The sequence below is a fragment of the Sphingobium sp. AP49 genome (assembly GCF_000281715.2).
Classification (GTDB): Bacteria; Pseudomonadota; Alphaproteobacteria; order Sphingomonadales; family Sphingomonadaceae; genus Sphingobium.
Genome location: NZ_CP124576.1, coordinates 3,870,344 through 3,928,014 on the forward strand (window position 1 = coordinate 3,870,344; position 57,671 = coordinate 3,928,014).

Annotated in this window: 45 protein-coding genes, 1 tRNA gene and 1 riboswitch (2 of these 47 running past the window's edge); of the genes, 21 read left to right on the forward strand and 25 right to left on the reverse strand. The window is 63.7% G+C overall.

Features of this window, described 5'->3' with window-relative positions:
* The 12 genes in view from PMI04_RS18375 to PMI04_RS18430 are tightly spaced (at most 38 nt apart) and all read right to left on the reverse strand, a layout consistent with a single transcriptional unit that may run on beyond the window.
* Positions 1–552, reverse strand: partial view of an FAD-dependent oxidoreductase gene (locus PMI04_RS18375; RefSeq protein WP_037486540.1) — the 5' portion only. 675 nt of this gene lie to the left of the window's left edge; the window shows 552 of its 1,227 coding nt (coding positions 1–552); the start codon lies at positions 550–552; its stop codon lies off the left edge, out of view.
* A gap of 5 nt (positions 553–557) precedes the next feature.
* The gene (pcaF, locus tag PMI04_RS18380) at positions 558–1,760 is read right to left on the reverse strand and encodes a 3-oxoadipyl-CoA thiolase (RefSeq protein ID WP_007710794.1); all 1,203 of its coding nucleotides are present in this window, start codon (positions 1,758–1,760) and stop codon (positions 558–560) included.
* Positions 1,761–1,764: 4 nt separating this feature from the next.
* Positions 1,765–2,535 carry a 3-oxoadipate enol-lactonase gene (gene pcaD, locus PMI04_RS18385; RefSeq protein WP_007710791.1) on the reverse strand — a complete coding sequence of 257 codons (771 nt, stop codon included), beginning with the start codon at positions 2,533–2,535 and terminating at the stop codon, positions 1,765–1,767.
* 2 nt (positions 2,536–2,537) lie between these two features.
* The gene (locus PMI04_RS18390; protein WP_007710788.1) at positions 2,538–2,855 is read right to left on the reverse strand and encodes a 2Fe-2S iron-sulfur cluster-binding protein; all 318 of its coding nucleotides are present in this window, start codon (positions 2,853–2,855) and stop codon (positions 2,538–2,540) included.
* Positions 2,856–2,869: 14 nt separating this feature from the next.
* Complete coding sequence (locus PMI04_RS18395) at positions 2,870–3,517, reverse strand: 3-oxoacid CoA-transferase subunit B (protein ID WP_007710784.1); 648 nt, start codon at positions 3,515–3,517, stop codon at positions 2,870–2,872.
* Positions 3,517–4,224: a CoA transferase subunit A gene (locus PMI04_RS18400; protein ID WP_007710781.1), complete on the reverse strand. Its 708-nt coding sequence runs from the start codon at positions 4,222–4,224 to the stop codon at positions 3,517–3,519. The genes PMI04_RS18395 and PMI04_RS18400 overlap by 1 nt, the downstream gene beginning before the upstream one ends.
* Before the next feature lie 13 nt (positions 4,225–4,237).
* Complete coding sequence (gene benD, locus PMI04_RS18405; protein WP_007710779.1) at positions 4,238–5,023, reverse strand: benzoate diol dehydrogenase BenD; 786 nt, start codon at positions 5,021–5,023, stop codon at positions 4,238–4,240.
* Positions 5,024–5,033: 10 nt separating this feature from the next.
* A complete protein-coding gene (benB, locus tag PMI04_RS18410; protein ID WP_007710777.1) occupies positions 5,034–5,549 on the reverse strand; it encodes a benzoate 1,2-dioxygenase small subunit in 516 nt (171 codons plus the stop codon).
* Complete coding sequence (locus tag PMI04_RS18415) at positions 5,546–6,895, reverse strand: Rieske 2Fe-2S domain-containing protein (protein ID WP_081491016.1); 1,350 nt, start codon at positions 6,893–6,895, stop codon at positions 5,546–5,548. The genes benB and PMI04_RS18415 overlap by 4 nt, the downstream gene beginning before the upstream one ends.
* A gap of 26 nt (positions 6,896–6,921) precedes the next feature.
* Entirely contained in the window at positions 6,922–7,848 is a 927-nt protein-coding gene (locus PMI04_RS18420; RefSeq protein ID WP_007710773.1) for a dioxygenase, read from the reverse strand.
* 38 nt (positions 7,849–7,886) lie between these two features.
* Positions 7,887–8,177, reverse strand: coding sequence for a muconolactone Delta-isomerase (catC, locus tag PMI04_RS18425; protein WP_007710771.1), 291 nt, complete (start codon positions 8,175–8,177; stop codon positions 7,887–7,889).
* Between the two features lie 5 nt (positions 8,178–8,182).
* The gene (locus PMI04_RS18430) at positions 8,183–9,340 is read right to left on the reverse strand and encodes a muconate/chloromuconate family cycloisomerase (protein WP_007710770.1); all 1,158 of its coding nucleotides are present in this window, start codon (positions 9,338–9,340) and stop codon (positions 8,183–8,185) included.
* A gap of 111 nt (positions 9,341–9,451) precedes the next feature.
* Between PMI04_RS18430 and PMI04_RS18435 the strand changes: the two genes are divergently transcribed.
* From PMI04_RS18435 to PMI04_RS18455, 5 genes are all read left to right on the forward strand, one after another.
* A complete protein-coding gene (locus PMI04_RS18435; protein ID WP_007710769.1) occupies positions 9,452–10,375 on the forward strand; it encodes a LysR family transcriptional regulator in 924 nt (307 codons plus the stop codon).
* 125 nt (positions 10,376–10,500) lie between these two features.
* Positions 10,501–11,829, forward strand: coding sequence for an aromatic acid/H+ symport family MFS transporter (locus PMI04_RS18440; protein WP_007710768.1), 1,329 nt, complete (start codon positions 10,501–10,503; stop codon positions 11,827–11,829).
* Positions 11,830–11,839: 10 nt separating this feature from the next.
* Positions 11,840–13,024: a benzoate/H(+) symporter BenE family transporter gene (locus PMI04_RS18445; RefSeq protein WP_007710767.1), complete on the forward strand. Its 1,185-nt coding sequence runs from the start codon at positions 11,840–11,842 to the stop codon at positions 13,022–13,024.
* A gap of 29 nt (positions 13,025–13,053) precedes the next feature.
* Positions 13,054–14,502, forward strand: a complete 1,449-nt coding sequence (locus PMI04_RS18450) for an alginate export family protein (protein WP_007710766.1) — start codon at positions 13,054–13,056, stop codon at positions 14,500–14,502.
* Positions 14,503–15,297: 795 nt separating this feature from the next.
* The gene (locus PMI04_RS18455) at positions 15,298–15,849 is read left to right on the forward strand and encodes a recombinase family protein (RefSeq protein ID WP_007710765.1); all 552 of its coding nucleotides are present in this window, start codon (positions 15,298–15,300) and stop codon (positions 15,847–15,849) included.
* A gap of 2,263 nt (positions 15,850–18,112) precedes the next feature.
* Here the strand turns inward: PMI04_RS18455 and PMI04_RS18460 are convergent.
* Both PMI04_RS18460 and PMI04_RS18465 read right to left on the reverse strand, forming a co-directional pair.
* Positions 18,113–19,783, reverse strand: coding sequence for a tyrosine-type recombinase/integrase (locus PMI04_RS18460; protein ID WP_007710764.1), 1,671 nt, complete (start codon positions 19,781–19,783; stop codon positions 18,113–18,115).
* Positions 19,784–19,877: 94 nt separating this feature from the next.
* Positions 19,878–19,953: transfer RNA gene (locus PMI04_RS18465), tRNA-Thr, on the reverse strand.
* 202 nt (positions 19,954–20,155) lie between these two features.
* Between PMI04_RS18465 and PMI04_RS18470 the strand changes: the two genes are divergently transcribed.
* Both PMI04_RS18470 and PMI04_RS18475 read left to right on the forward strand, forming a co-directional pair.
* Positions 20,156–21,427 (forward strand): hypothetical protein, encoded by a 1,272-nt coding sequence (locus PMI04_RS18470; RefSeq protein ID WP_007710763.1) that lies wholly within the window; start codon positions 20,156–20,158, stop codon positions 21,425–21,427.
* 314 nt (positions 21,428–21,741) lie between these two features.
* Positions 21,742–26,403 carry an NAD-glutamate dehydrogenase domain-containing protein gene (locus PMI04_RS18475; protein WP_007710762.1) on the forward strand — a complete coding sequence of 1,554 codons (4,662 nt, stop codon included), beginning with the start codon at positions 21,742–21,744 and terminating at the stop codon, positions 26,401–26,403.
* 101 nt (positions 26,404–26,504) lie between these two features.
* On the opposite strand, the gene PMI04_RS18480 is transcribed toward PMI04_RS18475, so the two are convergent.
* Positions 26,505–27,641 (reverse strand): VacJ family lipoprotein, encoded by a 1,137-nt coding sequence (locus PMI04_RS18480; RefSeq protein WP_007710761.1) that lies wholly within the window; start codon positions 27,639–27,641, stop codon positions 26,505–26,507.
* A gap of 313 nt (positions 27,642–27,954) precedes the next feature.
* Between PMI04_RS18480 and PMI04_RS18485 the strand changes: the two genes are divergently transcribed.
* The 4 genes from PMI04_RS18485 to PMI04_RS18500 all read left to right on the forward strand — a co-directional run bounded on the left by PMI04_RS18485 (position 27,955) and on the right by PMI04_RS18500 (position 31,023).
* On the forward strand, positions 27,955–28,599 hold the full coding sequence (locus tag PMI04_RS18485; protein ID WP_007710760.1) for a PepSY-associated TM helix domain-containing protein: 645 nt from the start codon (positions 27,955–27,957) through the stop codon (positions 28,597–28,599).
* A 16-nt stretch (positions 28,600–28,615) separates the two neighbouring features.
* Entirely contained in the window at positions 28,616–29,149 is a 534-nt protein-coding gene (locus tag PMI04_RS18490) for a DUF2271 domain-containing protein (protein ID WP_007710758.1), read from the forward strand.
* A gap of 15 nt (positions 29,150–29,164) precedes the next feature.
* Positions 29,165–30,046 carry a DUF4198 domain-containing protein gene (locus PMI04_RS18495; protein WP_007710756.1) on the forward strand — a complete coding sequence of 294 codons (882 nt, stop codon included), beginning with the start codon at positions 29,165–29,167 and terminating at the stop codon, positions 30,044–30,046.
* 110 nt (positions 30,047–30,156) lie between these two features.
* Positions 30,157–31,023 carry an FAD:protein FMN transferase gene (locus PMI04_RS18500; RefSeq protein WP_007710754.1) on the forward strand — a complete coding sequence of 289 codons (867 nt, stop codon included), beginning with the start codon at positions 30,157–30,159 and terminating at the stop codon, positions 31,021–31,023.
* Between the two features lie 187 nt (positions 31,024–31,210).
* On the opposite strand, the gene PMI04_RS18505 is transcribed toward PMI04_RS18500, so the two are convergent.
* The 9 genes from PMI04_RS18505 to PMI04_RS18545 all read right to left on the reverse strand — a co-directional run bounded on the left by PMI04_RS18505 (position 31,211) and on the right by PMI04_RS18545 (position 39,890).
* Positions 31,211–32,272: a low specificity L-threonine aldolase gene (locus PMI04_RS18505; protein ID WP_007710752.1), complete on the reverse strand. Its 1,062-nt coding sequence runs from the start codon at positions 32,270–32,272 to the stop codon at positions 31,211–31,213.
* Between the two features lie 53 nt (positions 32,273–32,325).
* A riboswitch (SAM-I-IV-variant riboswitch) is annotated at positions 32,326–32,431 on the reverse strand.
* A gap of 47 nt (positions 32,432–32,478) precedes the next feature.
* Positions 32,479–33,162, reverse strand: coding sequence for a Fe2+-dependent dioxygenase (locus PMI04_RS18510; protein WP_007710750.1), 684 nt, complete (start codon positions 33,160–33,162; stop codon positions 32,479–32,481).
* Positions 33,163–33,249: 87 nt separating this feature from the next.
* Positions 33,250–34,026 (reverse strand): energy transducer TonB, encoded by a 777-nt coding sequence (locus PMI04_RS18515; protein ID WP_007710748.1) that lies wholly within the window; start codon positions 34,024–34,026, stop codon positions 33,250–33,252.
* Positions 34,027–34,204: 178 nt separating this feature from the next.
* Positions 34,205–34,495 carry a ribbon-helix-helix domain-containing protein gene (locus PMI04_RS18520; protein ID WP_007710747.1) on the reverse strand — a complete coding sequence of 97 codons (291 nt, stop codon included), beginning with the start codon at positions 34,493–34,495 and terminating at the stop codon, positions 34,205–34,207.
* Positions 34,495–35,217, reverse strand: coding sequence for an acetoacetyl-CoA reductase (gene phbB, locus PMI04_RS18525; RefSeq protein WP_007710745.1), 723 nt, complete (start codon positions 35,215–35,217; stop codon positions 34,495–34,497). Before phbB ends, PMI04_RS18520 begins: the two co-directional genes overlap by 1 nt.
* A complete protein-coding gene (hemH, locus tag PMI04_RS18530; RefSeq protein ID WP_007710743.1) occupies positions 35,205–36,242 on the reverse strand; it encodes a ferrochelatase in 1,038 nt (345 codons plus the stop codon). Before hemH ends, phbB begins: the two co-directional genes overlap by 13 nt.
* On the reverse strand, positions 36,242–38,506 hold the full coding sequence (locus tag PMI04_RS18535; protein WP_007710736.1) for a molybdopterin cofactor-binding domain-containing protein: 2,265 nt from the start codon (positions 38,504–38,506) through the stop codon (positions 36,242–36,244). Before PMI04_RS18535 ends, hemH begins: the two co-directional genes overlap by 1 nt.
* 39 nt (positions 38,507–38,545) lie before the next feature.
* Positions 38,546–38,980: a CoA-binding protein gene (locus PMI04_RS18540; RefSeq protein WP_007710735.1), complete on the reverse strand. Its 435-nt coding sequence runs from the start codon at positions 38,978–38,980 to the stop codon at positions 38,546–38,548.
* A 142-nt stretch (positions 38,981–39,122) separates the two neighbouring features.
* The gene (locus PMI04_RS18545; protein WP_238535926.1) at positions 39,123–39,890 is read right to left on the reverse strand and encodes an Mrp/NBP35 family ATP-binding protein; all 768 of its coding nucleotides are present in this window, start codon (positions 39,888–39,890) and stop codon (positions 39,123–39,125) included.
* A 271-nt stretch (positions 39,891–40,161) separates the two neighbouring features.
* Between PMI04_RS18545 and hflK the strand changes: the two genes are divergently transcribed.
* The 4 genes from hflK to PMI04_RS18565 all read left to right on the forward strand — a co-directional run bounded on the left by hflK (position 40,162) and on the right by PMI04_RS18565 (position 45,505).
* Positions 40,162–41,292, forward strand: a complete 1,131-nt coding sequence (gene hflK, locus PMI04_RS18550) for an FtsH protease activity modulator HflK (protein ID WP_007710733.1) — start codon at positions 40,162–40,164, stop codon at positions 41,290–41,292.
* Positions 41,292–42,134 carry a protease modulator HflC gene (locus PMI04_RS18555; protein WP_007710732.1) on the forward strand — a complete coding sequence of 281 codons (843 nt, stop codon included), beginning with the start codon at positions 41,292–41,294 and terminating at the stop codon, positions 42,132–42,134. The genes hflK and PMI04_RS18555 overlap by 1 nt, the downstream gene beginning before the upstream one ends.
* A 114-nt stretch (positions 42,135–42,248) precedes the next feature.
* The gene (locus PMI04_RS18560) at positions 42,249–43,757 is read left to right on the forward strand and encodes a Do family serine endopeptidase (protein WP_007710728.1); all 1,509 of its coding nucleotides are present in this window, start codon (positions 42,249–42,251) and stop codon (positions 43,755–43,757) included.
* A gap of 116 nt (positions 43,758–43,873) precedes the next feature.
* On the forward strand, positions 43,874–45,505 hold the full coding sequence (locus PMI04_RS18565) for a helicase HerA-like domain-containing protein (protein ID WP_007710722.1): 1,632 nt from the start codon (positions 43,874–43,876) through the stop codon (positions 45,503–45,505).
* Positions 45,506–45,511: 6 nt separating this feature from the next.
* On the opposite strand, the gene PMI04_RS18570 is transcribed toward PMI04_RS18565, so the two are convergent.
* The gene (locus PMI04_RS18570; protein ID WP_007710719.1) at positions 45,512–46,858 is read right to left on the reverse strand and encodes an IPT/TIG domain-containing protein; all 1,347 of its coding nucleotides are present in this window, start codon (positions 46,856–46,858) and stop codon (positions 45,512–45,514) included.
* Between the two features lie 175 nt (positions 46,859–47,033).
* On the opposite strand from PMI04_RS18570, the gene PMI04_RS18575 reads away from it, so the two are divergent.
* From PMI04_RS18575 to rpoC, 6 genes are all read left to right on the forward strand, one after another.
* Entirely contained in the window at positions 47,034–48,338 is a 1,305-nt protein-coding gene (locus PMI04_RS18575; RefSeq protein WP_007710716.1) for an MFS transporter, read from the forward strand.
* On the forward strand, positions 48,335–49,252 hold the full coding sequence (gene cysK, locus PMI04_RS18580; protein ID WP_007710713.1) for a cysteine synthase A: 918 nt from the start codon (positions 48,335–48,337) through the stop codon (positions 49,250–49,252). The genes PMI04_RS18575 and cysK overlap by 4 nt, the downstream gene beginning before the upstream one ends.
* Before the next feature lie 19 nt (positions 49,253–49,271).
* Entirely contained in the window at positions 49,272–50,648 is a 1,377-nt protein-coding gene (locus PMI04_RS18585) for a cell wall hydrolase (protein ID WP_007710710.1), read from the forward strand.
* Between the two features lie 75 nt (positions 50,649–50,723).
* Complete coding sequence (locus PMI04_RS18590; RefSeq protein ID WP_007710707.1) at positions 50,724–52,067, forward strand: aminotransferase class V-fold PLP-dependent enzyme; 1,344 nt, start codon at positions 50,724–50,726, stop codon at positions 52,065–52,067.
* A 352-nt stretch (positions 52,068–52,419) separates the two neighbouring features.
* The gene (gene rpoB, locus PMI04_RS18595) at positions 52,420–56,586 is read left to right on the forward strand and encodes a DNA-directed RNA polymerase subunit beta (protein WP_007710705.1); all 4,167 of its coding nucleotides are present in this window, start codon (positions 52,420–52,422) and stop codon (positions 56,584–56,586) included.
* Positions 56,587–56,667: 81 nt separating this feature from the next.
* Positions 56,668–57,671 carry the 5' end (the start) of a DNA-directed RNA polymerase subunit beta' gene (rpoC, locus tag PMI04_RS18600; protein ID WP_007710703.1) on the forward strand. Its footprint extends 3,253 nt past the window's final position, so 1,004 of the gene's 4,257 nt are visible here — the first part of the coding sequence; it begins with the start codon at positions 56,668–56,670; its stop codon lies beyond the right edge, outside the window.

Sequence of the window (57,671 nt, forward strand, 5' to 3'; positions counted from 1 at the left end):
ACGCGCCAACACTCTGGGCAGTGCTTCCAGCAGGGTGACGTCGAGCGCCATTTTTGAAAGAACGGCTGCGGCTTCCAACCCGATATAGCCACCGCCGATGACCGTGATCCTCTTCGCGCCGCCGTCCAGTTCGGCCATGAGCGCATCGCAGTCGGCGCGAGTCCGCACCGCATGCACGCCGGCCAGATCGGCGCCAGCGCAGCTCAGCCGGCGCGGATCGCCGCCAGTCGCCCAGACCAGCTTGCCATAGCCAAGGCTGCGCCCGTCGGAGAGCGTCAGTTGCTTGTCCGCCGGATCGACCGCCGTCACTTCAGTGCCGAGCAGGAAGTTCACATCCTTTTCGGCCCAGAAGGTGGGCGGCCGGATAAGCAGCCGCTCGAACGCCTTTTCGCGCGCGAAATAATCCTTCGACAGCGGCGGCCGCTCATAGGGATATTCGGGCTCGCGGCCGACCACCATGATGGTCCCGGCAAAACCGTTCTGGCGCAGCGCGATCGCGCATTGCGCGCCGCCATGGCCGGCCCCGACGATGACGATATCGGCCTGATCCATGGTCATCACACCCGCTCCAGCAGCACGGCCAGCCCTTGGCCGACGCCGATGCACATGAAGGCCAGCGCATGACGTCCACCGGTCCGATGCAATTCCTCGACCGCCGACAGCGCGATGCGCGCGCCCGACATGCCAAGCGGATGGCCGAGCGCGATCGCGCCGCCATTGGGATTGACGCGCGGGTCGAACGGATCGATGCTCAGGTCGCGCAGCGTCGCGATCGCCTGGCTGGCAAAGGCTTCATTGAGTTCGATCACGTCGAGCTGATCGACGGTCATCCCGTTGCGGGCGAGCAGCTTGCGCGCCGCCTCGATCGGGCCGGCGCCCATGATGCGAGGCGCGATGCCGGCGGCCGCCATGCCGATCACGCGAGCGCGCGGCGTCAGTCCGTGCGTCACCGCCGCCGCTTCCGAAGCGACCAGCATCGCCGCCGCGCCGTCATTCAGGCCCGACGCATTGCCCGCCGTCACCGTGCCGTCAGCCTTCACCACCGGCTTCAGCTTCGCCAGCGCCTCCAGGCTGGTGGCGCGCAGATGCTCGTCCGCCTCGAACAGCAGCGGATCGCCCTTCTTCTGCGGGATCGAAACCGGCACGATCTCGGCGGAGAAGCGACCGCTTGCCTGCGCGCGCGCCGCCTTCTCCTGACTGGCCAGCGCGAAGCGATCCTGTTCCTCGCGGCTGACGCCCCATTGTTCGGCGACATTCTCGCCGGTCTGGGGCATGGTATCGACGCCATAGGCGGCCTTCATCGCCGGGTTGACGAAGCGCCAGCCGAGCGTCGTATCCTCTAGTCTTTGGTCGCGGCCAAAGGCGCTGCCGGCCTTGCCCAGCACATAGGGCGCGCGGGTCATGCTCTCGGCGCCACCAGCGATCAGGAAATCGGCGTCGCCGCTGCGGATCGCCTGCGCCGCCATGCCCAGCGCGTTGAGGCCCGAGCTGCAAAGCCGGTTGACGGTCACGCCCGGCACAGCCTCCCCCATGCCCGCGAGCAGCACCGCCATGCGGGCGACGTTGCGATTATCCTCGCCCGCCTGGTTGGCGCAGCCCAGGATGACATCGTCCAGCCCCGACCAGTCCGCCCCTCCATTGCGCGCCATCAGCGCCTTGAGCGGCAGCGCCGCCAGATCATCGGCGCGGATGGTCGCCAGCGATCCGTTGAGCTTGCCGATCGGGGTGCGGACGGCATCGCAGATGAAGGCCTGTGCCATAGTCTCAGCTTTCCAGGAAAGAGGTAATAGCGCCCGCCAGCGCCTCGGGCGCTTCGAGCGGGGCAAGATGCGCGGCTTCCAGCGCCACATGCGCCGCGCCGGGGATGCGGGCGATCAGATGTTCGCCATGCCCTTCAAGGGGTGTCGATGTGTCGCGCGTGCCGGTCACGACCAGGGTCGGACAGGCGATGCCGCCGATCCGGTCGGCCAGATCCATGTCGCGGATCGCCGCGCCGCAGCCGGCATAGCCCTGCGCATCCATCGCCAGCAACTGACGGCGCACCGCTTCATAGAGGGCGGGTTCGGCAGCGTCGGACAGGAAACGGCCCATGGCAAGATCGGCGATGGCGGCCATGCCCTCGCCCCGCACCTTGGCGATACGATCGTTCCAGGACGCGCTGTCCATCGTCGCGGAGGTGCAGATCGGCAGGAGCTTCTCGATCCGCTCCGGCGCGCGCAGTGCCAGTTCCATGCCGATCATGCCGCCGAGCGACACGCCTGCCACAGAGAAACGATCAAACCCGGCCGCATCGGCCGCCGCCAGCACATCGTCGGCCAGCATGGCGAGCGCATAATCACCCGGCTCGGCGATCGAGGCGCCATGACCGCGCGCATCGATCCGCAGCACAGCAAAGCGATCGCGCAGATGCGGCAGCACGCCGTCCCACAAATCCATGTCGGTGCCGATGCTGTTCAGCAGCACCAGCGCGGGCGCATCCTCCCGCCCGTCACGCTTCCAGTAGAGGTTCGCGCCGGTGCGCTGGATGAAGGCCATGCTCAATCCTCCGGCGCGATGGCGACGCGCAGCCCGTCGAGTGCGGCCGTCATCATGATCTGGCAGGACAGGCGCGAACGGTCGCCGCGATGGTCGGAGGAATCGAGCAGATCATCCTCGTCGCCGCTGGCCGGGCCGACCGCGCCGGTCCAAGCCTCATCGACGAAGACATGACAGGTGGCGCAGGAACAGCAGCCGCCGCACAGGGCGAGCAGTTCGTCAAAGCCATTGTCGCGAATGGCCTCCATCACAGACACGCCTTCGCGGGCATCGATAGTCGTTTCGTCCCCCGCACGGTTGACGACGGTCAGATTGGGCACGGTAAATTCCAGTCTTATGCGTTTGCGAGGATCGCCAGCGGCGCGCCGGTCTTCTCGATCACTTCGGCTTCGGTCACACCCGGCGCCAACTCCACCAGGGTGAGGCCGCCCTTCGCACGATCGACGGCGATCACGGCGAGGTCGGTGATGATGAGGTCGACGACCGCCTTGCCGGTCAGCGGCAGCGAGCAGGTCGGCAATATCTTGGGGCTGCCATTTTTCGACACATGGTCCATCACCACGACCACGCGCTTGACGCCCGCGACCAGGTCCATGGCGCCGCCCATGCCCTTCACCATCTTGCCGGGGATGGTCCAGTTGGCGAGGTCGCCATTGGCGGCCACCTCCATCGCGCCCAGCACCGCCATGTCGATATGGCCACCCCGGATCATCGCGAAACTGTCGGCCGAGGAGAAGAAGCTGCTGGTCGGCAGTGCAGTGATCGTCTGCTTGCCGGCGTTGATCAGGTCAGGGTCCGCCTCGCCCTCATAGGGAAAGGGGCCGATGCCGAGCATCCCATTCTCGCTCTGCAGCGTCACATTGACGCCGTCGGGCACATGGTTCGCCACCAGGGTCGGGATGCCGATGCCGAGGTTCACATAATAACCGTCGCGCAGTTCCTTCGCGGCGCGCGCCGCCATCTCGTCGCGAGTCCAGCTCATTATGCACTCTCCCTTTCGCGAACCGTCAGCTTCTCGATCCGCTTCTCGTTGATGGTGGAAAGGACGATGCGGTCGACATAGATGCCCGGCGTGTGGATGCTGTCGGGATCGAAGCTGCCCTCGGGCACGATTTCCTCGACCTCCACCACCGTCACCTTGCCGGCGGTCGCCATGTTCGGGTTGAAGTTGCGCGCGGTCTTGCGGAACATCAGGTTCCCGGCCGGGTCGGCCCGCCAGGCCTTGATGATCGACAGATCAGCGCGCAGCCAGGTTTCGCGGACATAGTCCTCGCCCTCGAAATTCTCGACCGGCTTACCCTCGGCCACCACCGTGCCGACGCCGGTCTTGGTGTAGAAGGCCGGGATGCCGGCGCCACCGGCGCGGATGCGCTCGGCCAGCGTACCCTGCGGGTTCAACTCCAGCTCCAGCTCGCCGGAGAGATACTGACTCTCGAACAGCTTGTTCTCGCCGACATAGGACGAGATCATCTTTTTGACCTGTCGGCTTTCCAGCAGCATCCACAGGCCAAAGCCGTCGGCGCCGGCGTTGTTGGAAATGACGGTCAGATCCTTCACGCCGCTCGCCCGGATTTCCGGGATCAGGCTTTCGGGGTTGCCGGAAAGGCCGAAGCCGCCCGACATGATCGTCATCCCGTCGAACAACAGACCTTCCAGTGCGACCCGAGGGCTGTCGAATATTTTCTGCATGTCTTCAGTCCCTTCAGCCGATATCGCCGCCCGCAACGGGCAGGACCGATCCGGTCACATAGCTGGCCTCGTCGGAGGCGAGGAAAAGGATGGGCGCGATCTGCTCGTCCAGCGTGCCGTAGCGCTTCATGAAGGCCGACGATGTCACCTGTTCCACCGCCTCGGCCATCCAGGCCTGCTCCTGCGCATTGTCGCCCTCGGCATTGCGCGGCACGCGGCGCGGCGGCGCGCTGGTGCCGCCGGGCGCGGTTGCGACGACACGGATGCCCGCCTCCGCATATTCCATCGCCAGTGCTTGCGTGAGGCCATTGATCCCGCCCTTCGCTGCCGAATAGGGCACGCGGCGGATGCCGCGCGTGGCGTTGGACGACAGGTTGACGATCGTGCCCGCACCCTGCTCCAGCATCGCGGGCAGAACCGCATGGCAGCAATAGAGGGTCGGCATCAGCGAGCGGCGGATTTCCGCGTCGATCTGGTCCGGCTCGAACTGCGCATAGGGCCGCATGCGGATTGCGCCGCCGACATTGTTGACGAGGATGTCGATGCGCCCGAACGCCGCGACTGCCGCCGCCATCGCCTGCGCCGCGCCCGCGTAGGTTTCAAGGTCACAGGTGACCGAAATCGCCTTACCACCCGCCGCCACGATCGCCTGCTCGACATCGGTCACGAAGTCCGCCCGGTCGACCAGCACGAGGCTGGCGCCCTCGGCCGCGGCACGGGTGGCGACACCGGCACCGATGCCCTGCGCCGCGCCGGTCACGACCATCACCTTGCCGGCGAAGCGTCTCTGGAAGATCATCGCCCGCCCCTCAGATATGATAGACGTCGATGACCTGATGAATATAGTCGTCCTTGAGGACGATTTTCTTCTTCAGGATCTTCGGCGCCGCGCCGCTGATGTCCAGCGTGACGAAGCTGGTTCCGAAAAACTGCTGCGTCTTCTGGTAGCGATGGCTCATCGTGTGCCAGTTGTAGCGCAGGTCGATCGCATCGCTCCGCGTCTCGATCACCTCGATATTCGCCAGGAAGTGCGAGGTGCGTGCCTCCGGCGTGCTGGCCGACGACCGTTCGGTCTTCAAGCGATAGACGCGATCCTCCAGCCCCTTGCGGTTGCCATAATAGATCAGCGAGATTTCGCTGTGCGGATCGGTGGTCAGCGCATCATCGTCGGTCCAGGCCGGCATCCAATATTCGCACTGTTCCGCATAGCATTCCAGCCACTCGTCCAGTTCGCGATCGTCGAGCAGCCGTGCCTCGCGATAGAGAAAGGCGCAGATATCCTGATAGGAGAGCGCAGCGCGCTCCGTGTCGAGCACCAGTGTCATTCTGCGGCCTCCATCATCGGCGCACCAGCTTCGCGGGCCATGCCGTCGAGCATGATCTGCGCCCAGAATTCATGCTGGCGCACGAACAGCCCTTCATCCTCGCTGCGCTCGCTCGACAGCAGCGGGTTCATGCCCATCGCCGTCGCATTGCTGTCCGGCCCGGCGATCCAGCGGGTCGCGCCGCGGCTGAGGTCGTTCCACAATTCGCCCGCGCCCTCATAGGCCGACTGGCAGCTGCGGAACTCCTCCAGATCGTCGGGCGTACCCATGCCGGTGACGTTGAAGAAATCCTCATATTGGCGGATGCGATGCGCCCGGTCTTCCGCGCTCTCGCCCTTGGGGGCGTAGCAATAGATGGTGACCTCGGTCGTATGCACGTCGATCGGGCGGACAACGCGGATCTGGGTCGAAAACTGGTCCATCAGGAAGACATTGGGATAGAGCGCCAGATTGCGGGTCTGCTCCAGGATGAAGCGGGCCTTGTCCTCGCCCAGTCGCTCGACCAGCTGGTCCTTATAGTTCCAGACCGGGCGGACTTCGGGGTTCAGCACCTGAGTCCAGAGCAGGATATGGCCATGCTCGAAGCCATAGACGCCGCTCGCCGGCGCCTTCGACCAGCCATTGGCGTCGACCGCCTTGGTCCCGCCTTCGGCGCGGCGGCCCATGGTCGACTGGTAATTTTCATGGACCGAACTGACATGATAGCCGTCGCAGCCATTTTCCATCTGCATCTTCCAGTTGCCGTGGAAGGTGTAGGTGGAATTGCCGGTCAGCACTTCCAGCCCCTCAGGCGCCTGGTCGACCATCTGGTCGATGATGACCTTGGCCTCGCCCAGATGATCCTCCAGCGGCAGGACGTCATGATTGAGCGACCCGAAGATGAAGCCGCGATAGCTTTCGACCCGCACCCTGGTCAGGTCGTGCGACCCTTCATGGTCGAAACTGTCGGGATAGGCGCCGGTGCTGGCATCCTTGGCGCGCAACAGCTTGCCGTCGGTCTTGAAGCTCCAGCCATGGAAAGGGCAGACGAACAAGGGCTGGTTGCCGCGCTTGCGGCGACACAGCTTGGCGCCGCGATGGGCGCAGGCATTGACCACGCAATTAAGGCCGCCATCCTTGGCCCGCGTCAGGATCACCGGCGTATGGCCGATCCAGGTGGTGAAATAGTCGTTCTTCTTCTCGACCTGGCTCTCATGGGCCAGATAGACCCAGTTGCTCTCGAAGATATATTTCATCTCCAGATCGAACAGTTCCGGGTCGGTGAAGACGTCGCGGCGGCAGCGGAAGATGCCGGTTTCCGGATCGTCCACGACCGCAGTTTCAACACGGTCGCGCAGGAAAGCCATGGGGCTGGTCATGATCCTCTCTCCTCTCAGGCCGGCTCTGTGACCGGTTCGACGGCATCCACCACCAGGCGCTTGCGGGTCGAGAAGGCCTCGTCGCCCTCACCGTCCGCGCGCTGCAGATGGAAATCGAAGGCGATATGCGCACTGTCGCCCTGGCGGTTGGGCACCGGCAGCAGCCCTTCGCGGGTGCCGAAGGCGAAATCATCGGCAGCGAACGGATCGTCGCCGAAGTTGATTTGCGTGGTCAGGCGGCGATAGCCCGGCGCCTCGATGAAGAAATGCACATGGGCGGGCCGATTGCCATGCCGGCCGAGCGCCTTCATCAGCGTGTCGGATGCGCCGCCCGGCGGCACCGAATAGCCGTTGGGCATTTTCGACGAGAAGGCATAGGTGCCGTCCGCCGCGATCTTGAGGCGACGGCGATTATTGAATGGCGTCTGTTCGTGGGTCGGGTCGAAATGCGAATAGAAGCCGTGCGAATCCGCATGCCAGACATGGACCAGGCCATCGGTCACCGCCTCGCCATCCGGGCCGATGATGCGGCCGGTCATGTAGAGCGTATCGGTATCGTCGGCATCGTCGGTCAGATAGGCGCCGCTCTCGACGATCGGCGCGCCTTCGACATAGAGCGGCCCTTCGATCGTGCGCGGCGTGCCGCCCGACTTGCCGGCCTCGGCATCCTTGGCATCCATGTAGAGATCGATGAAATGTTCCAGGCCGACGCCCGGCATCAGCAGGCCCAGCTCCCCAGCCCCGGCCGCGCCCTGCAGGAAGTTGACCGCGTTCCACACCTCATCCTCGCTGATGTCGTAGCGGGCGATGATGGTCATGCAGGATTGGATCAGGTCGCGAACGATGCCCTTCATGCGGGCGTCGCCACCGTCGCAGTCCAGCCCCGCGACACGATCGAGCAGGTTCTGGATTTCCGGTGTTTCTACGAAGCTGGTACCCATATTTTTCTCTCCTAAGCTTTGCGGTCTGCGTCGGACGATCAGCGATCATCCGCATGGATCGAGGACGGATGGCGGCAGAGCGGCGTGATTGTCATCGTCATGAAGGGATAGAGCGGCAGCGCCATCAGCGTGTCGTGCAAGGCTGCATTGCTCTCGACATCGAAGATCGAGACGTTGGAATAGAGGCCGACCTTGCGCCAGATATGGCGCCAGGTGCCGGCGGTCTGCAGCGTCTGGAAATAGGCCTTTTCTGCGGCCTTGATCCGGGCGGCTTCCGCCGCGTCGAAATCCAGCGGGATGTTGACGTCCATTTCGACCATGAACAGCATGGGTTTCAGGCTCCTGCGGTAACGGCGTGAAGAACGGGCGACGTGCGATCGCGTCGGAAGAAGGCGAGCTTGTCCTCGTCAAAGGCGATGCCCAGGCCCGGCCCGGTCGGCACGGCGAGCGAGAAGTCGGCATAGCCGAGCGGCTCGCGCAAAATATCCTCGGTCTGGAGCAGCGGACCGAATAATTCGGTGCCCCAGGCGAGGTCCGGCAGGGTGGCGAAGACATGGGCCGATGCGACAGTGCCGACCCCGCCCTCCAGCATCGTGCCGCCATAAAGGCCGATGCCCGCCGCCGTGCCGATCGCCGCCACGTCGGCCGTGGCGAACAGGCCGCCCGACTGGGCGATCTTGAGCGCGAAGACACTGGCGGCATGGGCGGTGGCGATGCGCAGCGCGCTGCGCGGGCCATTCAATGCCTCGTCCGCCATCAGCGGCACCGATTGCCCCTTGGACAGGCGCGCCATCGCCGCGATCGCGTCGCCGGCGATCGGCTGCTCGACCAGCTCGCAGCCGACATCATGCAGCATGGCCATGCCGATCTTGGCCTGTGCCTCCGACCAGTTCTGGTTGACGTCGACGCGCACGCTGGCGCGGTCGCCCAGCGCCTTGCAGATGGCGCCGACATGGGCGACATCGTCGCGCACCTCGCGCTTGCCGATCTTCAGCTTGAAGATGCGGTGGCGGCGCAGGCCCAGCATTTCCTCGCCCTCGGCAATGTCGCGCGCTGTATCGCCGCTGGCCAGCGTCCAGGCGACCGGCAGGCTGTCCCGCACCCGGCCACCGCCGATCAGTTCGGATACCGGGATGCCCAGCCGCTTGCCGGCCATGTCGAGCAGCGCCGTTTCGACCGCGCATTTCGCGAAATGATTACCGCGCACGCAGCGCGCAACCTTGGCCATGGTGGCGCCGACCTGCGCCAGGTCGCAGGTTTCCAGGACGGGGATGATATAGGTGTCGATCGCCGACTTGATGCTTTCGGGGCTTTCCTCGCCATAGCTCAGGCCGCCGATCGTGGTGCCCTCGCCAATCCCCTCGATACCGTCGGCATCGGTCAGGCGGACGATCACCATCGATTGGGCGTGCATGGTCGCCATCGCCAGCACATGCGGGCGGATCGTCGGCACATCGACGATGAAGGTATCGGCGTGGCGCAATCCAGCCATTGCGGCGACTCTCCCAAATGCTTACGTTTCACCGAATAGCTATGCCTCCGCTGCGCCGGTTTCAAAGATCAATGCGGTCAAGGGGTGATACTTTGGAGGTATAAGCCAGTGATGGACCTGCGCCTCTTGCGCTATTTCGTCGCCGTCGCGGACGAAGGCAATTTCAACCGCGCCGCCGACCGGCTGCATATTGCCCAGCCGCCTCTGTCCCGCGCGATCCAGCAGCTGGAGGCGCATGTCGGCGCGCCCTTGCTCGACCGCGCCAGCCGCCCGTTGCGGCTGACCGATGTCGGCCGACTGCTCCACGCCCAGGCGCTGCAACTGCTGGCGCGGATGGAGGATGTCGAGGCGATGGTGAAGACCGCCGCCACCAGCCGCCGGCGCCGGCTGGTGATCGGCTTCGTCGCCTCGACCATCTATGCCCGCCTGCCCGAGCTGATCCGGGAATTTCGCAAGGTCGCCGACAATGTCGAACTGGTGATGGTGGAAAGCACCACGCTGGAACAGATTGCAGCGCTCAAGGACGGACGCATCGATGTCGGCTTCGGCCGCATCCGGTTCGAAGACCCGGCGGTGCGCCGCATCATCCTGCGCAACGAGAAGATGGTCGCCGCCTTCCCGATGGATCACCCGCTGGCCCATGGCGAAGGGCCGATCTCGATCCGTGATCTCGCCGACGAACCGCAGATCATCTATCCGCGTGCGCCGCGCCCCAGCTATGCCGACCAGGTCATATCCCTGTTTCGCGACCATGCGATCGAACCGCGCATCGTGCATGAGGCCCGCGAACTGCAAATCGCGATCGGCCTGGTCGCGGCGGAGGAAGGCATGGCGATCGTGCCGGAATCGGTGCATCGCGCCCGCAGCCACGATGTCGCCTTCCGCGACCTGATCGAGCCGGCCACATCCCCCATCATCATGAGCCACCGCCCGGGCGACCGCTCCCCCGAACTGGCGCTGATGGCCGCCGTCATCGCCCGCCAATATGCGCAATGGGGCTATGAGGTGCCGACCGCGCTGACCGAGGAGCTTTGACGCCGCCGAACTGCCCGCCATACCCTCAGCGTATTTCGATCGGACTTAATTGGTATTTGGCGTCCCCCTGCATGTCCTTCACTTTCCCGGGAAATCATACCCATCAATAAGGGAGAGGAATCGATATGCAGGGTATCGATATAAATCGTCACATTGACGAAGCCAGGTTCGGAAACCTACATCTCAAGATCATCATTGCTTGCGCCATCCTGCTTATAGTCGATGGCTATGACGTCTTCATTTATGGCGTCGTCCTTCCACAGTTGATGGACCAATGGGGACTTACCGCCCCGCAGGCGGGGTCGCTCGCCAGCTGGGCCTTGTTCGGCATGATGTCGGGCGCGCTCTTCTTCGGCCCGCTGGGCGACCGGATCGGCCGCAAGACCTGCATCACCATCTGTTTCGCGCTGTTCAGTGCCGCCACCTTCATCAACGGCTTCGCCACGACGCCGACCATGTTCGGCGCGCTGCGCTTCCTCGCGGGGCTGGGCTGTGGCGGGCTGATGCCCAATGCGGTCGCGCTGACCAATGAATATGCGCCCAAGCGGATGCGCAGCACGCTCGTCGCGCTGATGTTCAGCGGCTATGCCATCGGCGGCATGGCGGCGGCGGGCCTGGGCATCTGGCTGCTGCCGCTGTTCGGCTGGCAGGCGATGTTCTTTGCCGCTGCCGTACCGCTGCTCCTGCTGCCCCTCGTCCTGCGCGGCCTGCCGGAATCGGCCGGCTTCCTCGTCCGGCAGGGGCGGCAGGAACAGGCGCTCGCTATCCTCCAGCGACTGTCCCCCGCCACCCGGCTCGACGGCCCGCTGCTCCAGCCGCAGGGCGTCGCCACCAGGACCAGCATCGCCGAACTGTTCCGTCACAACCGCACGCTCGGTACCTTGTCGATGTGGCTCTGCTTCTTCTGCTGCCTGCTGATGGTCTATGCGCTCGGGTCCTGGTTGCCGCAACTGATGCGCAGCGCCGGCTACAGCCTGGGTTCCAGCCTGTCCTTCCTGTTGGCGCTCAATTTCGGCGGCATGCTCGGCGCCATCGGCGGCGGACGGCTGGCCGACCGGTTCGGCCTGCCCCGCGTCGTCATCGCCTATTTCCTGCTCGGCGCGATCTGCATCTGCCTGCTGGGTCTCAATGGACCGATGCCGATCCTCTATCTGCTGATCTTCGTCGCCGGCGCCGGCACCACCGGCACGCAGATATTGCTCTATGCCAGCGTCGCCGATTTCTACGACCTGTCGGTCCGCTCGACCGGCCTGGGCTGGGCATCGGGCATGGGCCGGGTCGGCGCGATCGTCGGGCCGATGCTGGGCGGCGTGCTGCTCGCGGCGCAACTGCCGATGACGCTCAACTTCGTCGCCTTCGCCATTCCGGGGCTCGTCTCGGTGCTGGCCACCCTGGTCTTCATGCTGAGCCGTCGCCAGCAGGTTGCCCGAGAAAACTACGCCCTGGCGGCGTGATCGGACCATCATGACTGCAAGCCAGACCGGCTGGATCCCGGCGATCATCGCCGGGATCATCGCCACCACCATATCCTATGCCGGCCCGCTGGTAATCATCTTCCAGGCGGCGCAGGGCCTCGAATCCGCCCTCGTCGCCTCCTGGATCTGGGCGATCTCGATCGGCAGCGGCCTGTTGGGCATATTGCTCAGTTGGCGCTGGCGCGTGCCGATCGTCATCGCCTGGTCGGCACCGGGGTCGGCGCTGCTGGTGACGATGCTGCCGCAAACCGACTTCGCGACCGCGATCGGCGCCTATATCGTCGCCAATCTCGCGGTGCTGCTGGTCGGCCTGTCCGGTGCCTTCGACAAATTGATGCAGCGGCTGCCCGCCGCGATCACCGCCGCGATGCTGGCCGGCATCCTTTTTCGTTTCGTTATCGACATGATTGACGCCGTGCCATCCGCGCCAATGATGCTGATCGCGATGATCGCCGCCTTCTTCGCCGGCCGCGTGCTGGCGCCGCGCTATGCCGTGGTCGCGGTGCTGGTGACGGGTGTCGCCATCACCGCGCTCAGCGGCGGCCTGTCGGGATCGATCGGCACACCGCACCTCACCATGCCGGTTTGGACCACCCCGCGCTTCGACTGGGCGGCGACCGCCAGCATCGCCGTGCCGCTGGCGGTGGTCGCGCTGACCGGCCAGTTCCTGCCCGGCATCGCCGTGCTGCGCGCCGCGGGTTACGACCAGCCCGCTGCCCGGCCGATCGTCTCAGCCAGCGCCATCGCCTCGATCGCGCTCGCGCCGTTCGGCTGCCATGGCCTCAATCTCGCCGCCTTCACCGCCGCCATCTGCCTTGGTCCCGATGCCCATCCCGATCCCGCCCGCCGCTACATGGCCGGCATCGCGGGCGGCGTCACCTATCTCGTCTTCGGCGCCTTTGCCGCGACCGTGCTCGCGCTGTTCGCCACCCTGCCCAAGACGCTGATCGCCGCGCTGGCGGGCCTCGCCCTGTTCCCGGTCGTCGCCAATTCGCTCAGCACCGCGCTGCGCGCCGAGCAGGGCCGCGACGCCGCCCTTGTCACTTTCGCTGTCAGCGCATCGGGCATGACGCTGATCGGGCTCGGCTCCGCCTTCTGGGGCCTGATCTTCGGCCTCGCCGTCCACCTGCTCCAGAGCCTCGTCGCCAAACGGCCCGAACGGGCCACCGCGTAACCAGAAAAAACCATATCCGGAGAGTATGCATGTTCGATCTTCTGGCGCCCGTCCTCGCCGCCTCTGCGGCTCAAGCCACCCCGACCCCGCCGCCCGCTCCTGTCGAAGTCGCGCAGAAGGAGGAGGCTCCGGCCGAGGCGCAACTGCCCCTCTCCCAGGCCAGCGAACGGCCCAAGGCGCCCAAGCCCGCCTTCCGCCCGATCAACCATGATGAGGATTATTCCGGCTTCCGCGACGTGCGCGACGCCAATCTGTGGACCCGCCTCAAATATCTGCCGATCGTCGGCAAGACCTATGCCACCTTGGGCGGCGAGTTGCGCCTGCGCCCCGAACTGCGGCTGGGCGAGCGCTGGGGGCGCGGCCCCCAGGATGATGACGGCAATTTCCAGCAGCGCAGCCGCATCTGGGGCGATCTCCAAGTCGAAGGGCTGTTCCGCGCCTTCGTCGATCTTGAACATGCGACCAGCACCGGCCTCGATTCCGTCGTCGCGCCGATCGAGGAGGGCCGGCTCGATTTCAACCAGGCCTTTGTCGAGGCGCATGTGCCGGTCGGCAAGGGTCGGATCGTCGCGCGCCTGGGCCGGCAGGAAATCGGCATCGGCAACCAGACCGTGTTCGACATGCGCGAAGGCGCCAATACCCGCCGTTCGCTCGACCTGCTGCGCGTCATGGCCAGCCAGGGACCATGGGATGGCGGCTTCCTCACCGGCCATGCCGTGCTGGAGAAGCTGGGCACCTTCGATGACGAAACCAACCATGATTATGATGTGACCGGCTTTCATGCCGGCCGTAGCTTCGGCGCCGGCGCCCGCACTGGCCGCGCCGAAGCGCTATTCGTCTCCTCAGACCGCGCCAGCCTCGCCTTCGACAGCGAAGCCGCCGCGCGCGACCAGCGCCGCACTTTGTCGCTGCGCTATGCCGGCAAGCGCGACGCTTGGAGCATCGATGTCGAGGGCATCCGCCAATGGGGCGATTTCGGCGATCTCGACATCGACGCTTATTATGTCACCGGCACCGCCGCCTATAGCTGGCAGGGGGGATGGAAGCCCAAGCTGGCGTTGCGCGTCGATGTCGGCTCGGGCGACAAGAACCCCGATGACGGCAAGATCGGTACCTATGGCCCGCTCTTCCCCAAGCCGCTCACCTATAATGGCGACCTCGGTCCGCAAAATCTGACGATCATCCAGCCGATGCTCTCGCTCCAGCCGAGCGCCAAGCTGAAGCTCGATTTCTCGGTCGCGGGCCTGTGGCGCACCTCGATCCATGACGGCGTCTATTCGCTGGGCGGTCAGGTGCTGCGGCGCGGCAATGAAAGCGACAGCCGATTTTTTGGCAAGCGCGTGACGGCGGCCGGGCAATATGCGCTCAACCCGTTCATGACGCTGGGCTATTATGCGATCTACGGAGACGTTTCGGAAAAGTTCAAGCCCGGCCGCGACCTCACCTATCTCGCCGCCTATCTGACATTCCGGTTCTAATGCCGGTCCCAAGGACCGCGGCGAAGCACGCCGGACAGCCCCCACCAGGGATGCGGCCTGCACCGCGAATCCAACGGACAACCAATCCGTTGCTCTTCTAACGATTGCCGATGGGATGGTGCCGCTTACGTGATGCGGTCAGGAAGAACTCTTGGATAGCCAAAAGCCCCGGAATTTCTGGCTTTCAGAGCCTTACCGTTCGAGGGACTTGTACCTGCTCCTTGTACCCTCTGCAAGTAGCTTAGATGGATCACACCGCACCGTCTTGGGGGTCCCGCAGGGCGAAAGGGAACCCATTGAAAAAAGGGGGACCCTAAAAATCGGATGGTCGGGAAATCTCAGGGCGAGCGTGCATGCACCTGGGGTCCGATGTTGATGTTGGCGAGCGAGCGAAGCCGTCAGTTTCGAGTTGGATTAGAGAATGGCCGATCAGGGGGAACCCGCAGCGTCGGAAGGGGACCCGTGGAAACCCAAAGGCCGAATGGGACCCAATGCCCTGCCCGCGCCGGACCTGCTGAGCCGGGTCGGGCGCTGCCGCAATCCTGAGCGGCCCCCCATGCGCGAGAACAGGGCTGGCGGCATTACCCCATGATCGCCCGCCTGAAGCAACGGGACATTAGCCGGCGACATTGATGCCAGCCGCTGATTGGCCTGACTGTGTACTAAGGTACACTCACAGAGGGCGTACACCGCCACCTGATACAGGTGTCCATTTAGGGTCATTTGACTATTTAGTTGACGATCAACGCGAAGGCTCTTAGACCTTTTTACACAATCTCAGCTAGGACACATTCCATGAGCCTGATCGGTTATGCCCGCGTCTCGACTTCCAGCCAGTCCACGAACATACAGGTCGCCAAGCTGAAAGAGGCGGGATGCAGCATCATCCGCATGGAGAAGGTTTCGGGCCGCAGCCGTGAGGGCCGCACGGAGCTTGAGACGATCTTGGAGTTTATCCAGGCCGGGGATACCCTCGTCGTTGCCAAGCTGGACCGACTGGGCCGTTCGACACGCGACGTTCTCAACCTCGTCCATGAACTGGAGGAGCGTGGCGCAGCCCTGAGGGTTCTAGAGCCTGAGATTGATACCAGCGGACCAATGGGCAAAGTCGTCCTTACCGTCCTAGGCATGGTGTCCGAAATGGAGCTTGGCTTCATCCGCGAGCGCCAAAAGGACGGAATCGCAAAGGCGAAGGCCGAAGGGCGCTATAAGGGTCGCCCGGTCACGCTGGACGCCGTGGAGCTTCGCAGGCTCAAAACGGAGGGTCTGGGCGCTACGGAGATAGCGCGGCGGCTCAACTGCTCGCGCAGCGCGGTCTATAAGGTCCTTGGCGCTCAAGCTGGCTAGCGGCCTAAGCTGCCGGGCACCTGAGTAAGATCATGGCAATCAGGAACGGAGCCCGTGGAAGCTGCTAGAGCGGACGCGAGGCGCCCCACACACTGGGCGAAGATGGCATGTCGGACTTTAAAAGCAGGCTGGCGCTGGGCGTTGAGGGCGACACTAGCCGCGAACTTGTCGTCGCCCTCCTAGACCTTCGCGAGAAGCTCTAGCGCCTAGGGGTCGCCCGGTCCCGCAAAGGGTCGGATGACCTCCCTCTCCTTCCATACCGCCCCGAGCGCCAAAGGAGAAGCCTGAAGGCCTACGAGGGGCGCGACGGCGCATGGCCAAATCCGGACGGAACAAGACGGACCATTGCGGGCATTCATCAGATGCAGCATGCTTGCGTTCATGAGCGGAAAATCGAACGACAGCACACCCTATATCACCATTGGCCTCGCAACGATTGTAGGTTTGATGACCATGGATTTTTCGAGAAGCTCCGGATTTTCCACAGTGTTTGCATTGATTTTGGGAGTGCTGGCCGGTTTCACGCTTGTCGCCGTTGGTGGATGGTTGCGACGTAAAGTGAGCAGGTAACAGGCCGCTCGCTAGCCACCGTTGAGCATCTTCTCACGTTGATAAGGCGCTGACTGGAGTCGATAGCTGTAGGTCCGTCTCCAAGCGCGAAAGCTGCCCAACAGTAAGCGACCATTTTTTGTCGTTCCGTCAGATCATTGATGTGCCTGAAACCGGATACCCATTCAGATGGCGGGTAGAAGACTGAATGGCCAAATCTCGTGGAAGCGGACATTAATCTACGCACAGAAACCCTGTGGCAATCTTCCCACGGCGGACTTCGGCGAAGCATCCATTAGTGATGTTGGAGGCCTCGCACTTGCCTGTCGTGGCAGTGCCAACGCGAGGAGGTTGATCACCCTCCCACTCTTCGACAAGGCATCGACCTTGGCACTCGGAGCTGTTCCGGCATGATCTTCCGGCGTCTTTGGTCGGGATTACGCAAGCGGAAATTCCTATCATGCCGACCTTCTGAACCGTTCCACCGAAAGGTTCGCATTGCTCGACAGCAGGCACGACCAAAGTCGATTGAGCAGGCTCTTTAGGCTGACAACCGATTAGGAGCGGAAGCGTAACCATCGTTGCGAAGGCGATGCGGCTCGACATCGGGCAATCATGCGCCGTTTTCGAGCGTCCGCAAGTGGGGGACTGTTGCCGGACAATTTTTCTTCGTGCAGCGGCAGCTATAGCCGATCATCTACCCAGAAGCCGACCGTCGTAAATCCACCCCTGATAGACGCTCATCGCGCCGATCGGCGCCAGGCACACCCGACATCGGTTGGTCCGCTCCTGGGCGGGAAAGCTGCCCGGCAGGAAGCGACCAATCGCGGGCGTTTACGATCAATTATAATGTTGCCAATAGCGGTCACATGATCGCCATTTCAGCAGACTATCGGTGCACAAATGCCATTTTATCGAATAATTCTCACTGGTTCTGATCGAAAAACGCCAAAATGCGGATTTATGACCATGCGGGCCGTATTCGCACCAACAAAGCTCCATGCAGAAATTAAAGCTCTACGTGCTTTTCGGAAGGAAATCCGGCGGCCTGATTTTATGGCTTCGTGGAAATCAACTCGACCCGAAATCTCTATAGCTCGATGCTGGCGGATCGCGATTTCGCAATATCATCCGCAATTGAACCGTGAAGTGCTGTTCCACGGCCAACGCCTACTCCGTCACAATGTCCGCAAGAGTGCGCCTTACCGCAAATAGCCGACGGTCGCCTATCCACCCCCCTTAGTCGTTCAACATGCGCAGATTGGCTCCCCCGCGACTAGGAAGCCCGCTCAGGCCCCTTAAGCCCCTCGGGTCACCAACGGCCTATCACGGCTCCTTATCGCTCCTAGAGGCCTGCTAGGCGCTCGATGGCCCTCAGAGTCCCAAGCGCCACTTAGCGCAGCATCCGGGACCTCAGATTTCCGACGAGGCCCCTTTGCGAACACCGGAAACCGTCTCGGGGATGGAACCATGCAGGCCAAAGTCGCATCAGCGCAGACGACGCCTCGTAGGGTAGCACTATGGAAAAAGCGCAGAGGGAAGACCGAAAGGCTCCCTCCCCGGCGTCCAATGAACGCTATTGCGCCGACATTCGCGATTCCACTCGCCGCTTCCATGCCCGCCCTCTCGAGGCCAGATATACCCACTCAGCGCCGTGAGCGTCGCGCTGCCCCACCGGAAGATGACAAACGTTCACAGGGGGCTCCGCAGCACCCTACGAGACCTCAAAACGTGGCAGGCGTTCTATTGCGGCCGCCTTGGCTTGGACGGAAACTTTGCCGTATTTGCGGCCCGTGGTGGTAGCGGCATGCCCCTGGATCGCGTCCGCCACCTTCTCTTCTATTCCAACGTCCGCTGAAATGGTTTTGAACAAATGCCGCCAAGCATGATTTGGCTTGATCGCAGGGTCCGCTATCCCAACATCCTTACGCACCCATTCAGCGAGCCGCTCGCCAACCTTTTTGATGTGACGGCTCCCTTTAACCTTATCGCCGGTGGATCGTAGGTTTTGTGGTTCATAGAAAATCGGACCACTGCCCAGCACCTTGAGAACGCCAAGGAAACCTTGCTCAAGAATGTGTGGATGCAACGGGACTAGGCGGGTGTCACGGGTCTTCACGGTCCCCGCATCGGGCGTAATCTGCATGACCCATACGCCATCGCTCTCGAAAATGTCTTCCTTGCGAAGCTGACTCAACTCATTCACCCGCGCCCCGCTGTAAGCACAAAGCCAGGGTATCCAACGCCTCGCTCTGACATAGGGTGCCGATAGGCGGCCGGTCGGGGCTTCAAGGCTCGCCTGTAGGATCGCCTTGGCCTCGTCCATGGTGAAATCTTTGTCTCTAGTTTTAGCCTCCTTCGGGATGCGGACCCTTACGTCCGCTGCCACATTCTCTTCTAGGCGCTTCTCTTCCTTGGCCCAGGTAAGGGTGCATCGGAGGGCTGTGATGTACTTATCCCGGACCGTGACAGGCTTGCGCAACGCACCATTCCGCATGGGCGTGACCTGAAGATGATCGCGCCACGCGACCACGTCGTCCCGTGTTAACCTCCGAGCGTCATCATGGCCCACAAAACCTATCAGGCTTTGGATGTATTTACGCCATTCCCTACGGACCCCTTCCGAAATGCCCTGGGCGGTCGCGTAGGCCTCAAAGGTCGGCATGAGGAGGACCTCGCCGCCCCTCTTCCTGACTGCCTTCGCAGGGGCCGCAGTCGCCGGAGGCTCGGGAGCAGCAGGCGTCGGCACGTCTTCTCCCTCCAGGCGCTTCAGCCGGTCCTGGGCCGCCAATATAGCGGCATCGTTGAGTGCGCGGCAAAGCTCCGGCAGAAGGGGGTCGGAGGGATTGACAAGAAAGCCCCGAGCCTCGGCCAGGAGCAAGGATTCGTCAGCCCACTCGTCCAGAACGCCCTGAAGGTCCCCAGTGGCTTTCAGGGCCTTGCGGGAAGCCAGCGCGGCCTCTTGCGTTTCCCGCGCCTTCGTCGCCCAGCGAGAGCGCTCCGAGCCAGCCCATGAGTTCACCCCTCCGGCCTCATCGACGCGGACCGCAATGGCCTTGAACTGTTGCCGCTCATCGGCATCCCACCGGGCCTGTTCGTCCTCCTCCAGAGCCTCTGCGTGGAAAGCGGCCGCGAGGTGCAAGATGGTGGGGCCATCAAGGGCGACAAAAGACCCCGCGTGCTTCTTCTCGGCGAGCGCCACGTCCTCCTCCCACTGCCGCGCCGCCTTCGCGTACCGCTCATGGAAATCTGCCGAATCAGGACGGCCCAGCGAGACCCTCAACTGGGTTCCGGAAAGGTAGGGGAGGAGGTGCGGAGGGTATAGGCGACGGAAGGATTTCCTTCCTCCCGGATGGTTCTGGATATGCTTCACAAGCCAACCCATAGCAGCTTCCTTGTACCCTAGCCATGTACCTTGGCAGGAACAGAAACCGCAGAAATCCGTGTTTTCCTGAGAAATCCTGGCCTTTTAGAAGGCCTGGTGCCGCTTACGTGACTCGAACACGTGACCCCATCATTACGAATGATGTGCTCTACCAACTGAGCTAAAGCGGCGTCGGGGCGGGCAGATAACAGCGGTTGGCGTGAAGGACAAGCGTCCAATTACACTTTACCGCTCATCCCGCGCTCGCAATCCGCACGAAGGCGGAACGAGCCGGGGAACCGATGGAACGCATCGCGTCTTTACAGCATGTTTACCATCGCATGCCACTGTCGATTCCAAAGTCGCTTTTCTATTGTTCCAAGGACCGACCGGATGGACACTCTGCGGGGACATGAAGTCGCCAATGACCAGGACGATTTCCCCTATCCCGATGACGCAGCGATCGACGGCCCGCAGGGCGTGGGCGCGGAGGAGCGGCGCATGCAGGTGCGCGCCTATAATTATTGGGCGTCGCTGCTGGGCAATCGCACCCTGCCGTCGATCGAGGACCTGTCGCCGGATCAGATGGACGATTTCGGCCCCTATAGCGTCCTTCTGGACTTCACGGCCGGCATCGACAATCCGGCCGTGGTCTATCTAGGCACCGCCTTGCGCCAGGAATGCCAGATCGAAGGCCCTATCGGCTATATCAACGACGTCCCGACCCGTTCGCTGCTGTCGCGCCTGACCGACCATTATCTGCAGATCATCGCCAATGCAGCACCGATCGGATTCGAGGCGGAATTCATCAACCAGCGCAACGTCGAGATTCTCTATCGGGGCATATTGATGCCCTTTTCGTCCGATGACGAAGCGATCGATTTCGTTTTCGGCGTCATAAACTGGAAAGAACTGGCCAGCCAGGACATTGCCGACGCGATAGAACGCGAGGTGGATACGACGCTGTTGCAAAATCCCCCTGCACGCAGCGAAGCACCGATATGGGCGGATGGACCAGGCGTTGACGACGATGACATACTGGACCTCGCCGGCATGGAAAGTCCGCCGGAAGACGCCCCTCTGGCGGACTGGCTGGCCATCGCTCGCGATGGCGCCGAGAAGGCACGAACCAGTGAAGCGCGCAGCCATGCCGCCCTCTATCGCGCGATCGGCCTTGCCTATGACTTTGCGCTGGTGACCCGGCGTTCCGCGCAGGAATATGCCGAACTGCTGGACGACGCGGGGATCAAGGTCCAGGCCCGCAGCCCGATGACGGCCGTGATCAAGCTGGTTTTCGGTTCCACCTATGACAAAACCCGCATCACCGAATATGCGACCGCGCTTGACCATGGTTCGACCGCCGATATGGGGCCGGGCACATTGGCGGCCTATCTTTCCGCCTATAATGGCGGGTTGAAGGCGCTGGTCCGCGACGAACGCGCACAACGGCGATCGGACATGCCCACCAGGCCTGACCGGCGCCAGACGGCACGGGCCACGATGCGGATGGCAACTGCGCTGCCCCCAGACGCGATCCACACCGATGTGGATGGGCTGGCGGTCGTGGTCGCGCGACGCGAAGCTGACGGCTCCCTCGCCATCATCGCCGCCCTGCCGGAAGGATCCGACCTGGGGCAAAAGGTAATCGTCGCCGCCGCGGACTGAGGGCCGCACGCTGGCCAACACCAGCAAGACCCGCTAGCATGGCATGACGGGGAACATGCCTCGACAATAGCCGTTCCCTGGCCGATAACGGCGTGCGCCTTGCCACCTCCCGCCTTTTCAAGCGGGCGGAGCGGCCGTGCTGCAGTGCGTCATAATATTTCAAACACGCGACACTTTATTTCACAATCAGGGTTGAGGCATAATCGATCGCCCGGCATATAGATGCGCCATAGACGGGAGTCGTCTGGCGGTGTTTCAGCGTCTCCTCCGTTTCGGCACAAGGCGGGATATCCCCGCGGCGAAGAGGTAAGCGAATGACGGCGCTGGCTGACCCCAATATCAAGGAAGTCGATTCATCCATTCGTCACGCGCTCGAAGGCGCGCTGGCCCGTGGAGCATTACCAGGCGAAAGCGAGGGCTTCGATGCTGCTGCGGTAACGGCCGCGGCAGCCTTTCTCGGTTGCACCGCACATGGGCGCAAGGCCGGTCAGCCGGGCATCGCCATCGAAACACTGGGCGAAGGTGCGACCGGCCGCTTCATGCGGATTGCGCTCATCAATGACGACATGCCTTTCCTGGTCGATTCGATCGCCAATGCGCTGGCAGCAGCCGATATCACCATCCACCGCCTGCTACACCCGGTCCTGTCGGTTGCCCGTGCGACCGATGGCGCGCTGAACGCGATCCTGGAAGATGACGCCCCCGGCGCCCGCCGTGAATCGATGATCTATATCGAAGCCGATCGTGTCGATGCAAAGGCCCGGCGCGCGCTGGAAAAGGCACTGCATGATATGCTGGAAGACGTACGCGCCGCCGTACGGGACTGGCCGAGCATGCAGCAGGCGATGGCAACGGATGCGGATGCCGTCAGCGACGACGAAGGCGCTGCCCTGCTGCGCTGGTTCCTGGCCGGCCATTTCACCCAGATCGGCCATGAAGTCTGTAGCCGCGCTGGCACGACCGAGGCGCGACTGGGCATTTGCGCGCTGCGGGACAAGGCGCTGATCGCGCCGGCCTCGCGCGATGCCGCCTTCACCTGGTTCGAGGAAGGCAAGCGCACGCCGCTGATCATCAAATCGAACATCCTCTCTCGCGTCCATCGCGGCGTGTTGCTGGACCTCATCATCCTGCCGGTGCGTGCCGGCAAAGAGGTGACCGGCCTGTCGATCCATGCCGGCATGTGGACCAGCGCCGCACTGGCCGCATCGCCGGAAAAGGTGCCGCTGTTGCGGTCGGCCCTGTCCACCCTGATGGACAAGTTCGGTTTCGATCCGGCAGGTCATGCCGGCAAGACGCTGGCCCATGCCCTGACGGCTTTGCCGCACGACATTCTGATCGGCTTCGAGCGCGAGACGCTGGAGCATCTGGCGCTGACCTTCATGTCGCTGACCGACCGGCCGCGTCCCAAGCTGGTCCTCGCCACCAGCGCGCTGGCCCGCCATCTCTATGCCTTCGCCTGGCTGCCGCGCGACGAATTGTCGACGGCCCGCCGCGTCGCGGTGCAGGACATGTTGGCCAAGGCGGCTAATGGCCCGGTGTTGAGTTGGTCGATCGCGCTGGAGGAAGGCGGCCTGGCGCTGCTGCGCATCACGCTCGACCTGCGCGACGGCGGCATCGTGCCCGACGATGTAGCGCTCGACCGACAGCTCAAGCAGATGGTCCGTGGCTGGCTGCCCGCCGTGGAGGAAGCGCTTGCCGAAACCGAGGACGCCGGCCGTGCCGCCGCGCTGGCCCAGCGTTTCGCGCCCGGTTTCCCGATGGCCTATCGCAACGGCGCAGGCCCCGCCGAGGCCGCGATCGATATCCGCCTGATCCATGGCCTTTCCGGCCCGGGCGATAAGTCGATCCGCGTCTATCGCAATCCCGAGGATGCGCATGAACGGCTGCGCCTCAAACTCTATAGTCATGATGCGATCGCGCTGTCCGAAGTCGTTCCTGCATTCGAGAATTTCGGCTTCCGGGTGATCGATGAAATGACGACGCCGATCGACGGCGGTGCGCTTGGCCATGTCCAGCGCTTCGTCCTCGAATTGCCGGCCGGCGACAATGCCGAAGATGTGATCGCCCGCGCCGAGATCGTCACCGAAGCGATTGCCCAGGTGCTCGAAGGTGTCGCCGAAAATGACAGGTTCAACGAACTGATCGTGACGGCCGGCTTCGCGCCGCGCGCGGTCGTGCTGTTCCGTGCCCTGTTTGGCTATCTGCGCCAGACCGGCATGGCCTATGGCATGGCGACGTTCGCGGAAACCCTCCGCCGCGAACAGGGGGTGGCCCACAATCTGATCGCCCTGTTCGATGCCCTGCATGATCCCGCCATGAAGGATGGCGCGACCCGCACTGCCGAGGCGCAGGCGGCAATCGACGAAGGGCTGGAAAAGGTCACCGCGATCGACGAGGACCGGGTTCTGCGCCTGATCCGCGCCGTCATCACCGCAACGCTGCGAACCAATTTCTATGCACCGGCAGCGACCGAGGCGCTGGCGTTCAAGATCGACAGCGCGCTGGTCCCCGGCCTGCCGGCACCCCTGCCATGGCGCGAAATCTGGGTATACAGCCCGCGGGTCGAAGGCATCCACCTGCGTGCCGGCCCGGTTGCGCGTGGCGGCTTGCGCTGGTCCGACCGGCGTGACGATTTCCGTACCGAAATCCTGGGCCTGATGAAGGCGCAACGTGTCAAGAACGCTGTCATCGTTCCAACCGGCGCGAAGGGCGGCTTCTATCCCAAGCAACTCCCAAGTCCCCAACTGGACCGTGACGCCTGGTTTGCCGAAGGCACGGAAAGCTATCGCATCTTCATCCGCGCGCTGCTGTCGGTCACCGACAATATCGTCAAGAACAAGGTCAAGCATCCCGCGCAGGTCGTCATCCATGACGGCGACGATCCCTATTTCGTGGTGGCCGCCGACAAGGGCACCGCGACCTTCAGCGATGTCGCCAATGCGATCGCGCTCGACCATGACTTCTGGCTGGGCGACGCTTTCGCCAGCGGCGGATCCAACGGTTATGACCACAAGGCGATGGGGATCACCGCCAAGGGTGCCTGGATCAGCGTCCAGCGCCACTTCGCCGAAATGGGCGTCGATGTGCAGAGCGAACCGGTCAGGGTCGTGGGCTGCGGCGACATGTCGGGCGACGTGTTCGGCAACGGCATGCTGCTCAGCAAGGCGATCAAGCTGGTCGCCGCCTTCGACCATCGCCACATCTTCCTGGATCCCGATCCCGATCCGGCCAAGAGCTGGGACGAGCGCAACCGCATGTTCGCCCTGCCCCGCTCAAGCTGGGAAGATTATGACAAGTCGCTGATCTCGCAAGGCGGCGGCGTGTTCGCCCGCAGCCTCAAGAAGATCCCGCTCACCCCGCAGGTCCAGGAAATCCTCGGCGTAACCGAAAGCGAGATGGAGCCGACCGCGCTCATCTCGGCCATCCTCAAGAGCCCCAACGACCTGCTGTGGTTCGGCGGCATCGGCACCTATGTAAAGGCGGCCGCACAGAGCCATGGCGATGTCGGCGACCCGGCCAATGACCGGTTGCGCGTCAATGCCGAACAATTGCGCGTCAAGGTGGTGGGCGAAGGCGCCAATCTGGGCACGACCCAGGCAGCGCGGATCGCCTTCTCGCTGCATGGCGGGCGCATCAATACCGACTTCATCGACAATAGCGCCGGCGTCGACTGCTCGGATAACGAGGTCAACATCAAGATCGCGCTGAACAAGGAAATGGCGGAAGGCCGCCTGCCCTTCGACACGCGCAACGCCCTGCTGGAAAGCATGACCGACGCGGTCGGCGCGATCGTGCTGGAGGATAACCGGCTTCAGGCGCTGGGCTTGTCGATCGCCGAAAGCGGTGGCGCGGCCGACCTTGCCTCCTATGTCCGGCTGATCGAGACGTTCGAGGAAACCGGGCGCCTCGACCGCCAGGTCGAGGGACTGGCCGCCAATGACCAGTTGCTGCGGCGCGGTCAGGATGGCCAGGGCCTAACCCGCCCGGAACTGGCGGTGCTGCTCTCTACCGCCAAGCTGGCCCTGCAGGATGCGATCGAACATGGCGATCTGGCCACCGACGCCAGCATGGGCGCGGAACTGGCTGCGGCCTTCCCGCTTGCCATGCAGAAAAAGGAAGCCAAGGCGATCGCCGAGCATGCGCTCAAGAAGGAGATTATCGCCACCAAGGTCGCCAATCGCATCGTCAACCGACTGGGCATCGTCCATCCGTTCGAGCTAGCCGAAGAAGAGGGCTGTTCGCTCGCCGACCTCGCCAGCGCCTTCCTGATCGCGGAGCGGCTCTATGACATCCACACGCTGTGGACCGATATCGACGCAGCCGAAATGTCCGAAGCCGCGCGCCTGGCCCTGTTCAGCGATATAGCGAGCGGCATGCGCGCGCAGATCGCCGACATATTGCGCAATGTCCCCGCTGGCACCTTGCCGGATGCCGGCCATGCCATATTGGCGGCCGGTGTCGGTACGCTGGCAGCGCAGGTGGACGACCTGTTGACCAGCGAAGCACTGCGCCGCACGAGCGCGGCCACCGACCGGTTGCTCGCCCTGGGCGCGCCCGAAACGCTGGCGGTCCGCACGACCGGCCTGTTCAAGCTGGACGGGGCAGTCGGCATCGCCGCGCTCGCAGGCAAGCTCAAGGTCGATGAGGTAGCACTGACCCGCGCCTTCACCCATCTGGGCGAAGTGGTGGGTATCGACTGGGTCCAGTCCGCTGCCGCCCGCATGGAACCCAGCGACCCCTGGGAACGACTGCTGATCTCCGGCGTGGCCCGTGACATGCAACAGGTTCGGCTCGACTTCCTGGCCCAGGGCAAGGGCAAGGATGTGTCGGACCATGTCGAAAAATGGCTGATCGAACGGGGTGCCCGCGTTCGCCAGTTCCGGTCGCTGGTCCAGCGCGCCAAGGCGGCCGCATCCCCCAATGTCGCGATGCTCGCAGAGATTGCGGGACAGGCACGCGGACTGCTGGGACGCTAAGGCTGGCCGCGCCTTTCCCATGGGAAAGGCGCGGTCGTCCGACAGAAAAAAGGCGCCCGGTCCAGTGACCGGGCGCCTTTTTCGCTAGCATGACCGCGATATCAGCGTGGATCTGCAGGCAGGGGCTGGATCATCAGCGGCTTTACAGCCGGCGGGACAGGCTGTGGCGCGGGCGCGGCCGGTTCTGCGGCCGGCACTGCGGTCGCCGGAACCGATGGTGCAGCCTGGGGCACGGCAGGCACGCCCGGAGCGCCTTCTTCCTGGGTGAAGGCCGGCGGCGGTGACAGCGGATGCTTTTCCTGCCAGCGCTTGCTGTGCAGCGCGTGAATTTCCGCCTCGCGTTCATAAAGATAATCCTCGCGATAGGCCGCATAGGGATTACCCTGCTCACGCAGATGCTGGATCTTCTCATCGCGATCAACGCGCTCGCCTAGCTGGTCGAGAATGGTCGAAGGAATGACATAGGCTGGCCGGTTGAGCGGCGGTCCAACCACCATCGGAAAGGCGATATTGTCGATCGTGTCGCCGACCAGATCACGCAATGTGGTCGCGCCCACGACCGGCAGATAGAAGAAGGGACCGGGACCAACCCCGTAAAAGGCGAGCGTGTTGGCCACGCCGTTCGGGCGATAGGGCAGATAGAAGGGTTTGCGCTTGGCGACATCCCACAGGCCGACAAAGCCCAGTGTCGAATTGATCGCAAAGCGACCGACCGTCTCCGCCGCCTTGCCAGGCTTGAACTGCAGCAGATAGGCGACCGCCACCACCGGTTCCTGCAGATTGCGGAAGAAGTTGCGCAACCCCTTGCGCGCGGGATGCGGCACGCCGTCGCGATAGGCATGAGCGACCGGTTCGACCACTGCCTTGTCGACCGCCTGCACCGCCTCGAACGATTGTTCATTGACCTGCGAGAGCGGATCGCCGGGTACCTTCTTGTCGCCAGTGACGACGATCTCATTCTGCGCCTCGGCGCCGTTCACCTGACCCACCGGCGGCGCGACAAGACCAGCGGCAGGAACACCCAGCGGCGGCGCGGCCGGCTCAGGGCTGACCGGCTGGGCTGGCTGGGCCGACTGTTGGGCGACGCCGGCCTGGTCCGCAGACGGCGCAATGGCAGGGGCATCCGGCGCGGAGGCAGCCTCCGACAGCGCAGGCGGGGGCAGCGCAGGCACGGCGGCCGGCACATCGGCCTGCACACCCATCATCATCATTCCCGTGGCGGCAGCCGACAGCAGCATTCTTAAGTCCTTCGTCACGGCTGATCGCACCTTGGGTGCGAATCCAGCCAACAGCCATGCCGGAACGGACCGGATGGAATTGGGCGCGATCCTGCAGTGGATAACCGGTCCGGGCGGGGTCCAAGCGATCGTCGCTAGGGGCGCTTGCCGGACCCGTCAAGAGCAGAGCCCCGAAGCAGACGAGCATCCCGGCCTTTCTGTTCCCCGCCCTCTTACATTTTGATACAATTTGGCGGTATCGACAGGTTTGCAATTGCGAGTCGTTCGCGTTATTCGGGCCACCTCATTTCCCACAGGATTCGTCGCCGCTTCGATGCACGCCCCCGCCCGCGCCCAGACCAAGAAAAAGAAGAGCGCCAAGGCTTTTTGGCTGAAGCAGTTGCACACCTGGCATTGGGTGAGTTCGGCGATCAGCCTGATCGGCCTTTTGCTCTTCGCCTTCACCGGCATCACCCTCAATCACGCCGCCGATGTCGAGGCTTCGCCCCAGACGGTCGAGAAGAATGCCGTCCTTCCCGCGCCGCTGCTGAAGCTTGTGGCCGCCGACGACGCGCCCGATGCCAAGAAGCCGCTGCCCGCCCCGATCGCCCAATGGGTTGAAAAGGAAATCGGCCAGAGCGGCGCAGGCGAAGCGGAATGGTCAGCAGATGAAGTCTATCTCGCCCTGCCTCGGCCGGGTGGCGATGGCTGGGTGTCGATCGACCGCCATGACGGCGCGGTGACGAGCGAATCGACCAGCCGTGGCTGGGTCAGCTATCTCAACGACCTGCACAAGGGCCGCAATGCCGGCGCAGTGTGGAAATGGTTCATCGACATTTTCGCGATCGCCTGTTTCCTGTTTGCGCTGACTGGCCTGCTGCTGCTCCAGCTCCATGCCGCCAAGCGACCAAGCACCTGGCCGCTGGTCGCGATCGGCCTTGCCCTGCCTGCGCTCCTCGCCATCATCTTCATCCATTAAGGGGGACGATCACCTCATGCAGACCAGCCATAAATTGCTCCTGTCCGGCAGCGTCGCGCTCGGCGCCACCGGTGCGCTCGCCGTCCCGGCCACCGCGCAGACGATGAACGTCACGGTCAATATCCCGCGCCTGTCGGTTGCCGAATATCATCGCCCCTATGTCGCCATCTGGCTGGAGAAGGAAGGCGCTGCCCCCCGCACCCTGGCGGTCTGGTACGATGTCGACAAGGGTAAGGGCGAAGGCACCAAGTGGCTGCGCGACATCCGCCAATGGTGGCGCGTGTCGGGCCGCACGATGAGCTTCCCGGCCGATGGCGTATCGGGCGCGACCCGTGCACCGGGCGACCAGAAGATCGCCTTCACCGCTGGCAAGGGCCCGCTCGGCGCGCTCGGCCCGGGCAACTACACGCTGGTCGTGGAGGCCGCCCGTGAGGTCGGTGGCCGCGAGCTGGTCCGCCTGCCCTTCACCTGGCCGCCAAAGCCGGGCGCCACGGTCAAGGCACAGGGCAGCAGCGAACTCGGCGCCGTCAGCGTCAGCTTCGGCAAATAACAGGGGATGAAGACCATGAAAGCCAAATATCTGATCGCGGGCGCACTCGCAGCCCTGATGCTCTCCGGCGCGGCGCAAGCACACCGTCAGTGGATGCTGCCCTCCTCCACCACCCTGTCGGGCACCGATAGCTGGGTGACGGTGGATGCGGCGGTCTCCAACGACCTCTTCTATTTCGAACATTTCCCGATGCGCACCGACGGCATCACCGTGACCGAGCCCGATGGCACCACCGGCAAGATCGAAAATGCCGCCACCGGCAAATATCGCTCGACCTTCGATGTGCATCTGACCAAGCCGGGCACCTATCGTATCGCCAATGTGTCGACGATGCTCATGGGCAGCTACACCCTCAACGGCAAGCAGGAACGCCTGCCGCGCGGCACCACCAAGGCCACTCTGGCGCAGGCGATCCCCGCCGGCGCCACCAATGTCCAGACCGCCGAAGCGAGCAACCGCAACGAGATTTTCGTGACGCTGGGCGCGCCAACCACGACCCTCTTCAAACCGACCGGCGTCGGCATCGAGCTGGTTCCGGTCACCCATCCCAATGACCTGGTAGCCGGCGAAACCGCCACCTTCCAGTTCCTGCTCGACGGCAAGCCGGCGGCCGGTCTCAAGGTCACCGTCATCCCCGGTGGCATCCGCTATCGCGATGCGCTGGGCCAAATGGACCTCACCACCGACAAGGACGGCAAGCTGGCTGTCAAATGGGGCCAACCCGGTATGTACTGGCTGAACGCCAGCACCGGCGGTGGCCGCGAAGGTGGCCCTGGTGGCCCCGGCGCGCAGGGTGGCAAGCCCGGTGGCGCAGAGGGTGGACCGCCGGCCGCACCGGTCGGCCCGCCCCAAAACCGCGCTTCCTACATCACGACATTGGAAGTGCTGGCGCCCTGACGCAGCCTAGCCCGACACCTATCCGGATCGCGATAGCGCCCGGCCTGTCGCCCGCGCAATTTGCCGGGCGCCAGCGCCAGGGCGCCATCGTCGCCTATGGCGGCCCGACCATGGGCAGCAGTTGGTCAGCCCATATCGTCGACCCGCCGGCAGACTGTCAGGCCCGGATCGAGGCCGTTCTCACCGCCGTCATCGGCGAGATGAGCAATTGGGAGGCAGGGTCCGACATCAGCCGCTTCAATCGCAGCCCGATCGGCCAGTGGGTCATGCTGCCGCCCGCAATGATGGGCGTGTTGCGTGCCGGCCTGGCCATGGCGCGCCTGTCGGGCGGCGCTTTCGATCCGGCCATCGGCGGCCTGGTCGCCCGCTGGGGCTTTGGCCCGGTCCTGGCCGGCGGTACTGCAAGATCCTCGCTGGCACCCTGGACATGTATAGAACTGGACGGGGATTACGCCCGGCGCACCGCCGACGTCGCCCTCGACTTTTCCGGCATTGCCAAAGGCTATGCCGTCGATGCGGTCGCCGTCCGGTTGCGCGCGCTAGACCTGACCAACTTCCTGGTTGAAATTGGCGGCGAACTGCGCGGCGAAGGCGTGAAGCCCGATATCCAGCCCTGGTGGGTCGATATCGAAACGCCGGTCGACCTGTCGCTTCCCGTTTTGCGCGTCGCCCTTTGCGGCCTGTCGGTCGCGACATCGGGTGACTATCGCCGCTTTCGCCTGGAGGGAGGCCGGCGCCTGTCACACAGCATCGATCCCGCCTCCGCCACTCCGGTCGACAATGGCATCGCGTCGGTCACCGTGTTGCATGAAAGCGCGATGCTGGCCGATGCCTGGGCGACCGCGATCCTTGTCCTCGGGCATGAAAAGGGCATGGCCCTGGCCACCCGCCACGGCCTGGCCGCGCGACTGATCCGGCGCGATGGCACGTGCGGGCTGGAATATATGACCCCTGCCCTCGCGGCGATGCTGGACTGACGCGCTCCCCGCGAAGAGGCACAGGGGGGTCCATGCGCAAATTTCCGGCGGCGGCTTGAAACGGCATTGACCATCCCCATTTATAGGATGTTCCGGCTATCCCCCTCGCCGGGACACTCAACTACCAGTGGCCCCGGCGTTCCCTTGCGCCGGGGTTTTGCTTTGTCCCAGCCCTTCGCGCAATATTCTAGGCCGGGATGCGGTCATCGACCTGCGCCATAGCCAGTGCCCGCAGATCGCGTCCGAGCGCATCGACCCGCGCGATCTGAGCATCCCACGCAAACATGAAACGGGCACCGCCGCCAATAAACGTGTAGAAGCGCCAGCCGCGTGCGCGCAGGCCGTCGAGTATCGCTGATGGCGCTTCCAGGAACACTGAATTGGCCTGGACCGGAAAGATCAGGCGCAGCGAATCCAGGCCAGACACATGGTCCGCAAGCCGCTGCGCGCAGGCATTGCCATGCTGCGCATTACGCAACCATGCGCCGGTTTCCAGCAAGCCCGTCCAGGGCGCCGACAGGAAGCGCATCTTGGAGGCCAATTGCCCAGCCTGCTTGCACCGATAGTCGAAATCGATCGCCAGACTGCGATCAAAATAGAGGATCGCCTCGCCCACCGCCATGCCGTTCTTGGTTCCCCCAAAGCACAGGACGTCTACGCCCGCCTGCCATGTAATGGCGGCGGGGAGGCAATCCAATGCCGCACAGGCATGGGCGAAACGGGCACCGTCCATGTGCAATTTCAACCCCAGCTCCCGGCATACCGCCGAAATCGCCCGAACCTCTTCCACCGTATAGACCTGCCCGGTTTCGGTCGGCTGGGTAATGGTGACGACTCGTGGCTTGGGGAAGTGAATGTCGGAACGACTGCTGGCGAGCGCGCGGATCGCCTCAGGCGTCAACTTGCCGTCGATCGAAGGCGCGACCAGCAGCTTGGAGCCATTCGAGAAGAATTCCGGTGCCCCGCACTCGTCGGTTTCCACATGCGCCGACGAGGCACAGATGACGCTGTGGTAGGACTGGCATAGCGAAGCGAGCGCCAGGGAATTGGCGGCCGTTCCGTTGAAAACGAAGAAGACGTCGCAATCGGTGTCGAACAATGTGCGAAAGGCATCCGCCGCCCGCTGGGTCCATTCGTCATCGCCATATGCGACGGCCGACCCTTGATTGGCGGCCGTCATTGCCGCCATCGCCTCCGGGCAAATGCCCGCATAATTGTCGCTTGCAAACTGCTGGGCTTCTCTTGTCACGTACCGATCCTTTCCGGGCCTGCACCAGGATTCGTATCGACGTAACTGCGGCGGTTGGTCCCGTTTGTTGCCGGTCCGGCCACATCCCTCCTTCAGGAGGCACCACCTTGCTCGGGAGCAGGTTGGTGTCGAACGTCGGTCCGACTCTTGATGTTGGATGGCCCTCTAGCGCTTATGATCGGCCAAGCCAAGACCGTAGCGGAGCGTCAGGCCTCCGCCCAACGCCGCAGCAAATTGTGATAGACGCCGGTCAGCCGGATCACCTCCGCATGATCCTGTCCCAGTTCGAGCGCCGTCCCCTGCACACTACGGTCGAGATCGAACAGCAGTTGGCGCGCGCCATCATCGCGGATCATCGACTGAAGCCAGAAGAAGCTCGCCACGCGGCGCCCACGCGTCACCGGCTCGACCCGATGGAGCGAGGAAGATGGATAGAGCACGGCCTGCCCGGCTGGCAATTTAACCTGCTGCACGCCAAAATTGGTCTCTATCGTCAACTCCCCGCCATCATAGGCATCGGGCTCTTCCAGAAAGACCGTGATCGACAGATCGGAACGCACACGAAAGCCGGTGCCAGCCTGGATACGTACTGCATTGTCGACATGCACGCCGAAGGCCTGACCTCCAGCATAGCTGTTGAACAGCGGCGGGAATATCTTGAGCGGCAGCGCCGCAGCAATGAACAGAGGCGAACGGCCCAGGGCATCGAGGATGATTTGCCCCGCCTGCCTGGCCGCAGGCGCATCCTCGGGCAGTTGCAGGTTCCGCTTGGCCAATGCCGACTGATAGCCTGAGGTGATGTTACCATCGACCCATTCCGCCTGGTCGATGAGGCTACGCACGGCACCGATCGCTGCCGAATCAAGCAGGTCGGGAATGACGGTCAGCATATGAAACTCCTGTGCCGACCCTTCCCTCGCGGTCGGGACATGACGGCGCTATGATCAGTCGATGATGGCGGTATGGCGCCGGCTCTGTCAGGCGCTTTCGGAGCGCAACACAAACGGAATTTCAACCACGCCCTTCACGCGCACGGCCTGTCCATCGCGAACGATCGGTCGCCACCGCCAATGCTTGACCGCATCGCGCGCCGCATCGTCGAGACGGGTAAAGCCGCTGCTCCGGCTGATGCCGATGCTTTCGACCGCACCGTCGATGCCGACAACAAGCGCGAGCACGACCGTTCCCTGTTCCCGCTCGCGACGGCTGTCGATCGGATAGCGCGGCGGCTTCCCCGCGACCATCTGGGCACCGATGTCACCGGCCTGGAGAACAGAGGGCGCTGCGACCGACACCGTTGGCGCTGCCGGTGCGGATGGCGCCGGAACCGAGGATGTGACGGCCGGTGATGGCGCAGGTGCCGGATCGGGCGTCGTCATGATCTGGACCGGTGGCGCCGGTGTCTGCACAATCGGCGGCGGCGCCACAATCTGTGGCTGGGACGGCGGCGGAGGCGGTGCTTCGGCGGCAGGCGGCGGGGGCGGCGGCGACAGGTTGACGACCGTCAACTTCGCTTCCTCGGCCCGCGCGACATGATTGCGGACCTGGATCAACGCCCCGATCAACAAGGCATGGACGGCAAGGATGCCCAGAACCACCGGCATATTCGGACGCTTGCGCATGCCGTAGCGTTCCGTCGGGGATTCCATGGGCCGCGCATGAAAAACGGGCTGTGCCGCAGCCGGACGATCCGCGCCGATCTCGACGGGCTCGGTGGCGAAGGCATCCGCCCTGCCCTGTGCCGCTTGCAGCATTCCCGACCTCCGTCCCTTTACGCGCCAATCGCGATACCGTGATCCATAATGCGAATCAATTTCATTCGCAGCCCGTAGCGCATTTTGCAGGATCGTAGAAGTAAGGAAGAAACCCAATAGCAATGATGGATTGCCGGTAACGTCGCACCGTCCGACACCGCCATGGCTGATGTCCGCATCAAGGCGACAGCGTTTCGTTTCCCGCCAATCGGGCAAAAAGCCAGGACCGTATGGCACTGGCCAGGTTAGGCGGATCATCGACCGCCATCCGAGCCACATCGATGCGCGCGATCAGCGCATTGACGGGCAAGTCAGCCTGCACGGCCGCGGCACGCAGCGCCTGCCAGAAAATGGGTTCCAGACTGATGGCGGTCTGGTGCCCGGCGATCGTGACGCTGCGCTTGACCGGAGGAGCGAAGGGCGACGCCCCGGGCGCGGACGCGCCATCGGAAGCGACGCCCCGTCGCATCAGTACATGTGCTGGCCGCCGTTGATCGACAGCGTGCTGCCCGTCACGAAGCCGCCATCTTCGCTGCAGAAGAAAGCGACGCCGCGCGCGATTTCATTGGCCTGACCGAGACGGCCGACCGGAATCTTGGCTACGATCTTTTCCAGTACCGGCGCCGGCACGGCAGCAACCATGTCGGTGTCGATATAGCCCGGGGCGATCGCATTGACGGTAACGCCATATTTGGCGCCTTCCTGCGCCAGGGCCTTGGTGAAACCGTGAATACCCGATTTCGCGGCGGCATAATTGACCTGGCCATATTGACCGGCCTGGCCATTGATCGATCCGATATTCACGATCCGGCCCCAGCCGCGTTCGCGCATGCCACCAAAGGTTGCCTTGGCCATGTTGAAACAACCGCCAAGGTTGATGCGCATCACCTCGTTCCAGTCGTCGAAGCTCATCTTGGCCAGCACGCCGTCGCGGGTAATGCCGGCATTGTTGACGACGATGTCGACAGGGCCAAGCGTCTCAGCCACCGACGCACAACCATCCAGGCAAGCCTGATGATCGCCAACATCCCATTTGAAAGCCTGTATGCCGGTCGCATCGGTGAAGGCGCGGGCCTTGTCGTCATTGCCGGCATAATTCGCAGCCACCGTATAACCCAGTTCCCGGAGCGCCAGGCTGATGGCTTCGCCGATACCCCGCGTTCCGCCGGTCACGATCGCTACTCTCGACATGCCCTGTCCTCTCCTGCCTTAGACCGTTGGTCAACCCAACCTGCAAGTTCGCGGCCGACCAGCCGCTGATAGAGGGTGATAGCCTCCGGCGATGCGTTTAGACAGGGCAAAAAGGCAAATTTTTCGCCACCTTCCGCCAAAAAAACCGCTTTCGCCCGGAGCGCGATTTCCTCTAGGGTTTCAAGGCAATCCGCCGCGAATCCTGGTGTCACGACAGCAACATTGCGGACACCTTCCTTCACCAGTCTGGTGAGCGTCGCCTCGGTCTCCGGCTCCAGCCATCTGGCCCGGCCAAAACGCGATTGAAAGCTCAGATGCACCGGCAACGGCAAGACCTCGCCCAGCCGCTCTGCGGTTCGCACTGCGTGGCAATAATAGGGGTCCCCCAGACGCAATGTCCGCTCCGGCATGCCGTGAAAGCTGGCGAGCAGTGCATCCGGTGCGAAGTCAAGGCGCGCCAGATGCCCGGCGATCGATTGCGCCAATGCCTCGATATAGGCCGGGTCTTCGGGATAGGGCGGCAAGGTCCGTATCGAGGGCTGCCAGCGCATCCGCGCCATCGCAGCGAACGCGGCATCAAGCGCCGTCGCCGTCGTAGCAGCGGAATATTGGGGATAGAGCGGGGCCAACAGGATGCGATCACATCCCTGCGCCTGCATCTCCTTCAGCCGGTCGGCAATCGCGGGATTGCCGTAGCGCATCGCCCAATCGACCACGACATCCTGCCCCATCGCCTGTTGCAGCGCGACGGCCGTGTCCCGGGTGTAGACGGCCAGCGGCGATCCATCGGGCATCCACACCTGTTGATAGGCATGGGCGGATTTTCTGGGCCGCGTGGTCAGAATAGCGCCGCGCAGGATCGGCTGCCAGACGATCCTCGGAATTTCGACGACACGTGGATCAGACAGAAACTGGGCCAGATAGCGACGCACCGACCTGGTATCCGGTGCGTCCGGCGTCCCGAGATTGAGAAGCAGCACGCCAACTTTTCCGGTGGGGAAAACGGGGTGATCGACCGAGAGCATCAGGCATTCCCCATCAACGGCAAGCTGCGAAACCGCTGGCCGGTTACGGTAAAGAGCGCATTGGCGATCGCCGGAGCGGCCAGTGGCGCGGCAAGATCGCTGACCCCGGCCGGATCTGCCGTGCTGCGGATCAGTTCCACAGTCACTTCACCAATATCGCCAAGGCGCGGCAGGTTCATACGCCCCAGCATGGCGCGCGTCGGCATGCCCTGTTGATAGGGAACGGACGCGCCCATGGCGAGCGCCAGGCCATAAATCAGCCCCCCTTCAATCTGTTGCCGGGCGATGTCGGGATTGACCTGGTCACCGCAATCGACCGCTGCGACCATACGGCTGACGGTCAGCTTATTGCCTTCGATCGCCGCCTCCACCATCAGCGCCGCATAGGTGCCGTTCATCATGTGCGCGGCAAGCCCCTGCCCGCTGCCGGCAATCCCCCCCTGCCAGCCGCCCATGGCGGCGGCGGTGGACAGGCAATGTGCCAGGCGTGGATTGCCCCCCAGCATCTGGATACGGAAGGACATCGCCTCGATCCCCGCCATGCGGGCAAGCTCGTCGACGAAGCTTTCGGTGAAGAAGGCGCCATGCAGATGGGCATTCCCGCGCACGAAGCCAAGCGGCAGGCCGACATCGGCGGGATAATGATCGACCGCCCAGTTGGGAATGGCATAGGGGGGAACCATGCCGGCCACGGCAAGCCGGGTCGCCTTGTCCCCAGCGTCCGCCGCCGCCTCGTGCGGCAGCCTGCCATCGGCAATGCGCGCCCAGGTCTGGGTCATGGCGCAAGGGGCCGCCACCTTTGCCAGCCAGCCCTCGATCGCCCCATTGCGGCCGAGCTTGGCCGCCATGCGCGCATGGGCAGGCGCGCCAGGGCGGTCCTGGATTACATCTTCCAGACGTGACCAGAGCAGTTGCACCGGCCGCCCCATGTCGCGCGCGATCAGGGCGGCCTGGACGCCTGCCTCCCAATCCATGCGCCGCCCGAAAGAACCACCGGCCTGCAACGGGTAGAGCGTCACCGCATCATCCGCGAGGCCCAGCGCATCGGCAATCGCCGCGCGGGCCAAGCCGGGCGCCTGCGTCGCCATCCAGACCTCCGCCATGCCGTCCGCCACCCGCGCAGTGGCGCACATAGGCTCGATCGACAGGTGCAGGCCGGGATCGACCTGATATTCGCTGGCCAGTATCGTCGCCTTCTCGAACACCGGCGACAAATCGCCCTGAGTGTAGAGCCGCCGCCCCGCATCGCTCGAAAAAGCATCCTCCAGCGCGGCATCGATGCCGCCGCTGTCGACCGGCTTGCCAATCAGAGTGAAGGCCGGATCGATCAAGTCGAGCGCCTTGTTCGCCGCCCACCAGTTGGTGCCGACTGCCGCGATCCAGCGGTCGGTCCGGACCAGCTTCAAAAAGCCCGTCACCGCCTTGGCCGCATTGTCGTTTGCGCTCTTCAACGTCGCGTCGCCGATCGGCCCCTGGCGAATGGAAGCGAACAGCATGTCCGGCAGGCGGACGTCAGCCGCGAAATTGTGACTGCCATCCAACTTGGACGGCGTATCGAGGCGAGGCAGGTCCTGCCCCGCCAACCGGCCGTCATTGCCCTGCCGGAGGGGCAGGATGTCGGGCAGGGAGAAGGTCGCCGCATCGTCCACGGCCTCGCCCAGCCGCAACCGGCGCTCACCACCGTCCGAGATGATGCCGTCCTGAATGTCGCAGCTTTCCCAGGGCACGCCCCAGCGCGCCGCCGCCACCTTGCACAGCAGGACGCGCGCCGCCGCGCCCGCCTGGCGATAGGCATCATGGAACATCGGCACCGACGTACCACCGCCGGTCAGCATCAGCGCGCGACGAACGGCATATTGATCGATCGCCCATTGGCCGGCATCACCCGCCACCCGCGTCCAGTCGCTCGCCAACCATTCGCGCGCCAGCAAGCTATTGGCGTAGAGCGGGCTGATTGGCGCGCTTTGCACCGCAACCGTGCGCCAATCAGCCCCCAGTTCATCGGCCAGTATCTGCGGCAGGACCGTGGTCACACCCTGCCCCATTTCGGTCTGCGGCACGATGACGATGACCTGACCGGCACGATCGATCTTCAAAAAGGCATCGAAGACATGTTCGCCGGCGGCGGCATTGAGGTTGGGCTTGTAACTGCGCGGCCATGCCGCCCAGGCGACCAGCAAGCCTGCCACGCCACCGCCGCCCACGAGCAAGGTACGCCGGTCTAGTCCTCTGTCTTTGCGTCGCTTCTGCGGTGTGCGCCCCATGCCCTGCCTGATAGATTGGCGCAGCCGCGCTGCAAAGCGCTAATCCGCAGCTATAGGCAAGAGGCCAAGCCGCCGGATCTCGATTGCGGGACAATAGTCCATCACCACTTTGAGGCCGGCGGCTTCGGCGCGGGCGGCAGCATCAGGATCGATGACCCCCAATTGCATCCACACCGATTTCGCGCCAGCCGCGATCGCCTGATCGACGACTTCCCCCGCCGCCTCGCTGCGTCGGAAAATGTCGACCATGTCGATCGATACGCCAATGTCTGACAGGCGATCCCAGACAAATTCGCCATGCACATGTTCGCCCGCAATCTGGGGATTAACCGGCAGCACGCGATAGCCGTGATCCTGCAGGGTCTTCATGACAGCGTAGCTTGGCCGGTCAGGCCGGTCGGAAATGCCGACAAGAGCGATCGTACGGGTTTCGTTGAGCAGATTGGCGATATCCTGCGCGGCATTGAGCGGCATGGGGCAATCCTCCTGTTCGGCCGCCCGATATGGGCAGGGCAATAGCAGCGGACAAGTGCGCCCGCTTACGCCGGATTCCCGAACGGTCTTTGCGACACCGTTGTCCGCCTGCGGGGACAAGGCGGCGTCGCCGCCTGTAAAATCACGCCGCCTTTTGCAACCAGGCAGCGACCCGTTCGGCCACAGCGCGGAAGGCATCGGCGTGGACACCCTCCCCCGCGGCCGGTGGATCACCTGCATCGGACCGACGGCGAATGTCGATCGCCAGCGGAATCCGTCCGATGAAGGACAGGCCCAGTTCGGCCGCCGCCGCTTCCGCGCCACCACAGCCAAAGGGATCCGACACCTCGCCGCAATGCGGACAGGCATAGCCTGCCATATTTTCGACCAGACCGATCATCGGCACCTGTGCTTGCTCAAACAGGCTGATCGCGCGCGTCGCATCCATCAACGCCAGATCCTGCGGCGTGGAGACGATGACCGCCCCCGCCGGCTTGTATTTCTGGAGCATCGTCAACTGGATGTCGCCGGTTCCCGGTGGCAGGTCGATGACCAGCAGGTCGGTATCGCCCCAGTCCGCGTCGATCAACTGCCCCAGCGCATTGCCAACCATCGGCCCGCGCCAGGCCAGCGCCTTGCCCGGATCGACCAGATGCGCCATCGACAGCATCGGGATGCCGAGCGGGCTTTCGACCGGAAAGAGGCGTTTGTCACGGGCTTGTGGCTTCTGGTCCTCGCTGGCAAGCAAGCGTGCCTGGGATGGACCATAAATGTCGGCATCGACCAGCCCCACCTTGTGCCCCAATCGCGACAGGGCAATGGCCAGATTGGCCGACAGCGTCGATTTACCGACCCCACCCTTGCCCGACGCCACGGCGATGATGCGTGGTGCCCGGCGCTCGGCTGTCATGGCGATGCGCACGTCCGTAACGCCCGGCAGCATCAACCCGCCCTCACGGATCGCCGCCGCCACCGCATCGCGCCGCTCCGGCGCCAAACCGCCGACATCCAGAGCCAGACTCAACACCCCGTCCTTGACCCGTGGCGCGCTGGCGCGGCCATCGGTCAGCGTCTTCAGGCGGGCGGCAAAATCATCGATATCAGTCATGGCACCGCCCTCTAGGCAATAATCGTCGTTAAGGGCACTGTTTTTCATGCGCAGCCGTTCCTATAGAGATGACATGAAGAGATTATTCGGGTGGATGCCCGGCATCGCGAGCGCCATGGCCCAGGGTCCCTGGGGCGGCAAGGGTGACGGGCCTGAGGGCAATGACGGACCTGGCAAGGGCGGATCCGGCGGCAGCGATGGACCGCGCAATCCCTGGACGCAGCCGAACAAGCCCGGCAGCTCCAAATCCCCCTCCGCGATCGAGGAATTGCTGCGCAAGAGCCGCGAAAGCTTCGGTCAGGGCGGCGGTTTCGGCAATTTGCCGCCACGCCCTTCGGGCAAGGCGCTCTGGCCGGCCGCCATCGCCATTCTGGTCGTCCTGTGGCTGGCCATGACCTGTTTTCATCGCATCGGCCCGCAGGAACGCGGTGTCGTCACCCTGCTCGGCAAATATAGTCGCACCCTGACCCCGGGCATCAGCCTGACGATGCCCGCACCGTTCGAGGCGGTCACCACGGTCGATGTGGAGGAGATCCGCACGATCGACGTGGGATCGGCGAGCGCGGAGAGCGAAAATCTGGTGCTGACCGGCGATCAGAATATCGTCGACCTGGCCTATTCGGTGCGGTGGAACATCCGCAATCCCGAGCTTTATCTGTTCCAGTTGGCCGACCCTGACGCATCAATCCGCGAAGTGGCGGAGAGCGCGATGCGCTCCGTTGTCGCCAGTGTCAGCCTGGACGATGCGCTGGGCGCAGGCCGCACCGAGATAGAGCAGCAGGTCGAACAGCGGATGCAGGAAATACTTGATGGCTACAAATCGGGCATCCGCATTCAGGGTGTCGCGATCAAGCAGGCTGATCCGCCGGCGGCCGTCAACGACGCATTCAAGGCCGTATCCGCCGCACAGCAGACCGCGCAGACCTACCTCAACGAAGCGCGGGCCGCCGCGCAGCAGGTAACCGCCAAGGCGCAGGGCGAGGCCGCGGCCTTCGACAAGGTCTATGAGCAGTACCGGCTAGCGCCCGACGTGACGCGCCGCCGCATGTATTATGAAACCATGGAGAGCGTTCTGTCCAACGTCGACAAGACGATTGTCGAAAGCGGCAATGTCACGCCCTTCCTGCCGCTGCCGGAAATGAAAAAGCGGGCGCAGGCCGCCACGCCGCAGAGCGGCGCGACCCCGACGGAGGAAGGTCAATAATGTCCGCAACCCGCCATCCCATCGCCCTGGCGCTGATCGCGATCGCCCTGCTGATCCTGATCGGCAGCACCGTTACCGTCGTGCCGGAAACCCGCCAGGGCGTGATCGTCCGCTTCGGCGAGCCCAAGCAGATCATCAACCGCTATCGTCCCAATGAGGATTTCGGCAAGACCGGAGCGGGCGTTATCCTGCGCGTACCTTTCTTCGATCAGATCGTATGGATCGACAAGCGCGTGCTGTCGGTCGAGATGGAGCGCCAGCAGGTGCTGTCGACCGACCAGTTGCGCCTGCAGGTCGACGCCTTCGCGCGTTATCGCATCGTCGATCCCTTGCGCATGTATATCGCGGCGGGCAGCGAGGAGCGCGTGTCCGACGCCCTGCGACCGATCCTCGGTTCAGCGCTGCGCAATGAACTGGGCAAGCGCCCCTTTGCCGCCCTGCTGAGCCCCGAACGCGGCCAGGTGATGCAGAATATCGAGGCAGGCCTGGATCGCGTCGCCCGCCAATATGGCGCCGAGATCGTCGACGTGCGGATCAAGCGCGCCGACCTGCCCGACGGCACGCCGCTGGAAAGCGCCTTTACCCGGATGCGCACCGCGCGCGAACAGGAAGCGCTGACCATCCGCGCCCAGGGCGCCAAGCAGGCGCAGATCATCCGCGCCGAGGCCGACGCCAACGCCGCGCGCATTTATGCCGAGAGCTATGGCAAGGACGCGAACTTCTACGATTTCTATCGCGCGATGCAGGCCTATCGGTATACCTTTGCTCCGGATCGCCAGGGCGGGACATCAATGGTCCTGTCAAAGGACAATGAGTTTCTGAAGCAATTCCAGGGACGGTAAGATCATTACGGAACCCGTGCTATTCAATATCGGTTAAGGCAGAGCGGCGCATCCAGGACTCCCTTATAAGTCCCGCCCTTTCTGCTCCCGAATTTCTGAAGAGGACCGTCACGAGTGCGTTACGCTTATGCCATCACCGGCGCCCTGCTGCTCGGCGGCACCGCCATTGCGGTCACCAGTTCCAATGTTGGCGCGCAGACCGCCCAAAATGAAGGTTTGCAAGCGGCCGCCCCTGCGGGCGCGCCGGCCAGCCTGGCCGACATGGTCGAAAAGCTGCAGCCTGCCGTAGTCAACATCTCGACCAAACAGCGCGTGACCGTACAGAACCCGTTTGCAGGCACGCCCTTTGGCGATCTGTTCGGTCAGGGCGGCAGCGGTGGCAAGCCGCAGACGCGCCAGGCCCAATCGCTGGGGTCGGGCTTCCTGATTTCGGCGGACGGCTACATCGTGACCAACAATCATGTCGTGTCGGCCGGCGCCGAAGGCGCGAGCGTGGACAGCATCACGGTCACGCTGACCAACAAGGAAGAATATCCGGCCAAGTTGATCGGTCGCGATGCCGCCACCGATCTAGCGGTACTGAAGATCGAACCCAAGAAGCCGCTGCCGTTCGTCAAGTTCGGCGACAGCACCAAGGCACGGGTCGGCGACTGGGTCGTCGCGATCGGCAATCCCTTTGCCCTGTCCGGCACGGTGACGGCGGGTATCATCTCCGCCGTGCATCGCGGCACCGGCGGTACCTATGACAAGTTCATCCAGACCGACGCGTCGATCAACCAGGGCAATAGCGGTGGCCCGATGTTCGACATGCGCGGCAATGTGATCGGCATCAACAGCCAGATCCTGTCGCCGTCCGGCGGCAATGTCGGCATCGGCTTTGCCATTCCGTCGGAACAGGCGGCACCGATCGTCGAGACGCTGCGCCAGGGCCAGAGCATCAAGCGCGGCTATCTGGGCGTCCAGATCAGCCCGCTGGGCGAGGATCTGGCCGACTCGCTGGGCCTGGCCAAAAATCGCGGCGAATTCGTGCAGGGCGTCGAGCCAGGCAAGGGCGCCGAGAAGGCCGGCATCAAGGCGGGCGACGTGATCGTCAGCGTCGCGGGCCAGGAAGTGACCCCCGACCAGAATCTGTCGTCGATCGTCGCCAACAGCAAGATCGGCTCCAGCGTGCCCATCGTGCTGCTGCGCAACGGCCAGCGCATGACCGTCAACGCGATCGTGGGCGAGCGCCCGAGCGAAGACGAACTGAACAGCTTCGCCCAGCAGCAGGATGACGATTTCAGCCAGCAGGATGATTCGGCGGGCGACAGCCAGGCCGCGCAGAAGTCGCTCGGCATTTCGGCCATTCCTCTGACGCCCGGCATTATCCGGCAACTGGGCATCGGCGCCGACACCCGCGGTATCGTCATCACGGCCGTCGATGGGTCGACCGATGCCGGCGCCAAGGGCCTGCGTCGCGGCGACGTGATCCTGTCGGCCAATAATCGCCCGGTCGTTACCCAGGCGGAACTGGACGCGCAGGTGAAAGCCGTGTCGGCCCAGGGCCGCAACGCCATCCTGTTGCAGGTGCTGCGCCGCGGTCAGGCGCCGCTGTTCATGCCGGTTCGCCTGCGCGACAAGTAATCGCCAAAAAGGACAAACGTTACGGGCCGCGCTTGCCGGATTGCCTGTCCCCCTTCTAAGAAGGAGCAGACAGTCCGGCGGGCGCGGCCCGACCCGTTTTTGAGGAGCATCTGCCCATGAGCGACGGCATTTTCCTGGGTCTGGGCGCGCCCGAAAAGGACGGCGGCATCCCCCAATATCTGAATCTGCGCCGGGCCAATCGCCATGGCCTGATCGCGGGCGCGACGGGCACCGGCAAGACGGTGACGCTGCAGGGGATTGCCGAGAGCTTTTCCGCGAACGGAGTGCCGGTGTTCGTCGCCGACGTAAAGGGCGACCTGTCAGGCATCGCGATGGCCGGATCACCGACCCTCAAAAATGCCGACAAGCTGGTGTCCCGCGCCAAGGAAATCGGCATCGCCGATTACAGCTATAGCGACAATCCGGCGATCTTCTGGGATCTGTATGGCGAGCAGGGCCATGCGATCCGCACCACGGTGAGCGAGATGGGGCCGCTGCTGCTGGCCCGGCTGATGGGCCTGAACGAAACGCAGGAAGGCGTGCTCAACATCGCCTTCAAATATGCCGACGAGGAAGGGCTGCTGTTGCTCGACCTGGGCGACCTGCAGGCAATGCTCGCCTATTGCGCGGAAAATGCCGACAGCCTGTCGGCCCGCTTCGGCAATGTCACCAAGGCCAGCGTCGGGGCGATCCAGCGCCAGTTGCTCCAGCTCGAAACCCAGGGCGGCGACCATTTCTTCGGCGAACCCGCGCTCGACATCCACGACTTCCTGAAGGTGGACGAGAAAGGCCGCGGCTATGTGAACATCCTGGCCGCCGACAAGCTGATGCAGAGCCCCAAGCTCTATGCCACCTTCCTGCTCTGGCTGCTGAGCGAATTGTTCGAGACACTGCCCGAGGTGGGCGACCCGGAAAAGCCGGTGCTGGTCTTCTTCTTCGACGAAGCCCATCTGCTGTTCGACGATGCCCCGGCCGCGTTGCAGGACAAGATCGAGCAGGTGGTGCGCCTGATCCGGTCGAAAGGCGTCGGCGTCTATTTCGTGACCCAGAACCCGATCGACATTCCCGAGGCGATCGCCGGCCAGCTCGGCAACCGGGTGCAGCATGCGCTGCGCGCCTTCACTCCGCGCGACCAGAAGGCGATCAAGGCGGCGGCCGACACGTTCCGCATCAACCCCGACCTCGACATCGAAAACGCGATCACCGAACTCAAGACCGGCGAGGCGCTGGTGTCACTGCTGCAGGAAGACGGTGCGCCGGGCGTGGTCCAGCGCACCTTGATCGCGCCACCGCGATCAAGGCTTGGGCCGGTCGATGCCAAGGAACGGGCGATCATCCAGTCGATTTCGCCGTGCGACGGCAAATATGACGATGCGGTCAACCGCGAATCCGCACAGGAGATCCTGGCCGCACGCGGGGATGCCGCCGCTGCCGCCGCGCAGGCCGCAAAGGCCAAGGCGGAAGCCGACAAGGCCGCCGCCGCGCAGGCCAAGGTAGAAGCCAAACAGCGCGAGCAGGAATTGAAGGAACAGGCGCGCCGGGACGCCGCCGAGGCCCGCGAGACGGCCAAGCCCAGCAGCTTTGACAAGGCGGTCCAGTCCGCCACCCGCTCCGCGGCGTCCTCGGTCGGCCGTCAGGTCGCCAATGAACTGGGCCGCGCCGTGTTCGGCGGGTCGAGCCGCAAATCGTCGGGCGGCGGCATCGCCGGCCAGTTGGTGCGCGGCATATTGGGCAGCCTGTTCAAATAAGCGGGATCAAAGATCGCCGTCATCCACCGTGATGCCGAGAATCCCGTCGACAAGTCGCCCCTTGACCGGGCCGACCACTTGCTGCGCATGGCTGATCTCATAACCATATTTCTGGTCGCCCTCGATCACGTCGACATGGGCGCCATAGGTCCATTCCGGTTCGCGCAATTGGACGTTGGTGGCGTAGGGAAAGGACCAGCTGGCCTGATCGCTGGAACTGATGGTGAAGCTCTGTCGCGGCATGGGAGCCCGAACATCGTGGGTCAGCGTCGTCTTCATCTTCCAATTGACCCAACCCCGCCCCTTGCAATCCCTGAAGGGTTCAATGCCGCGATAACCACATCCCCGCACCCGCCCCGGCACATTGACGCAGCGCGCACCGCTGATGGAAGCCGGACCGGCGTTGGAGCCGCAATTTTTCCCGGTGACGCTGAAATTCGTGATGGCCGCGACAGTCCAGCCCATGGGCGCGCAGACATTCTGGCTGACATCGACATTGGCATCGCAATCCCCCGGCTTGCCGGAGTTGAACTCGTGCTTTTCCTTGCGCGTTTCCGTCTTCAGGCTGGTGGGCTGCATCCAGCCGGTCAGGGAAAAGGTGCGCTTGGGCAGCAGCAGCGTCCAGGCCTGCAAGGTCACCGGCACGGTGGACGTATTGCAGAAGAGCAAGATCATCTTTTTCCGGCGTTCCTGCGCGGCAATGCTGATGGCGACCGAGCCGCGGGTCTTGACCGCAGCGGCCACCGACGGGGGTATGGCAAGCCGCATTTCATTGGCTGAACGAGCCAATATCTGCGCGGGCTGCCCACCGATCGTCACGGCGCCATCAGGCGCCTGATCCAGGAAATTGCCTTTCACGGTCACTTCGGGCGTGTCCCGGCCGACGCGGATCGCATCGGGCGTTACCATGACGATGCGCGGCGTCTGCGTTCGGCAAGGCAGCGAATAAGTCGTGTTATAGGCCAGGATGTCCGCGTCGGCGATCGTCAGTCGTGCCTGACTGCCCGCATTGTTGGTGACCTCCATCGTCGCCTTGGCAAGCTGCTTGGTCAGCGCCTGTGCGTCGCGATAGAGCGCCTGCTGTTGCGTATCGAGCTTGTCGAAAGTCAGATTGATATTGCCGGCAATCGCCTTGTCGAGATCGGCCAGGACATTCTGGGCATTGGCCTGCAGACTATTGCCCACGCCCTTCATCTCGCCGCCCATCGTCTCCAGCGTCGACTTGAAGCCATTGAGGGCCTGGGACAGGGCAACCGATACCGCACCGATCGTCGCCACCTCGCCCTGTGCATGGGCGGGTTGAACCAATGCCATCAGGACCATCGCAACAGTCGCACCACGCAATCCACGCATCGGCCTGCCCTCCATTACTTGATGAAGCAGGAATCTAGCATTGCCGCGGGCGCCGGTAATTTCGATCTGAATCCGAAACGAACCAATCGGGACGGCGCACCCGGATGCCCCCTCCATGACGCATGTCTGTCTGCCATGTTGCTGTTGCCCCCCCAACGCGGTTAAGAGCGCGGCGATGCCTTCTTCCGCCACCACGCCCCACCCGCTCCGCTTCGGCAATTTCCGCGCTTATCTGGTCGGCCGTTTTGCCGCCGTTCTGGCGCAATATAGCATGATGATCGTGCTGGCCTGGCAGGCCTATAATGTCGCGCGCGAAACGATGACGACGGCGGGCGCCTCGGCGCAACTTGGCCTCATCGGCCTGGCCCAGTTCCTGCCGCTCTTCTTCCTGACGCCGGTGACCGGCTGGGCAGCGGACCATTTCGACCGGCGGATGATCACCCGCTTCACCCTGACCCTGCTGACGGCGGCGGCGGGCTTGCTGGCCTTTGCCACCTATGAGGGTTGGGTCAGCCTGCCGCTGATCTTCGGCATCGCCGCGATCGTCGGCGTCGCGCGCGCCTTCAACGGCCCGGCCTATAGCGCGCTGGCCCCCAACCTGATCCCGCGCGAGGTGCTGCCTAACGCGATCGCAATTTCGAGTGTCGTCTGGCAGACCGGCATGATCGCTGGTCCGGCGGTGGGCGGCTATGCCTATGCCGCGACCCCATGGGGCGCCTATGCGCTGGCGACCGGCCTCTATGCCGCAGCGCTGGTCGCGATGTTCTTCATCGGCCCGGTGCCCCAGCCGCCGCGCGACACCAGCCGCCATCCGGTGCGCCAGATGATCGATGGCTTCACCTATGTCCGCACCAACCGGCTGGTGCTGGCGACGATCACGCTCGACCTGTTCGCCGTGCTGCTGGCCGGCGCCACCGCGCTGCTGCCGGTCTATGCCCGCGACATATTGCATGTCGGGTCGGCGGGCCTGGGCCATCTGGCCGCTGCGCCCGGCATCGGTGCCGGCGCCACTGCGCTGTGGTTCTCCTTCCGTCCGATGAAGACCGAGGTCGGCCTCAAGATGCTGGGCGCGGTGATCCTGTTCGGCCTGGCGACGATCAGCTTTGGCCTCACCGCCTTCGTACCGCACAGTATTGCTATGGAGATGGGCATTGCCTCGCTGGTCGTGCTGGGCGGCGCGGACATGGTATCGGTGTTCGTGCGCCAGTCACTGGTGCAGCTTCATACCCCCGACGCCATGCGTGGCCGCGTGTCCAGCCTGTCGCAGCTCACCATTTCGGCCTCCAACGAACTGGGCGAGGCGGAATCAGGCTTCCTTGCGGCGCTGGTTGGGCCTATCGCTGCGGTCATCGGGGGTGGCGTCGGCGCCATCCTCATCACCCTATTTTGGGCGCGGCTTTTCCCCGAGCTGCGCCTTGCACGCACTTTCGACCCACCCGACATAAGGGAGGCGGACCCCAGCCAGGAGAAGGCGATATGAAAGCTGCCAACATTCTCGAAACGATCGGCAACACCCCCCATATCCGGGTCAACCGGCTGTTCGGTGATGCCGAAATATGGATCAAGTCGGAACGGTCGAACCCGGGCGGGTCGATCAAGGACCGCATTGCGCTGGCCATGATCGAGGCGGCCGAAGCGTCGGGCGACCTGAAGCCGGGCGGTACCATCATCGAGCCGACATCGGGCAATACCGGCGTCGGCCTGGCGATGGTCGCAGCGGTCAAGGGGTACAAGCTGGTACTGGTCATGCCCGAAAGCATGTCGATCGAGCGTCGCCGGCTGATGCTGGCCTATGGCGCCAGCTTCGACCTGACCCCGCGTGAAAAGGGTATGAAGGGCGCGATCGAGCGCGCGCTGGAATTGGTCTCGCAAACGCCGGATAGCTGGATGCCCCAGCAGTTCGAGAATCCTGCCAATATCGACGTTCACGTCCGCACCACAGCGCAGGAAATCCTGGCCGATTTTGCCGATGCGCCGATCGACGTGCTGATCAGCGGCGTGGGGACCGGCGGCCACATCACCGGCACCGCCGAGGTGCTCAAGAAGCAATGGCCCAATCTCAAAGTCTATGCGGTCGAGCCGACCCTCTCACCCGTCATCAGCGGCGGCCAGCCGGGTCCGCACCCGATCCAGGGCATCGGCGCGGGCTTCATCCCGGCCAACCTGCACACCCAGATCCTGGACGGCGTGATCCAGGTCGATCCCGCCGATGCCAAGGATTATGCGCGCCGCGCCGCCAGTCAGGAAGGGATGCTGGTCGGTATCTCGTCAGGCGCGACACTCGCCGCGATCGCGCAGAAGCTGAAGGAACTGCCCGCTGGCAGCCGCGTTCTCGGCTTCAACTATGACACCGGCGAACGCTATCTTTCGGTGCCCGACTTCCTGCCCGAGTAAACGGAATATAGAATAGGGCATGATCGGCGACACATCCTCCACCCGGCCACATCCGACGATGTGGCTGATCTGGCTGTTGTTGTTCGTCGGTCTGCCCATGACCGTAGCCGGCTGGGAAAGCCGGCCCCGGGCCGGTGAGCAGGCCGTCCTGCCGGGCCGATTATCCGCCATCGCCGCATCGGGGATGCCCCGCCCCAGAACAGCGCCGCCTGCGGTCGAACCGGTCGAGATTTTTGCCCTTGGTCCCGATCAGGCCCGCGACCTCAACGCCAAAATCCCCTTTTCCACGGAACCCAATCCATCAGCCCGCCCCTTTCTGTTCCGGGGATCGGAAACCGATCTGGCGCGGGCGACCGATTGCCTGGCGGCGGCCCAGCTTTATGAGGCGGGCGACGACGGCGTCGGCGAGCAGGCGGTGGCGCAGGTCGTATTGAACCGCGTACGGCACCCCGCCTTTCCCAAGACCGTGTGCGGCGTGGTATTTCAGGGGCAGGAGCGCACGACCGGTTGCCAGTTCACCTTTAGCTGCGACGGCGCCCTCGCGCGCACGCCTTCCGCAGGCGCATGGGAACGGGCGCGGGACATTGCGCGCGGGGCATTGGCGGGCAAAGTGTTCAAGCCGGTCGGCTATGCCACCCATTATCATACCGACTGGGTGGTCCCCTATTGGAGTGGCAGCCTGGACAAGATCACGGCGGTTGGCACGCACCTGTTCTTTCGCTGGCGCGGCTGGTGGGGCACGCCGCCCGCCTTCCGCCTGGGCGAGACGGGCAGCGAGCCGTTAATCACCCGCATCGCCCGCCTGTCCACCGCCCATCAGGGCACGCCGGAAACCAGTCTGCCGGGCATGCCGCCGATCCTGGCGGCGGAAGCCGCTGCCGCACTCGCCGCCAAGCCACAGCAGGCGATCGGCACCGATATGCAGGGCAAGACGATCGCCGGTGCCCGGTTGATCGCGGTCGCGCCGGGAGCGAGGAGCTTCCTGGTCGAACTCAGCCGCACCGCTCCCGCCGACGCCTGGCCGGCGATGGCGGAAACCTTCTGTGCCGGACGTCCCGAATGCCGGATCATGGGGTGGCGTGCGGGCACCGCGCCAGCCGGCCTGCCCCTCAATGAGACACAGCTGGAGGCGATGAGCTTTGCCTATATCCATAATATCGGTACCGGCTTGCAGCGCGCGCTGTGGAACTGCACCCAGTCGGCCCGCGCCAACAAGGCCGAATGCATGCGCCAGCGGGTGCCTGCCGCCGCCGCCCCGACCGTGAATGTCCCGCAGCTCAGCGGCGTGCGGCGGAAAGAGCGGTTCGAAATGGTGAAGATCGCACCGATCACGCCCACCCCATCCCCCACAGCGCCGACACCGAAAGTGACACCGTCGATACCCCCGCCCTCTTGATCCGGCGACGGCCGATTAGCGGATTTCCCGGCCGCCAACGTTATGGTATAAAATTACCATGCAGAAAGGGGCATGATGGATACGCGGCGGGGCTTTCTGGGTCGGACTGGTAGCGCACTGGGTGCAACGTTGAGCTTGCCTCTGGCGCTTGAACCTTCGTTTGCGGCCTCGCCCGACACATCTGGCGACTGGCCGCGTGAAACATCTTTCCGCTTCACGGGCGAAATGGCAAATTTCGAGGCCGCACAACGTGCTCTGGCATCACTTTATGATGTCGAGCGCGATTTCGCGACATTCGACGCGGCCTATTATGGCGCCATGACATTGCCGGTGCAGGCGAGCTATCGCGCCTATTCCCAATGGGTGAACCGCAACAATTCGCTGTTCCTGCGCAATGCCGCTCCGGGTCATCCGCGCGATACGGAATTGGACTGCTCGCGCGCGGCCGTCGCGAAGCTGCTGGGCGCACGCACCGAGGAGATCGCGCTGTCGGGCGGCGGCACCGAGGCCCTCTATGCGTTGATCGCCAATTATGCGCTGCTCAAGGCTGGCGACGCGGTGATCTATGCCGATGTCGACTATGACGAGATGCAATATGCCTGCGACTACCTGGAGCAGAGCCGGGGCGCCCGCATCGTCCGCTTCAGCCTGCCCGAGCCGCATACGGAAGCGAATATCCTGGCCGCCTATGACAGGATATTGAAGGAAACACCGCGCGCGAAACTGCTGCTGCTCACCCATTTGTCCAATCGCAATGGACTGGTGCCGCCGGTCAAGGCCATCATCGCGATGGCCAAGGCGCGCGACGTCGACGTGATCCTGGACAGTGCACAGGCGGTCGGCCACCTGCCTTTCACGGTTGCGGACACCGGCGCGGATTTCATCGGCTTTTCGCTCCACAAATGGCTGGCCGCGCCGCTGGGCACCGGCGGCATCTATATCCGCAAGGAACGGTTGCAGGATATCGCGCCCTGGCTGGGCAACCGCATTCATGGACCGGAGGATATCCGCGCACGCATCCCCACCGGCACGGTCGATTTCGCGGCCCGCCTGACCATCCCCCGCGCAATCGAGGTGCAGGACGCGATCGGGCTGGACGCCAAATATCGCCATCTTGTGCGGCTGCGTGACTATTGGGTGGAAGGGGTGCGCGACATCGCCGGCCTGGAGATCATGCTGCCGCAGGAGACCGGCCGCTTCGGCGCCGTCACCGGGTTCCGCTTACCCGGCATGAAGGGACCAGATGATGCGAAGGTCGCCGCCAAGCTATTCCTCGACAAATATCGGCTGCTGCTGGTAGCCAAGGCGGGACTAGCATCCGGACCGGTGCTGCGCGTGACACCGGCGCTGTTCAACGACAGTAGCGAACTGGATCGGCTGGTCACCGCCATTCGGGCAGAACGTCGAATGTTCCTTTAGGGGCATCCAGCCGCCCCGTCGCCGCCGAGCGATGGGAATGGGCGCGAGCACCCTTCACAAACCGGACATGAGCTTCTATATGAAGCATTCGCAAGACGGCAGGATATTTGGTTCCAAGCATCCTGTCGCGCCCGATACCGTTCGGGAGCCTAAGCCGCATTGCGCACGGCAAAGGCAGGAATAGAGCGGTTTTTCGGGTATCTCAAGACGCTGGCAGTGCGGTTCGGACGGTCCCGACCCGCACTTTTTTGCGTGGAGCAAGTGGGGCGAATCACCCCCAATTGCGCCCACATTTCGGCCGAATTTTCGCTGCGATGCGAAAAAACGCGATGAACAGACAGGCAGGATACGCATGGCGACCAAAGCTCTCCCCTCCAGCACCAACACCGGCGCGAAAAAGCGCATCCGCAAGGTGTTCGGCGACATCCACGAAGTGGTGCAGATGCCGAACCTGATCGAGGTCCAGCGGGAGAGCTACGAACAGTTCCTGCGATCCAATCCGAAGATCGGCTATGTCTCGGGCCTGGAAAAGACCCTGCGCTCGGTCTTCCCGATCCGCGACTTCGCCGGTACCGCCGAGATGGACTTCGTCCATTACGAGCTGGAAGACCCGAAGTTCGACGTCGAGGAATGCCGCCAGCGCGGCATCACCTACGCCGCGCCGATGCGCGTTACCCTGCGCCTGATCGTGTTCGAAGTCGACCAGGATACCGAAACCCGTTCGGTCCTCGATATCAAGGAACAGGACGTGTACATGGGCGACATGCCGCTCATGACCGAGAACGGCACGTTCATCGTCAACGGCACCGAGCGCGTCATCGTGTCGCAGATGCACCGGTCGCCGGGCGTCCTGTTCGACCATGACCGTGGCAAGACCCACTCGTCGGGCAAATATCTGTTCGCCGCGCGCGTCATTCCGTATCGCGGTTCGTGGCTCGACTTTGAATTTGACGCCAAGGACATCGTCAACGTCCGTATCGACCGCAAGCGCAAGCTGCCGGTGACGGCGCTGCTTTATGCCCTGGGCCTCAACGCCGAAGACATCCTGGCCCATTTCTACAACAAGGTCACCTTCGTCCGCGGCGAAGGCGGCTGGCAGATTCCCTATCTTGCCGAAGCATGGCGCGGCCAGAAGCCGGCATTCGACATCGTCGACGCGAAGTCGGGCGAAGTCGTGTTCGCCGCCGGCCACAAGATCAGCCCTCGCGCCGCCAACAAGGCGGAAAAGGACGGTCTCGCCACCCTGCTGATCCCGACCGAGGAAGTCTATGGCCGCTACAGCGCCTATGACCTGATCAACGAGAATACCGGCGAAATCTACATCGAGGCCGGCGACGAAGTCAGCCCCGAGAATCTTGAGAAGCTGGACAAGGCGGGCATCGACCGCCTGGAACTGCTGGACATCGACCATGTCACCACCGGCCCCTGGATCCGCAATACGCTCAAGGCCGACAAGGCAGAGGATCGCGACCAGGCCCTGTCCGACATTTATCGCGTCATGCGTCCTGGCGAACCGCCGACGAAGGAAACGGCCGAAGCGCTGTTCGCGGGTCTCTTCTTCGATCCCGAACGCTACGACCTGTCGGCCGTCGGCCGCGTCAAGCTGAACATGCGCCTTGACCTCGATGCCGAGGACACCGTCACCACGCTGCGCGTCGAGGACATCCTGGCCGTCGTCAAGGAACTGGTGAACCTCAAGGACGGCAAGGGCGAGATCGACGACATCGACAATCTCGGCAACCGCCGCGTGCGTTCGGTCGGCGAACTGCTGGAAAACCAGTATCGCGTCGGCCTGCTGCGCATGGAACGCGCCGTCAAGGAACGCATGTCGTCCGTCGACGTGTCGACCGTGATGCCGAACGACCTGATCAACGCGAAGCCCGCCGTGGCGGCCGTGCGTGAATTTTTCGGCTCGTCGCAGCTGTCGCAGTTCATGGACCAGACCAACCCGCTGTCGGAAGTCACCCACAAGCGCCGCGTGTCGGCGCTTGGGCCGGGCGGTCTGACCCGCGAGCGCGCAGGCTTCGAAGTCCGCGACGTTCACCCGACCCATTATGGCCGTATCTGCCCGATCGAAACGCCCGAAGGCCCGAACATCGGTCTGATCAACTCGCTGGCCACCTTCAGCCGCGTCAACAAGTACGGTTTCATCGAAACGCCGTACCGCAAGGTGATCGACGGCAAGGTGACCAACGACGTCGTCTATCTGTCGGCGATGGAAGAGGCCAAGCATACGATCGCGCAGGCCAACGCGGAAGTGAGTGCCGAAGGTTCGCTGGTGGAAGACCTGATCTCCGCCCGTGAAGCCGGCGAATTCCTGATGGCGCCGCGCGACAACATCACCCTGATGGACGTCAGCCCCAAGCAGTTGGTGTCGGTTGCCGCCTCGCTCATTCCGTTCCTGGAAAATGACGACGCCAACCGCGCGCTCATGGGATCGAACATGCAGCGTCAGGCGGTCCCGCTGGTCCGCGCTGAGGCGCCGTTCGTCGGCACCGGCATGGAAGGCACCGTGGCCCGTGACTCGGGCGCGGCGATCGCCGCCAAGCGCGCCGGCATCATCGACCAGGTCGATGCGACCCGTATCGTGATCCGTGCCACCGGCGACGTCGAACCCGGCCAGTCGGGCGTCGACATCTACACGCTGCAGAAGTTCCAGCGCTCCAACCAGGACACCTGCATCAATCAGCGTCCGCTGGTGAAGGTGGGCGAACTGGTGCAGGCCGGCGACGTCATCGCCGACGGCCCGTCGACCGAGTTCGGCGAGCTGGCGCTGGGCCGCAACGTGCTGGTCGCGTTCATGCCCTGGAACGGCTACAACTATGAAGACTCCATCCTGATCTCCGAGCGGATCGTGAAGGATGACGTCTTCACCTCGATCCATATCGAGGAGTTCGAGGTCATGGCCCGCGACACCAAGCTGGGGCCGGAAGACATCACCCGCGACATTCCCAACGTCGGTGAAGAAGCGCTGCGCAACCTCGACGAGGCCGGCATCGTGTACATCGGCGCCGAAGTGGAACCGGGCGATATCCTGGTCGGCAAGATCACCCCCAAGGGTGAATCGCCGATGACCCCGGAAGAAAAGCTGCTGCGTGCGATCTTCGGCGAAAAGGCAAGCGACGTGCGCGACACCTCGCTGCGCCTGCCGCCGGGCGTCGCCGGTACGGTCGTCGAAGTCCGCGTGTTCAACCGCCACGGCATCGACAAGGACGAACGTGCCATGGCGATCGAGCGGGAGGAAATCGACCGCCTCGCCAAGGACCGCGAGGACGAACGCGGCATTCTGAACCGGGCGACCTTCAACCGCCTGCAGGAAATGCTGATCGGCCAGACCGCCACCGCCGCACCCAAGGGCGTCAAGAAGGGCGTGGTCATCGACGAGGCCCTGCTGGCCGAAGTCGAACGCCATGACTGGTGGAAGTTCGCGGTCGAGGACGATGTCCGTCAGACCGGCATCGAAGCCGTCAAGGCGCAGTATGACGAAGCGGTGAAGCTGATCGTCGAGAAGTTCGAGGATCGCGTCGACAAGCTGCAGCGTGGCGACGAGCTGCCCCCGGGCGTGCTCAAGATGGTCAAGGTGTTCGTCGCGGTGAAGCGCAAGCTGCAGCCGGGCGACAAGATGGCCGGCCGTCACGGTAACAAGGGTATCATCAGCCGCATCCTGCCGGCCGAAGACATGCCCTTCCTGGAAGACGGCACCCCGGTCGACTTCGTGCTGAATCCGCTGGGCGTGCCTTCGCGCATGAACGTCGGTCAGATCTTCGAGACGCATCTGGGCTGGGCCGCACGCGGCCTGGGCGCCCAGATCGGCGCAGCGCTGGACAGCTGGCGTGAAGCGAATCCCAATCCCGAGGCCGGTGCGCCGCCCGAGGCGATCAAGGATCTGCTCAAGACGATCTATGGCGACAATTATGTGGCCGAAATCGACGCCCGCAGCCCCGAGCAGATCGTCGAGCTTGCGCAGAATGTCCGCGGTGGCGTGCCGATGGCGACGCCGGTGTTCGACGGTGCCGTCGAATCCGACGTGTCGGCGATGCTGAAGCTGGCCGGTCTGGACGAATCCGGCCAGGTCTCGCTTTATGACGGCCGCACCGGCGACGTGTTCGACCGCAAGGTGACCGTCGGCTACAAGTATGTCCTGAAGCTGCATCACCTTGTCGACGACAAGATCCACGCACGCTCCATCGGCCCCTACAGCCTCGTCACCCAGCAGCCGCTGGGCGGTAAGGCCCAGTTCGGTGGCCAGCGCTTCGGTGAAATGGAAGTGTGGGCGCTCCAGGCCTATGGCGCTGCCTACACGCTGCAGGAAATGCTGACGGTGAAGTCGGACGACGTGGTCGGCCGTACCAAGGTCTACGAAGCGATCGTCAAGGGCGACGACACTTTCGAGGCCGGCATCCCCGAAAGCTTCAACGTGCTCGTCAAGGAAATGCGCTCGCTGGGCCTCAATGTCGAACTCGCGTCGCTCGACGACATCAGCGAGGACGATGGCGGCTTCGCGGCAGCGGCGGAATAAGGGCGTGCGGGCGCCGTCCTGTAGGATGGCGCCCCTGCCCTCTTCGCCCCAAGAATTTTGCCCTCATGAGGGAATGACAAGATGAATGAACTGACCAATTTCGCCAACCCGATCCAGAAGGCTGAAACCTTCGACCAGATCCAGATCGGCCTTGCGTCCCCCGAACGTATCCGCAGCTGGTCGTTCGGCGAGATCAAGAAGCCGGAAACCATCAACTATCGCACGTTCAAGCCCGAGCGTGACGGCCTGTTCTGTGCCCGCATCTTTGGTCCGATCAAGGACTATGAGTGCCTGTGCGGCAAGTACAAGCGCATGAAGTACAAGGGCATCGTCTGCGAAAAATGCGGCGTGGAAGTGACCGTGTCGAAGGTCCGCCGCGAACGCATGGGCCATATCGAACTGGCTGCCCCGGTCGCGCACATCTGGTTCCTCAAGTCGCTGCCTTCGCGCATCGGCTTGCTGCTCGACATGCAGCTCAAGCAGCTTGAGCGCGTCCTCTACTTTGAAAGCTATATCGTCACCGAGCCGGGCCTGACCCCGCTGGAGAAATATCAGCTTCTGACTGAAGACGAGCTGCTCGACGCGCAGGACGAATATGGCGAAGACGCCTTCTCCGCCGGCATCGGCGCCGAGGCGGTCAAGCAGATGCTGATGGATCTCGACCTGGAAGGCGAGAAGCAGGCACTGCTGGACGAACTGGCCGTCACCAAGTCGGAGCTGAAGCCCAAGAAGATCATCAAGCGCCTGAAGGTCGTCGAGAGCTTCCTGGAATCGGGCAACCGTCCCGAGTGGATGATCCTGGACGTCGTGCCGGTCATCCCGCCGGAACTGCGTCCGCTGGTGCCGCTGGACGGCGGTCGCTTTGCGACGTCGGATCTGAACGATCTGTATCGCCGCGTCATCAACCGCAACAACCGCCTGAAGCGCCTGATGGAACTGCGCGCGCCGGACATCATCGTCCGCAACGAAAAGCGCATGTTGCAGGAAGCCGTCGACGCCCTGTTCGATAATGGCCGTCGCGGCCGCGTCATCACCGGCGCGAACAAGCGTCCGCTGAAGTCGCTGTCCGACATGCTCAAGGGCAA

Excerpts from the sequence above, each read along its gene's own strand:
- pcaF (WP_007710794.1), bottom strand. The coding sequence starts at position 1,760 with ATGGCACAGGCCTTCATCTGCGATGCCGTCCGCACCCCGATCGGCAAG.
- pcaD (WP_007710791.1), bottom strand. The coding sequence starts at position 2,535 with ATGGCCTTCATCCAGCGCACCGGCGCGAACCTCTACTGGAAGCGTGAC.
- PMI04_RS18395 (WP_007710784.1), bottom strand. The coding sequence starts at position 3,517 with ATGAGCTGGACTCGCGACGAGATGGCGGCGCGCGCCGCGAAGGAACTG.
- PMI04_RS18400 (WP_007710781.1), bottom strand. The coding sequence starts at position 4,224 with ATGCAGAAAATATTCGACAGCCCTCGGGTCGCACTGGAAGGTCTGTTG.
- benD (WP_007710779.1), bottom strand. The coding sequence starts at position 5,023 with ATGATCTTCCAGAGACGCTTCGCCGGCAAGGTGATGGTCGTGACCGGC.
- benB (WP_007710777.1), bottom strand. The coding sequence starts at position 5,549 with ATGACACTGGTGCTCGACACGGAGCGCGCTGCGCTCTCCTATCAGGAT.
- PMI04_RS18415 (WP_081491016.1), bottom strand. The coding sequence starts at position 6,895 with ATGGCTTTCCTGCGCGACCGTGTTGAAACTGCGGTCGTGGACGATCCG.
- PMI04_RS18420 (WP_007710773.1), bottom strand. The coding sequence starts at position 7,848 with ATGGGTACCAGCTTCGTAGAAACACCGGAAATCCAGAACCTGCTCGAT.
- catC (WP_007710771.1), bottom strand. The coding sequence starts at position 8,177 with ATGCTGTTCATGGTCGAAATGGACGTCAACATCCCGCTGGATTTCGAC.
- PMI04_RS18430 (WP_007710770.1), bottom strand. The coding sequence starts at position 9,340 with ATGGCTGGATTGCGCCACGCCGATACCTTCATCGTCGATGTGCCGACG.
- PMI04_RS18435 (WP_007710769.1), top strand. The coding sequence starts at position 9,452 with ATGGACCTGCGCCTCTTGCGCTATTTCGTCGCCGTCGCGGACGAAGGC.
- PMI04_RS18440 (WP_007710768.1), top strand. The coding sequence starts at position 10,501 with ATGCAGGGTATCGATATAAATCGTCACATTGACGAAGCCAGGTTCGGA.
- PMI04_RS18445 (WP_007710767.1), top strand. The coding sequence starts at position 11,840 with ATGACTGCAAGCCAGACCGGCTGGATCCCGGCGATCATCGCCGGGATC.
- PMI04_RS18450 (WP_007710766.1), top strand. The coding sequence starts at position 13,054 with ATGTTCGATCTTCTGGCGCCCGTCCTCGCCGCCTCTGCGGCTCAAGCC.
- PMI04_RS18455 (WP_007710765.1), top strand. The coding sequence starts at position 15,298 with ATGAGCCTGATCGGTTATGCCCGCGTCTCGACTTCCAGCCAGTCCACG.
- PMI04_RS18460 (WP_007710764.1), bottom strand. The coding sequence starts at position 19,783 with ATGGGTTGGCTTGTGAAGCATATCCAGAACCATCCGGGAGGAAGGAAA.
- PMI04_RS18470 (WP_007710763.1), top strand. The coding sequence starts at position 20,156 with ATGGACACTCTGCGGGGACATGAAGTCGCCAATGACCAGGACGATTTC.
- PMI04_RS18475 (WP_007710762.1), top strand. The coding sequence starts at position 21,742 with ATGACGGCGCTGGCTGACCCCAATATCAAGGAAGTCGATTCATCCATT.
- PMI04_RS18480 (WP_007710761.1), bottom strand. The coding sequence starts at position 27,641 with ATGCTGCTGTCGGCTGCCGCCACGGGAATGATGATGATGGGTGTGCAG.
- PMI04_RS18485 (WP_007710760.1), top strand. The coding sequence starts at position 27,955 with ATGCACGCCCCCGCCCGCGCCCAGACCAAGAAAAAGAAGAGCGCCAAG.
- PMI04_RS18490 (WP_007710758.1), top strand. The coding sequence starts at position 28,616 with ATGCAGACCAGCCATAAATTGCTCCTGTCCGGCAGCGTCGCGCTCGGC.
- PMI04_RS18495 (WP_007710756.1), top strand. The coding sequence starts at position 29,165 with ATGAAAGCCAAATATCTGATCGCGGGCGCACTCGCAGCCCTGATGCTC.
- PMI04_RS18500 (WP_007710754.1), top strand. The coding sequence starts at position 30,157 with ATGGGCAGCAGTTGGTCAGCCCATATCGTCGACCCGCCGGCAGACTGT.
- PMI04_RS18510 (WP_007710750.1), bottom strand. The coding sequence starts at position 33,162 with ATGCTGACCGTCATTCCCGACCTGCTTGATTCGGCAGCGATCGGTGCC.
- PMI04_RS18515 (WP_007710748.1), bottom strand. The coding sequence starts at position 34,026 with ATGCTGCAAGCGGCACAGGGCAGGGCGGATGCCTTCGCCACCGAGCCC.
- PMI04_RS18520 (WP_007710747.1), bottom strand. The coding sequence starts at position 34,495 with ATGCGACGGGGCGTCGCTTCCGATGGCGCGTCCGCGCCCGGGGCGTCG.
- phbB (WP_007710745.1), bottom strand. The coding sequence starts at position 35,217 with ATGTCGAGAGTAGCGATCGTGACCGGCGGAACGCGGGGTATCGGCGAA.
- hemH (WP_007710743.1), bottom strand. The coding sequence starts at position 36,242 with ATGCTCTCGGTCGATCACCCCGTTTTCCCCACCGGAAAAGTTGGCGTG.
- PMI04_RS18535 (WP_007710736.1), bottom strand. The coding sequence starts at position 38,506 with ATGGGGCGCACACCGCAGAAGCGACGCAAAGACAGAGGACTAGACCGG.
- PMI04_RS18540 (WP_007710735.1), bottom strand. The coding sequence starts at position 38,980 with ATGCCGCTCAATGCCGCGCAGGATATCGCCAATCTGCTCAACGAAACC.
- PMI04_RS18545 (WP_238535926.1), bottom strand. The coding sequence starts at position 39,890 with ATGACAGCCGAGCGCCGGGCACCACGCATCATCGCCGTGGCGTCGGGC.
- hflK (WP_007710733.1), top strand. The coding sequence starts at position 40,162 with ATGAAGAGATTATTCGGGTGGATGCCCGGCATCGCGAGCGCCATGGCC.
- PMI04_RS18555 (WP_007710732.1), top strand. The coding sequence starts at position 41,292 with ATGTCCGCAACCCGCCATCCCATCGCCCTGGCGCTGATCGCGATCGCC.
- PMI04_RS18565 (WP_007710722.1), top strand. The coding sequence starts at position 43,874 with ATGAGCGACGGCATTTTCCTGGGTCTGGGCGCGCCCGAAAAGGACGGC.
- PMI04_RS18570 (WP_007710719.1), bottom strand. The coding sequence starts at position 46,858 with ATGCGTGGATTGCGTGGTGCGACTGTTGCGATGGTCCTGATGGCATTG.
- PMI04_RS18575 (WP_007710716.1), top strand. The coding sequence starts at position 47,034 with ATGCCTTCTTCCGCCACCACGCCCCACCCGCTCCGCTTCGGCAATTTC.
- cysK (WP_007710713.1), top strand. The coding sequence starts at position 48,335 with ATGAAAGCTGCCAACATTCTCGAAACGATCGGCAACACCCCCCATATC.
- PMI04_RS18585 (WP_007710710.1), top strand. The coding sequence starts at position 49,272 with ATGATCGGCGACACATCCTCCACCCGGCCACATCCGACGATGTGGCTG.
- PMI04_RS18590 (WP_007710707.1), top strand. The coding sequence starts at position 50,724 with ATGGATACGCGGCGGGGCTTTCTGGGTCGGACTGGTAGCGCACTGGGT.
- rpoB (WP_007710705.1), top strand. The coding sequence starts at position 52,420 with ATGGCGACCAAAGCTCTCCCCTCCAGCACCAACACCGGCGCGAAAAAG.